Raw genomic sequence first — 57,671 nt, 5'->3', positions numbered from 1 at the left:
CCAGACCTGCCCACAGCAGCGCGCTTTGGCCAGAGGCTTCTACTTGCCACAGGATGGCGTCCTTACTGTAGAAACCGGAAGTGACCAGCGGCAACGCTGCCAGCGCCGAGCCACCCACCAGGAAGCAGGCATAGACCAGCGGCAGACTCTTGCGCAGGCCACCCATCTTGAAGATGTTCTGCTCATGGTGGCAGGCAACGATAACGGCACCGGCGGAGAGGAACAGCAGCGCCTTGAAAAAGGCGTGGGTCATCAGGTGGAAGATGGCCCCTTCCCATGCGCCGACACCCAGTGCCAGAAACATGTAGCCAATCTGGCTCATGGTGGAGTAGGCGAGGATCCGCTTGATATCGGTCTGAACCAGCGCGGCAAAGCCTGCCAGCACCAGGGTGATGGCGCCAACCAGCCCGACCAGATGGAGGATCTCTGGCGCAAGCAGGAACAGGCCGTGGGTACGGGCAATCAGGTAGACACCGGCGGTCACCATGGTGGCGGCGTGGATCAGCGCGGAGACAGGGGTCGGGCCTGCCATCGCATCCGCCAGCCAGGTTTGCAGCGGCAGCTGTGCCGATTTGCCGACCGCGCCGCCCAGGAGCATCAGGCAGGCCAGCGACAGGGCAGGGGAGCCCTCGGCAAACAGGGTCGGGGCACGAACCAGCAGCTCGTGGATATTGAGGGTGCCCAGTTCCCGATAGAGGATAAACAGGCCGATGGCGAGGAAGACATCACCCACCCGGGTCACGACAAATGCCTTGAGGGCCGCCGCTCCGTTCTTGCGATTCTTGTAGTAGAAGCCGATCAGCAGATAGCTGCACAGCCCTACCCCTTCCCAGCCGAGGTAGACAAACAGCAGGTCATCGGCCAGCACCAGAAACAGCATGCTGGCGATAAAGAGGTTGGTGTAGGTAAAGAAGCGGGAGTAACCCTCTTCTCCACGCATATACCAGGAGGCGAACAGGTGGATAAAGAAACCGACTCCGGTCACCACCCCCAGCATGGTCAGCGACAGGCCATCCAGTGCCAGCGAGAAGCTCGGGGTAAAGTTGCCCACCGCCATCCATTGCCACAGGCGCTGGACATAGACGCCCCCCTCGGGCGGGTTGCCCAGAAAGTCGATGCCCACCCACAGGGTAGTGAGGGCGGACAGGCCAATGGAGCCCACCCCGATCAGCGCCGAGGTACGCTCGCCAAACCGGCCGAGGGAGAAGGCCAGCACCAGCCATCCCAGCAGCGGAAATAGAAAAGTCAGATATAAGAGGCTCATCCGCGCATCTCGCTCACAGTGTCCACGTTCAGGGTGTGGTAACGACGATAGAGCAGCAGTAACAGGGCAAGGCCGATACTGGCCTCCGCTGCCGCCAGAGAAATCACCAGGATATACATGATCTGGCCATCGGCCTGGGCCCAGCGGCTACCCGCCACCACAAACGCCAGTGCCGAGGCATTCATCATGATCTCGATACTCATCAGGATGTAGAGCAGGTTGCGGCGGATCAGCAGACCGCACAAGCCGATGCAGAAGAGCATCGCGGCCAGCAGGAGGCCGTGCTCCATAGGGATTCCATTCATTGCTGACCTCCTTCTTGTGCAGAGCGGGATGCTGTGCGGGGGACGGAGAGCACTTCACCGCTCTTCTCTTCCCGACCCAGGTGATAGGCGGTTACCAGACCCGCCAGCAGCAGGATGGAGGCAAGCTCCACCGCCAGCACATAGGGGCCAAAGAGCTCGACACCCACCTGCTTGGCGGTCACCTCGGTCACGCCGATCAGGCCCCCGGTCACCCCGAGAATGCCGTGGGCCAGAAAGCCCAGCAGGATCAGCGAGAGCAGGGCTGGGCCCCCCCAGGTCATGGGGGTGAGCCACTTTTTCTCCTGTGCCTGGGCACTCCCCAGGTTCAGCATCATCACCACGAACACGAACAGCACCATGATGGCGCCGGCGTAGACGATCACCTGCAGGGCGCCCGCAAAGGCGGCACCCAGGCAGAAGAAGATCATGGCCACGGCGATGAGGGAGATGATGAGATTGAGCAGCGCATGCATGGGATTGCTGGTGCTGATCACCCGCAGCGTGCTGTAAATGGCCACCAGGGCCGAGGCATAAAATGCCAGTTCCATGATTGACTCCTCAGGGCAGCAGGCTCTTGACATCGATGGGCTTGGCTTCGTTTTCGGCATCCCCTTTCGGCTTGCCGTCGATGGCCATCCCGCTCATGCGATAGAAGTTGTAGTCCGGGTATTTGCCGGGCCCGCTGATCAGCAGATCTTCCTTCTCGTACACCAGATCCTGGCGGCGATACTCACCCATCTCGAAATCCGGTGTCAGCTGGATGGCGGTGGTGGGGCAAGCCTCTTCACACAGGCCGCAGAAGATGCAGCGAGAGAAGTTGATGCGAAAGAACTCCGGATACCAGCGGCCATCATCCCGCTCGGATTTTTGCAGCGAGATGCAGCCGACCGGGCAGGCAACTGCGCAGAGGTTGCAGGCTACGCAACGCTCGTCCCCGTCGGGGTCACGGGTCAGCACGATGCGACCGCGGTAGCGGGGGGCGGCATAGACTGCCTGCTCCGGATAGTTGAGGGTTTCACGGGGCCGCCAGGCATGGGAGAAGACCATGGCCAGACTGCGTAACTGGGTGCCGACACCCTGAATAATGCTTACAATTTTCATATTGAGAGCCTCACTGCGTACTTATCAGTACAACTGCCGCGGTGACCAGCATATTGATCAGAGTCAGCGGCAAGCAGACTTTCCAGCCAAACGACATCACCTGGTCAAAGCGCGGGCGAGGCAGGGAGGCCCGCAGCAGGATGAAGAACACCATGAAACAGGCGGTCTTCAGGGCAAACCAGATGAAGGGGGGCAGCCAGGGGCCGTGCCAGCCACCGAAGAAGAGGGTCACGATGAGCGAGGAGATCAGCACGATGCCGATATATTCGCCCACGAAGAAGAGACCCCACTTCATCCCCGCATACTCGATGTGATAGCCGTCGGCGAGCTCCTGCTCGGCTTCCGGCTGATCGAACGGGTGACGGTGGGTGACGGCGACACCGGCAAACAGGAAGGTGACAAAGCCCAAAATCTGGGGCACCACGTTCCACAAGTCTGCCTGTGCCTCGACGATATCCCGCAGGTTGAAACTGCCGGTCTGGATCACAATCCCCATCAGGGATAGTCCGAGAAACACCTCGTAGGAGAGGGTCTGGGCCGAGGCGCGCAAGCTGCCGAGCAATGAGTATTTGTTGTTGCTCGACCAGCCGGCGAACAGTACCGCATAGACCGCCAGCCCCGCGATGGCCAGGATGTAGAGCAGCCCCACATTGAGATCAGCCACGCCCCAGGTGGGGGTGATGGGCACCACCGCAAACGCCAGAATAAAGGCGGTGAAGGCGATGATGGGGGCCAGGATAAAGATCCGCCGATCGGCGAAGGGCGGGATCCAGTCCTCTTTGAAGAACATCTTGATCATGTCGGCAGCCAGCTGGAGCAGACCAAACGGCCCGACCCGGTTGGGGCCGTAGCGATCCTGCCACAGGGCCAGCAGACGGCGCTCGATAAAGCTCATAAAGGCGCCAGCCCCCACGATCCCCACCAGCACGATCAGTGCCTTGCCCACCTCCAGCAACAGATCGATCAGCGACTCGCTCATGCGATCACCTCCTGCAGGTTAGTGATTGAGGCTTGTTGCAGGGCTGTCGGCAGGCCGTTCACCCCAAGGGGGAGCCCCACCAGACCGGCGCTCAGCTGCTCGCTAAGCCGCAGACGCAGTTGCCAGTGGCTACCGCCCCAGGAGAAGGAGACCTGACTGCCCCCGTGGAGGGCCAGACGCTGCGCATCAAGGGGATTGAGCACCAGCTCGGGTTCGTTCATCCGGGCCTGAATGACCGGGCTGCGGGCCGACAGCTCCTCACCGCCAAACAGCTGGGCATAATTGACCACTTGCAGCGCCTCTGCGGCCTTGAAGGGGGCGGGGATGGTGGTGAACCAGCCGAGCAGCTCCTTGCCTTCTGCCTGCGGGTCTGTTGCTTCCAGCAGACGGCGACCCGGATCGCCAGCACGAAGTTTGCCACCCACTTCATCCTGGAACTTGTTCCAGGCGGAGGGAGAGTTCCAGCCCGGCGCCCAAGCGAACGGTACTTGCGGTAGCGGCTGACGGGCTCCGGCATACCCTTCCATGGAGAAGTTGAAGGGGGAGTCGGGATCTTGCGCTACCCGCGGCTCGCTGACGTTCTGATCCGCCAGCATGGAGGTGCGACCGCTGTAACGATGCGGCTCACGGGCCAGTCGCATGCCACGGATCCGCAAGCCTGCATTGGGCGCCGCTTCCAGCATGGTAGCGAGCAGCGGATTGCTGGTGGCACAGTCATGGTTGACCTGGTCGAAGTTCTGCCAGCGCAGTGGCTTGCGTTCGATCGCCCCTTGCAGCGCCGCCAGCCAGCGCCACCCTTCACGCACCTGAATATCGGCGTTGTAAAAGGCGGGTGCATAGACCTGGAAGAAGCGCTGGGCGCGCCCTTCCATGTTCACCAGGGTGCCATCGGCTTCGGCAAAACTGGCCGCTGGCAGCACCAGATCAGCCTTGTTGGCGGTCGGGGTCGCCTGATGGTCGATGACCAGCAGGTGCTGCAGCCGTGCCAGCGCAGCATCCACCCGGTTGCGCGGCGCGCGGCGGTAGAGATCGTTCTCCAGGGTGACCAGCGCCAACCCCTCTTCGGCCTCGATACGCGCAAGGGCGGCTTCGAGCGGCTTGTCTGACAAGGTTTGAGCGCCCAGCATGGCCAGCCCCAGCGAGTTGGCCTCCTGGCCAACCAGCGCGATGTTGGCTTCCAGTCCTCGGCCTTTCAGGGCGCGGGCAATGTTGCTGGCCGCCTCAAGCAGCGCCACATCGCGGGCACTGGAGCCTGCAATGATGAGCGGCTTCTTGGCGTTGCCGAGCAGCTCGGCCCAGCGAGTCGCTTGTGCCTGCAGCTCGGGGCAGAGGTCGGCCACGGCCGGTGCACTCGGGTCGAGCAGGTTGGCGATGGCAAAGCCAATGCGCGCCTGATCGGCATAGGGGGCGTGCAGCTTGTCGGCCGCCACATCGTCCAGACGGGTGGTGTCGAGGCTGGTGATGAGCAGCGGGTAGCGCTCGTTCTGACCCAGGGTCTGAACGGCGGCGACTTGCCACAGATCCACCTTCATCTTGCGGGCCAGCTCGCGAGCCTTGCCCTTGACGGCTTGGCGCAGCGCCAACGCGATACGGGCGGCGCTCATGGTGACATCTTCACCGAGCAGCAGAATGGCGTCGGCCTCTTCCATGTCCCGCAGGCTCGGGGTTGGCACGCCGCCCTGTTGCAGGATCTGCAGCATCTTCAGCTGACAGGCCCACTCGGCCTGCTCGACGCCAGCGTAGAAGTTGTCTGCCCCCACCAGCTCGCGCAGGGCAAAGTTGCTCTCCAGCGAGGCGCGGGGCGAGCCGATGCCGATGAGGCCACGGGCCGTGCGCAGGGCATCGGCGGCGCGGTTGAGGGCGCCATCGACCGTGATGGTCAGCTGGTCGTTGCCATTTTTGAGCAGCGGTTGGCGCGGGCGGTCCGCCAGATTGACGTAGCCATAGCCAAAGCGGCCACGGTCACAGAGGAAGTAGTGGTTGACGCTGCCGTGGAAGCGGTTTTCGATGCGGCGCAGCTCGCCATAACGCTCGCCCGGACTGATGTTGCAGCCCACGGAGCATTGCTGGCAGATGCTGGGGGCAAATTGCATGTCCCACTTGCGGTTGTAACGTTCGGAGTGGGTCTTGTCGGTGAAGACGCCAGTGGGGCAGACCTCCACCAGGTTGCCGGAAAATTCACTCTCCAGGGTGCCATCCTCGACCCGCCCGAAATAGACGTTGTCGTGGGCACCATAGACCCCGAGATCCTCGCCACCGGCATAATCCTTGTAGTAACGGACGCAGCGGTAGCAGGCGATGCAGCGGTTCATCTCGTGACCGATGAAGGGGCCCAGCTCCTGATTCTGGTGGGTGCGTTTGGTGAAGCGGTAGCGACGGCTGTTGTGGCCGGTCATCACCGTCATGTCCTGCAGGTGGCAGGCGCCGCCCTCTTCACACACCGGGCAGTCGTGAGGGTGGTTGGTCATCAACCACTCCACCACGCTCTTGCGAAATTCTTTAGCCTCTTCATCCTCGATGGCGATGTAGCTGCCATCGGTGGCCGGGGTCATGCAAGACATGACCAGACGACCGCGCTTGTCATCGGCATTCTGATACTGTTTCACCGCACACTGGCGGCAGGCTCCCACGCTACCCAGCGCCGGGTGCCAGCAAAAATAGGGGACGTCCAGACCCAGCGACAGACAGGCTTGCAGCAGGTTATCTGCTCCGTCTACCTCGTACTCTTTGCCGTCTACATAAATGGTTGCCATACAACTTCCCTGAAACCTGTTTTGTGAAATCTGTGGTGTCGTTACCAGCGCTCGCCCAGCAGATTGGGCTGGATCCCTTTGACCGGCTTGCGGTTGTCGCCGCTGCCTTTGATCCCGGCCTCGAATTCGGAGCGGAAATATTTGATGGCGCTGGCCAGCGGCTCGACGGCGCCCGGTGCGTGGGCGCAGAAGGTCTTGCCCGGGCCAAGGAAACCGCAGAGTTGTTCCAGAGTCGCCAGATCGCCGGATTGCCCTTCGCCACGTTCCAGTGCCCGCAGCAGCTTGACGCTCCAGGGCAGGCCATCGCGACAGGGCGTGCACCAGCCACACGACTCGCGGGCGAAGAACTCCTCCATGTTGCGCAGCAGACTCACCATGCTGATGGAGTCATCCACCGCCATGGCGAGGCCAGTCCCCATCCGGGTACCTACCTTGCCGATACCGGCGGTATACATCTGGGCATCGAGGTGCTCCGGCAGCAGGAAGCCGGTGCCCGCGCCGCCCGGTTGCCACGCTTTCAGGCGATAGCCGCTCCTCATGCCGCCGGCGTAATGTTCAAACAGCTCGCGGGCGGTGATGCCAAACGGCAGCTCCCAGACCCCGGGGTTGTTCACCTTGCCGGAGAAGCCCATCAGCTTGGTGCCGTGATCTTCCGAGCCCGGCAGCGCCAGAGCGTGATACCAGGCGACTCCGTTGCCGATAATGGCGGGGACGTTGCAGAGGGTTTCGACGTTGTTGACACAGGTGGGTTTGCCCCAGACGCCGGAAACGGCGGGGAAGGGGGGTTTGGCACGCGGGTTGGCGCGGCGCCCTTCCAGCGAATTGATCAACGCCGTCTCTTCACCACAGATGTAGCGGCCGGCGCCGGTGTGGACGAACAGCTCGAAGTCAAAACCGGAGCCCAGAATGTTCTTGCCCAGCAGACCGGCGGCCTTGGCCTCTTCCACCGCGCGGCGCAGGTGGATGGCGGCATCAACGTATTCGCCGCGCAGGAAGATATAGCCGCGATAGGCCTTGAGCGCCCGAGCACTGATGATCATCCCCTCGATCAGCAGATGGGGCAGTTGCTCCATCAGCAGGCGATCTTTCCAGGTGTTGGGCTCCATCTCGTCGGCGTTGCAGAGCAGGTAACGGATGTTCATGCTCTCGTCTTTGGGCATCAGCCCCCACTTCACGCCAGTGGGGAAGCCCGCGCCGCCACGCCCCTTGAGACCGGCATCCTTGACGGTACTGACAATCTCGTCCGGGCTCATCTGGCCGAGCGCCTTGCGGGCGGCTTCATAGCCCTGTTTGGCCTGATACTCCTCCAGCCATACCGGCTGGCCGTCATCCCGCAGCCGCCAGGTGAGCGGATGGGTCTCGGCGGTGCGGGCCGTGCGGTTGGCTGTGCCAAGAGAGGCGAGGATCTTGTTCTGCGGCAGGCTCATGGGTAAGCCTCCAGGGTTTTCAGCAAGGTCACCGGATCGAGGCCGCCATAGGTGTCGTCATCGATCATGATGGCTGGCCCCTTGTCGCAGTTGCCAAGGCAGCAGACCGGCAGCAGGGTGAAGCGGCCATCCGGGGTGGTTTGACCGGGGCCGAGGTTCATCACCTCCTTGAGACCGGCCATCAGATCTTCATGGCCATTGATGTAGCAGACCATGCTGTCGCAGACGCGGATAATGTGACGCCCTACCGGCTGGCGGAAGATCTGGCTATAGAAGGTGGCGACCCCCTCCACGTCGCTGGCGGGAATGCCGAGCTCGGCCGCGATGGCGTGAATGGCGCCGTCGGGGACCCAGCCTCTGGCCTGCTGCACGATCTTGAGCGCTTCGATGCTGGCGGCGCGGGGATCTTCGTAGTGGTGTTTCTCGTGTTCGATGGCATCGCGTTCAGCCTGGCTCAGAACGAAGTCGTCCTGTTTGCTGCTGCATGCCCCTTGCCCCTGTGGGGTCTGATTATTGTGACACTGACATTGCTGGCTCATGACTTGACCTTTGGTGGCTTGTCCTTTTACTGCTCGTCCGGCGATCCCGATTCCCGGCCATGGCCGGGAGGGCGGATCACTTAACGGTCCACATCCGACATAACAAAATCGATACTGCCCAGATAGACGATGAGGTCCGACACCATGCTGCCCTTGATCACCGAGGGGATCTGCTGCAGGTGAGCAAAGCTCGGGGTGCGGATCCGGGTCCGGTAACTCATGGTGGAGCCATCGCTGGTCAGGTAGTAACTGTTGATCCCCTTGGTCGCCTCAATCATCTGGAACGACTCGGCAGCGGGCATCACCGGGCCCCAAGACACTTGCAGGAAGTGGTTGATCAGGGTCTCGATGTGCTGCAGGGTGCGCTCTTTGGGAGGCGGAGTGGTTAGGGGGTGATCCGCCTTGAACGGCCCCTCAGGCATGTTCTTCATGCATTGCTCGATGATCGACATGCTCTGGCGGATCTCCTCGATCCGCACGGTGGCTCTGTCGTAGGCATCACCATTGCTGCCGACTGGCACTTCAAAGTCGAACTGATCGTAACCGGAGTAGGGGCGCCACTTGCGCACGTCGAAGTTGAGGCCGGTGGCGCGCAATCCGGCCCCCGTGGTGCCCCAGGACAACGCCTGCTCGGTGGTGTAGGCAGAGACGCCTATGGTTCGACCGCGCAGAATGCTGTTGCGCATCGCCGCTTTTTCGTAATCCATCAAGCGTTTGGGCAGCCAGCTCAGCAGGTTGTCCTGCACCAGTCGTTGCCATCCCTTCGGCAAGTCGTGGGCGACACCGCCGATGCGGAACCAGGCCGGATGCATGCGGGCACCGGTGATCGCTTCGATGATGGTGTAGATCTTCTGCCGGTCGGTGAAGGTGAAGAAGACCGGGGTCATGGCCCCCACGTCCTGGATATAGGTCCCGAGGAACAACAGGTGGCTCTGGATGCGGAACAGCTCCGCCATCATCACCCGGATCATGTCGACCCGCTGCGGCACCTTGATGCCAGCCAGCTTCTCGACCGCCAGCACATAGGGGAGGTTGTTCATCACCCCGCCCAGATACTCGACCCGGTCGGTATAGGGGATGTAGCTGTGCCAGGACTGGCGCTCGCCCATCTTCTCGGCACCACGATGGTGGTAGCCGATGTCGGGCACGCAGTTGCGGATCTCCTCGCCATCGAGCTGCAACACAAGGCGGAAGGCGCCGTGAGCAGAGGGGTGGTTGGGGCCGAGGTTGAGGAACATGTAGTCCTCGTTCTCGTTACTGCGGGCTAGCCCCCACTCTTCCGGTTTGAACAGCAGGTTCTCCTGCTCCATGTCCTGTTTGGCGGCATCGAGCATGAAGGGATCGAATTCGGTAGCGCGCGCCGGGTAATCCTTGCGCAGCGGGTGACCCTGCCAGCTCTTGGGCATCATGATCCGGGTCAGATGGGGGTGGCCATCGAAGGTGATGCCCATCAGATCCCACACTTCCCGCTCGTACCAGTTGGCATTGGGGAAGTGGTTGGTGATGGTGGGCAGATGCAGGTCACTCTCGGCCAGCGCCACTTTCAACATCACATCGGCGTTACGGTCGATGGATATGAGGTGATAGAAGACGGTGAAATCGCTCTGGGGCAGACCGTCGCGATGGCTGCGCAGCCGCTCATCGGTGGCGCTGAGATCAAACAGCATCACAAATGGGGAGGGCACCTTGCGCAAAAAGCCCATCACATCCTGAAGCAGTTCGCGGGGAAGCCAGACCACCGGCACGCCGGTGCGCGTGGTCTGCACGGTGAAGTGCTCGGCCCCGAAGTGGGCAAACAGTTCGCCAATGACTTTGGCATCCTGGTGGTCGCTGGGCTGCCACTGGGCCATGGCGTAATTGCTGGGAAAATCACGAGTCAGTTTCATGGTCAGATCTCATCCGGCGTGCGCAGGTTGGTCACATTGATCCGTTCGCCGCGCTTGCGCTCTTTTTCGGCCTGCATTTGGGGACGGTAGATCCCCTGATCGCCCACCACCCAGGAGAGGGGGCGGCGCTCTTTGCCGATGGAGTCCTGCAGCAGCATCAGGGCTTGCAAAAAGGCTTCGGGACGGGGCGGGCAACCCGGAATGTAGACGTCGACCGGCAGGAACTTGTCCACCCCCTGCACCACGGAATAGATGTCATACATGCCGCCTGAGTTGGCACAGGCCCCCATGGAGATCACCCACTTGGGTTCGAGCAGCTGTTCATACAGGCGCTGGATGACTGGCGCCATCTTGATGAAGGGGGTCCCTGCAATCACCATGAAGTCGGCCTGACGGGGCGAGGCTCGGATAACTTCGGCGCCGAAGCGGGCCACATCGTGGGGGGAGGTGAAGGCGGTACACATCTCCACATAGCAGCAGGAGATGCCGAAGTTGTAAGGCCAGAGGGAGTTTTTGCGGCCCCAGTTGACTGTGTCTTGCAGCACCTCCTCGAGGCGGCCCATCATGATGCCGCGCGTCGCTTCTTGCGCCAGTGGGTCATCGACGGTCTGGCGCTGCTCCTGGGGGTAGCGCTCAACGGGTGCATCCGGGTCAATCCGGGTCAGGGTGTACTTCATGGTGCAACCTCAAGGAAAGGGTCTGTGGTTCAATCACTGTTTTTGTTGTTCAGCTGCGGTTTGCGCGGTGACCAGTCCAGTGCGCCGATGCGCCAGAGGTAGATCAGGCCGATAAGCAGCAGTCCGATGAAAATGGTGGCTTCAATAAAGCCGACCCAGCCGCTCTCCCGCACGGAGACAGACCAGGCAAACAGGTAGAGCGCCTCGACGTCGAAGATGACGAAGAACATGGCGACCAGATAGAACTTGGCGGAAAAACGCAGGCGGGCACTGCCGACCGAGTCGACACCAGATTCAAATGGCTTGTTCTTGGTGCGGCCGTAGGCGCGACCTCCCAGCAGGGCAGCGAGGCCTATCATCACCAGACAGATGGTGATGGCACCGATGACATAAATGGCAAAAGCCCAATGTTGAGCAGAAATATCAGCAAACATAGAGGTTTTTCCTAACCAAATTAATCAAGCGACTTAACAATAATGTTACGCATTATGACACTTTCGCACTGATTTACATGTCATTTTTACGGGTTAATTATTAATCGGTTAACCGGTAATTAAATTTTGTTAAGAAGCGCACTTTTTTGTTGGTTATGGCGGGCGAGAAAGGCCTGGAAAGCGCAGAGAGCTGCTCCTCGTTATCACCTGAAAGGGGTAAATGCCGCGGGCGAAGCCGGATCAGGTCGGTATCGCGGGCAGGGGGCACAGGTGGGTGAAGAGCGTGATGGCGGGTGAGGTAGGGGGGGCGGCAAGAGCAATAAAAAGAGAGGCTTTCAAGCCTCTCCTGTCATCGCGTTCCGGTTTCGAGCGTGGGGCGGTCAGGGTTTATTGGCGACCAGCAAGACCTGATCCGGGTAGGCGCCAATGGAGCGAAGACCGATATCTCCCGAGGTAATATCCAGATACGCCCGCTGACCATTGGCGGAGGTTACCGTGCTGCTCATCAGATAGACATAACCCTCATTGACCTCTTTACCGCCCCCCGCCATGGCGCGCGGGAAAATGGCTTCATTGAGAGAGGGCTTGTAGCAGGCATGCTCGACCAGGGTCGCCAGCTCCTTGATGTCGGGCAGGCGCCACTGGCTGATACCGCCGAAGTGATAGAGAGCATGGCTGCTGTCACTGCGGATCCGCTCCGCCACTTGCAGCCCCTGCTGCCAGTAGTAAACGGTCGGTTCCCCCAGGCAACTGCTGCCACTCCATGTCTGTCCCAGTTTGCAGCGCATCCAGGTGAGGCCGGTTTGTTGATCCGTGACGGTGCCGTTGCCATGGTCAAGAAAACGGGCAGAGGGGGCGGTGCGATCCATGGTGTCATCACAGATGGCAGCACCGTGGGCCAGGGGGGCCATCAGTGCCAGCATGGCGAACGAAAAGCGATAAAGGCTCATGATATTCCTCGGGTTATTGGGGAGTGGCGACCAGTCGTACCTGCATCAGCTCGATATAGGTATCTTGCTGCACCAGCGCGGGATAGGTGGTGCCCGCATCTTCTCCCAGGAGCAGGACTGTGCGTTTGCTGATGGGGCCACCGGAGAAGCGCTGAGCTGTGTTGCTGGTGGCGCTCCAGTAGTAGCCATGGTAGGTGTCATCTTCCGAGGGGGCGATATCCGGGAAGTAACGGGTATCTACGATGATGCGCTGACCCAGCGGGTCCTTGGCCAGGCTACCGTAGTGCATCAGTGACATCAGTTCACCCATGCTGGGCAGCCGCCACTGGCTGATGCCGCAGCGCTGCTCGCCATTGAGCCACTGCTGATACGCGCGGGTGGTCAGCATGGTGGTCAGCGCCTGTGCCCGGGCGAGGGCCGCCAGATCTCCTTCGGCGGTGAGCTGTTCGATCCTCTTATGAATATGCTGGTAGGCCTCTTGCTGCTCGCCTGCGGTCGCCTTGAACTGCTCATCCTCATAGGCAAAGGGCCTGCTTTTCCAGGCCGGGCTCAAGGGATCGTCCGATTTGACCTCCCACACCAGACCGGTATTGAGATCCTTGACGCACTGCCAGCTCGGCGCGTTGTCGGGGAGAACCTGACCGCGATCATCGAGTTTACGATAGGCAAGTTGGGGACGAGTGCGATTCCAGCTGGCATCTTGTCCCGGATAGTCGGCGGGTTCCTGTTCCAGCAGCGGGTCGTTGCCATCGCTGAAGGTGGTGACGCCGGTGACGGTCAGCAGGTTGCGTGGCTGCTGCTGCACCAGCAGGGTCAGCAGCTCGCTTTGGGTCTCTTCAGCAAACTGGCCGTTGCGCTGCCACTCCTGAGCCAATTGCGTCAGCATCAGGCTGATGGCGCGATAGCTGGTGGTGAGCAACTGGGTCTCCTTGGCGGTGGCAAGGCGTGTGCGGGCCTGTTGCTGCAAGCTGATCGCCACCTGCTGTAGCGCCTGATCAAACTGGCCGAGACCCGCGAGGGCGGCGCGATCGCTGCCCGGTTGTAGCGGCGCGAGATCGGCCAGCAGCTGCGCCAGTGCGCGATCGGCGGCCACCCCTTCGGCAATGCGGCTCTGCCACAGGGTACTGAGCAGGGTCGGTTGCAGCCGTTGTGGATCCCCTTTGGCGGCCGGATGTGCCCGTAGCAGGCCTCCGCTCCTCGGTACGAAAAGCAGGGGCGAGTTGACGATGTTGGCCGAACGGCTGACCAGGGCCACAGCTCCTTCGCCGCTGACGGCAGGATCGGCGGGATCACATTGCCAGTTCTGATCCAGATCGGCGCACAGGGTACCGGCAGTCGGCAGAGCGACATCGACCCGGTAGTCCGGGATCGCCAGTGGTGCGTTATCTTCCCCGCCGCCACAGGCGCTGAGCAGGGCTGAGAGGGTTGCAATAACCAGTACGGATGGTTTCACTTCACATTCCTTGATTCGGTCACAGGTTCACGGGGGCGGTAACCCCCGTGGTGCAGGATTCAACGGCGCGGGGTGCTCCGGCGCCAGAGGCGGGGCCAGAGGGCCAGCAACAGCAGCAGGGGGGAAGCCGTGCCGCCACCCCCTTCATCCTGCTCAAGGGGAATGATGCCGGTGTTGGGCAGGGCTTCATCCTTGTCGCAGCGGGCGCCGACTTGCTGGGCGACCCGCCAGCTGCGCAACTGACCGGTGTCACCGGCGCTGGTGTCGTTGATCTCCAGCAGCCAGCGGCCAGCGAGAGGTTCGCCGTGCAGCTTATCGAGTGATTCGAACGGTACCAGTTCACGGGGGAACTCCCCCTTGAGCCGGGTATGGCTGGCGTAACCCTTGTTCCACAGGCTGATCCGGGTGCCGTAAGGGGAGGTGAGCCAGATCTCCAGCTGCTCCAGCTTACTGTGCTCCAGATCGAGGGCAACCACGAATCCGCTGTCGATGCGGGCCTTGCTCTCGGGCAGGGTGAGAGTGAAGCGGGACAGGCCGTGCCGTTCATTGCTCACCGCATCTTTTATCTGGCCACCCTGGCCGATGGCCCGCTGCCAGAGCGGTTCACCGATCGGCAGTTGCAGGTCAAGGCGGGTCTGGCGCTCGGTGGGGCTGGGCAGGGTGAGCTGGAACTGCAGCGGCAAGGTGACTGCCTCGCCACAGATCAGGTTGCTCGCCGCTTCCAGCGGCAGGGTCCAGCGGGTGGTGCCATCGGCGTTGAGCTCTCCCTGCCAGTGACCGTCACCCATGAGCCCCTTGGTCGGGAGAAGGCTGGCGTCAGCCACGGTCAGGGGGCGGCCGCTCTGGTTGGTCAATTCGATGGCGAGGCTCTTTTTCTCCCCGGGCAGCAGGTAGCTGTCATCGGCAAGGCGGGCCGCAATGGGTGTGGGCAGCAGGGCGTGGTGGCGGAAGGCCTGCTCCAGCAGCTTGCCATAGCTGCGGCCCGGATAGAGGCGGTTGGCGGTATCCACGGTGACCCGCGCCAGCTGGGGCATCCGCACCTGCGGGCCGAGGCCGAAGTGAGATTCAATCAGCAGGGTATCGAACTCGTCACGGGCTACCTCGCCATACTGTTCAACGGCCTGGCGCAGCGCGGTGAAGAGCGGGGTGCCCCACAGCTGGTCGCCGTTGCTGCCGTTGATGGTGAGGTGAGCCGGATAGAGGAAGCCCGGATGATAGCGCGCCCGCAGGTCATCGAGCTGACGGGGCGTCCGGCCGCTTATCCTGGCATCCCAGTTGAAGACCATGAAAGGCTCGAACTGGCGAGCCTCTGGACTACGCTGGCGCCAGCTGGCGGCCAGATAGTCGCTAAAGCCCTCGCCGATGGCGCCCCAGTCACCCTCTTCTCCCATGTCGGGCAGGATATGGTGCTGCACCGCATGGCCAAACTCGTGCCAGATCACCATGGGATCTTCCGCGTCGGGCACCCCTATCCGGCCAATTTCCAACCGGCGCAGGAAGGGGTCATAGAGGGAGTTGTCCTGCTCCCCGGCATCGGTATCGATGGCCAGGGGGCCGCCCATCAGCGTTGGGTAGCCAAGGGATTCCACATGGCGCTGGGCCAGATCCAGATGGTAGTAGCCATTGATATCGAGGAAGGTGGGCTGCTGGTGATCCAGCTGGAAGCCATCGGCATCAGGGCTGCTAAAGGTGGCAGTTTCCGGCGCCGTGCCATCCACGACCCGGGCGCGTGGGCCATTTAGCTGGTAGGTGTCATCCACCTTTTGTACCGTGAGCGGCACGGTGCGATAGGCCCGGTTGTCCAGCACCAGATCGTGGCGCCACAGCAGGTTGCCATCTTGCAGTTGGGTGCGTGGGTCGAGGGCAAAGATGCGGGCCTGCACCGTAGCCGCTTCCCCTGCCAGCGGGATCGCTTCGGCACGGGTGTTGGCCTCTTGCAGCGTGCGCCCCAGCAGGGCGCTGCCATCGCAGGTGACAAACAGTTGCCAGTGGCTGCTCTTGCTGTTGCCCGGCTGGCTTTCCACCGCCAGCAGACGCCAGGCTGCAGTCAGTGTGTCGCCATCCTGCCAGTACCAGGGCTGGGCTTCGTCACTGCCAGCGAATTGCCACACCGTACCATCCAGCGTGGCGGTATAGGCATCCACCCCGGCGCGGCTTGCTTCATCACATGGCGCCGCCTGTGCCTGCATCAGTCGGGTATTGTGATAGAGACGCCACGGGCGACCCTGCTCATCGAGACTGACGGCGGCCATGAGACCGGCGATCGGTGCGCCATTGAGCTGCTGGCGATAATGCAGATAGTGGCCCAGCTTGCCTTGGCGCTGATAGGCCGGGGCATCACTCAGGGTGACGCCGAGCTGCTGTTCGAGCCAGAGGCGGGTATCGGCCGGGGCGTCCTGTTCGACAAAACGCAGTTCGGCGGCCTGAGTGGAAAAGCCAGCCAGCCCCAGCAAGAGGGCGGGCAACAGGGGTTTCATAGTGGTACTCCCAATCAGCGGCAGGGTCATTGATTGATCCCCGCCAGATGCAACAAGAAGGCAAATTCACGAGCCCGATCGCCACCACCGGCGCGGTGGCCTCCCTCCAGTTCGGTCAGCAGCAGGTAGGGGCCGGAGCCCGTGCTGTGCTCCCGCAGGCGGGCCAGCCACTTGACCGGCTCCCAATAGGGCACCTGGCTGTCGTGCAGGGCGGTAGTGACCAGCAGGGGCGGGTAGGGGGCGCGGTGCAGGTTGTCGTAGGGGCTGATGCGGCGCATCGCCTGATACTCTGCGGGCTTGGCCGGGTTGCCCCACTCCTGATACTCCTGACGGGTCAAGGGGAGGGCGGGATCACTCATGGTGCCGAGCATATCGACGAAGGGAACCTGCAACACGGCGCCGCTAAAGAGTGTCGGTTGCTGGTTGAGGGCCGCAGCAACCAGCGTGCCCCCCGCGCTGCCCCCCATGGCAAACAGGGGCAGGGGAGCAGAGTCGGGCGACCAGTGGCGCAGGGCTTGACCGGCTGCGATAAAGTCGCTGATGCCGTTCAGCTTGTTGATGCCCCGTCCGTCGCGGGTCCACTGCTCCCCCAGCATGCCGCCGCCGCGCACATGGGCGATGGCGTAGACAAAGCCCCGATCCAGCAGGCTTAACAGCTCTTTCTGGTAGTAGGGGCGCATCGGCGTGCCATAGGCGCCATAGCCGTAGAGCAGTACGGCGCGAGGGGCCAGATCCTTGCGCCACACTAGCGAGACAGGCACCCGGGTGCCATCGGCAGAGGTGATCCAGCGCCGCTCGCTCTGATAGGGCAATGCTTTATTGCCTGCGGTGTGCTGGTCGTTGATCCACTGGCCGCTGGTCAAATCCAGCCAGCGCTGGCCGGGGGGCTGGCTCAAGCCCTGACTGCGCACCAGAATACGGTCGCTGGCCGGGTCATGTTCTCCTTGCAGCCAGCCGGTACCGGCGCCACTGGCCAGCGGCAGGCGCTGGCGTTCATGGCCGTTGCGATCGAGCAGGGCGAGCCAATCCTCCCCCTGCTGGCGAAACTGCACCACCAGATGGCGATCAAACAGTCGCCACTTCTCGGGATCGCCGAGATCTTCCCCGGCGCTGGGCCAGAGGCGCTGCCACTCACCGAGCGGCGTGCTGGCTGAGTAGAGGGCAAACGTCCCCTCCCGGTTGCTCTTGATCACCCAGCCAGACTGGCTGTCCAGATAGTATTCCACCCCGCGCTGGCGGGGTTTGACCTGCTGCGGCTTGCCCGAGTCGAGCAGGTATTGCTCCGAGCTGTCGTGGTTGTTGCCCTGCAACACCAGATGCTGGCCATCCGTGGTGCGATAGAGGCTGAGCAGCCAGGCGGGATCCTGCTCCTCATAGAGAGTCTGCTCCTGGCCATCCTGCCAGCCGCGTAGCTGCCAGGGGCGCAGGGTGTAGCGCTCGTTGGCGATGGTGTAGAGGGTGCGACCATCTTGTGACCAGGCGAGATCGGCGCTGCGCTGTGCCAAACTGGCCAGCGCCTTGCCGCTTTGGAGATCGAGCAGGGTGACCTGATAGTCGAGATCGCCGCGCCTGTCTTCGGCGATGGCCAGCGTGCGGTTATCCGGGCTCAGGGCCCAGCCGCCCGCTTCGTAATAGCCCTCACCCGCTCTGGCGGGAAGCCGCTGCTGCACCTTGCCCCCGTGGCGTTGCCAGAGTGAGCCATCCGGGCGCAGCTGCCATGCCTGATCGCCGCGGACAAGCCAGTTGTCTGGCACGGGTTCCCCCGCCGGATGGCGGGCAAACTCGGCGCGCAAGGTTGCTTCCAGCGGCTGCTGCGCGGCGAGCTGCTGCTCGCTCCAGCGATTTTGCTGCTTGAGCAGGGCGAGAATGGCCGGGTTGCTGCGGCTCTCGTCCCGCAACCAGAAATAGGGATCCTGGCGTACGGGATTGCCTGAAATCAGGTGTGGCTGGGACGGGATCGGCGGTGGCAGGGCCTCTTGCGTCCAGGCCAACGGGGCGGCCAAGAGGGCCGCCATGATTGCATGATGCTTCATCACATCCCCACGAAACGGTAGCTGAGGCTGGCTGACAGGTAGCGGCCGCTCTGGCTGTAGAGGGAGGTGTCGCTGCCAGCCGGGAGTCCGGCCACATCCTGATAGCGGACGTAGCGGGTATCGAGCAGGTTGCCGATGGTGGCATTGACCTTGAGCGCCTCGGTGATCTGCCAGTCGCCGGTGAGGTCCAGGCTGAACCAGCCTGCGCTGCTCTGGCAGGCACCGTTATAGCCAGTCTGCGCATTGGCGCACTGGGGCACCTTGGTCATGGCGGCGGCATAGTTGCCACTGAGCTCAACCCCCCAGTCGAGCTGTTGCCAGCGCAGGGTGGTGTTGCCTTCCAGCGGTGTCTGGGTGCGCAGCGGCTCACCGCGGTGATCTTTGCCATCCATCCAGGCCAGATTGGTCGAAAGCTCCCACTCGTCGCTCAGCCAGAGGCTGGCGGCCAGCTCGGCGCCCCAGGTTTCTGCTTTGGCAACGTTGCGATATTGGCGCAGGAAGACACCGTCATCGAGGCGAAAACCGGTCTGGCGCCAGTCGATGAAGTTGTAGTAGCGGTTGTAGAAAACGGCCGGTTTGACGCTCCAGTTGTCGCTTTGGCCATTCACTCCCCACTCCAGACTGTGGCTGGTCTCCTCCTTGAGGTTGGGGTTGGCAATGATCTCGAACGGCGGCATGGCAAAGTAGTGAGGAATGTTGCCGTAAACCTGATCGTAAGCGGGGGCGCGGAAGCCGTTGGCATAGCTGAGCCAACTGCGCCATGTCTCGTTGAAGCGGTAACTGGCCGCCACACTGGGGGAGATGTGGTCGCTGTGGTTCTCGGCCAGATTACTGTCCGGTGCGCGCAGGCGCTGGCGGTCAAAGCGCAGGGTCGGGGTAAACTGCCAGTTGCCCAGATCGATCACATCGCTCAGCCAGATGCCATCGCGGCGGGTTTCGGCTTTGCTGAAGGGGGCTTTCTGTCCCTGGGTGGTGATGCCATCTTCCAGGGTCAGATTGCTGACCGGCCGCTCGTGGTTGGCCTGCTCCACTTCCACACCGTAGCTGAAGGTGTGATCCAGCGAGCCGGTGCTCAGCGTGCTCTGCAGCTCCAGCTCACTGCCAAGGCGCAGCTCCTCGAACGTGGAGAGGGTGCGCTGGCTGCGATATCTGGGATAGCCGCTCAGGGCATCGTTGCGCAGCAGCTGGCGCTGGTTGGCTTCGTTGCGTGACTGGTTGCCAAACAGGCTCCAGTTGAGGGTATCGACCATGCCCAGATCGCTGGCTTCCCAGCTGAACTTGCCGCCCTGAGTGCGCTGATCGCCATCTTCCTGAAAACCGACCACGTCCCAGCTGCCATCGGGTTGGGGCACCGCTTTGGGCCCCATCTGGCGTTTGGCGTGATCCTCGTAGTAGTCCAGCTCCAGCCGCAGAGCGTGATGGGCATTGAGGGGGAGGCGGCTGCTGGTGGAGGCACTCATGCCATCCAAATCAGCCGGAATGCGGTTCTCCTCAAAGTTGGCGGTTTCGTTGCCGCGCCAGCCGGAGAGGCGCAACAGATGTTCGCTCTCCAGTGCCCGCACCGCGCCGGTCATGCTGAGCTTCTTCTTGTTGCTATCGCCACCGTAGAGGGTTTTGGCCGCCAGATAGCTATCTTGTTGTTGCAGATAATCTTCCGGCTGCTTGGTATTCATCACCACGGTGCCGCCGATGGCATCGGAGCCATGCAGGGAGGAACCGGCCCCCTTGGCCACCTCAATCTGCTTGATGTCGTCGAGATCGAAGTTGAAGCGACCCACCTTGTCATTGATGTTGTCGGCGCCAAAGCCGTCGCTGACGCGTACCCCATCCTTGATCAGCAGGATGCGGTTGCCACCGATGCCGCGCACGCTGATGTTTTGCGGTCGCCCAGCAGAGCCGGTGACCGAGACACCGGGGATCTTGCGAAACACATGGGTCAGCTCGCTGGCGACCTGACGGTCCAGCTCTTCCTGGGTGATGACGGTGATGGAGCCGGAAACATCGGAGAGTTTCTGTGGTACCCGTTGCCCGGTGACAATGATGGTGTCGTCGCTGCGAGCCTTCTCCACAGGGGGAAGATCGGCCGCGCCTGCGGAGGCACAAAGGAGTGCCGGCCATGCCTGAAGCAGTTTGTTCATAATGATAATTGTTTTTATTTAAGCCTGAAGGGCGGCATTATTGCAGAGGCCTGACCACTTGACAATAAATAGAAATCATTATCATTAAGATCTTATGGTGTTGATATTATTGAGTTATTTGTTTTTAAAAAGAGGCTCCCGCGCGAGGCGGGAGCAGGGGGATCAGGGCTTGAGCAGTTGCAGCGACTCTTCTGCTGCCTTGCCTTGAGAGAGGGTTATATCGACCCGGCGATTCGCCTGGCGATGTTCGGGGGTGTCATTGGCAAAGCGGGGTTGGGTGTCGGCAACACCCTGAGCGATGACTCGTCTGGCATCCAGCTGGGGGTTAGCCAGCATGGTTTGCACGATGGAAGAGGCCCGCAGCACCGAGAGCTCCCAGTTGTTGCGATAGAGCTCCACCGGCGCTTGGGAGTTGTCGGTATGACCGGTGACCACTACTTGCCCCGGGATGTTGGCCAAAATGCCGGCGATCTTGTTGACCAGCGGGATGAACTGGGGCTGCAGGAACGCCGAATCGGCGGGAAACAGCGCCTTCTCGCCGATGCGGATCACCAGTTGACTGCCGAGTTGCTCGACCTCGAGATCCTTCGATTCAATCTGGGCCTTGAGTTGCTGCTCAAGCTTCTGCTTGGTCACCTGCACCCACTCCTGCTCCTTGGTCTTGTGGGGCCAGGCTTCGGTGGCGCTCGGTTTTTCCGAGGCACCTATGGTCTCGTTGAAGGGGTCCGATGCCGCCATGGGGGCATCTTTTTCCAGTACAGTCTCTTCTTTCGGGCTGCTCGGCGTGGTTTTTGATTCCGGCTCGAGAATCCCTGTTCCCCCCTGCATCAAGGGTGAGCCGGCAGGCGGGGAGATGAGGCCGATTTTACCCAGCGACTCGATAAAGCCCTGGATAAGCACCCGGGTTTCGGACTGCTTGGCCATGGCAAAGGAGTAGAGCACCACAAACAGGGCGAACAGCAGGGTCATGAAGTCGGCATAGGAGACCAGCCAGCGTTCATGGTTCTCCGGTGCTTCAGCCTTTTTCTTTTTGGCCACCGTGACCTCCCAGATAAGGTTCGAGGGTAACTTGCAGGCGCGCTTGGGATTCGCCATCCACGATGCAGAGAATGCCGGTCAGGGTCATCTCCTTGTAGTGGCGGATCTGGTGGGCAAACCCTTTGTAACGGTTGCCGAACGGCAAGAAGATCAGGTTGGCGGCGGATACCCCGTAGATGGTGGCGATAAAGGCCACGGCGATGGCGCCGCCCAGCTTGTCGGGGGCATCCAGCAGACCCATGGCGTGGATCAGGCCAAACACCGCGCCGACGATCCCCATGGTCGGGCAGTAGCCGCCCATGGCTTCGTAGAATTTGACTGTCTGTTCGAGATCTTCCTGCTCGAACTCGATCTCGTTCTCCAGCACCTCGTGTATCTTGGTTTTTTCGTAACCATCAACCATCATCTGCACCCCTTTCTTCAGGAAAGGATCCTTGATCTCGTCGATCATCCCTTCCAGCGCCAGCATGCCGCTGCGGCGGGCGTTGCCTGCCAGGGTCTCCAGCAACTGGGCCTGTTCATGCATATCGAGCTTGAGGGGGGAGAGCAGCCATTTGAAACGCTTCATGGTGCTGCCGACGACGGAGAAAGGGAACTGGGTCAGCGCAGCACCTATGGTGCCACCGATCACAATGAGGAATGCGGGCAGATCGAGCAGTGCACTGGGGTGCCCCCCCTCGATCATGTTGCCGCCAAGGATGGCGATCAACGCCAGCACCAAGCCAATCAAGCTCATTTTTTACACGTCCCTGTATGGTGATAATCGCTAGTGTAGCTAGTTAAGTATCAGTTTTTCAAAATGATATCCAATCGCTGAGCAATTAATCGGCGTGGTATGTGGCAACGGGTGTGGCGCACAACGCTGGGGGGGCTGAGTGCTGTTATGGCATCTGTGGCTAGAGACTGATCCCATAAGAGCAAGGAGCGAAACAAGCAGTGCGCAATCATCCAGATCCGGGAATCCATGTCGCCCATTAAAGAGCTTCTCCTCTCGGGACCATGTCCTGGTGATTAGGTGAACGTGCTTATAAAGAAGGCGACCATAAGGTCGCCTTCTTGTTTCGTATTTTGCAGAGCATGGTTCGATGCCAGAGTGGCTATCAGAGCACCATGGCGGCAATCCAGCCGAAGATCACCAGCGGGATGTTGTAGTGAATAAAGGTGGGCACCACGCTGTCCCAGATATGGTCATGCTGGCCATCGGCGTTGAGGCCGGATGTGGGGCCCAGAGTTGAATCAGATGCAGGTGAACCCGCATCCCCCAGCGCGCCTGCGGTACCGACCAGTGCGATGATCGCCATTGGTGAGAAGCCAAGCTGCAGACAGAGCGGCACATAGATGGTGGCGATGATGGGCACGGTGGAGAAGGAAGAACCGATCCCCATGGTGATGAGCAGACCCACCAGCAGCATCAGGAAGGCGGCGATGCCTTTGTGCTGACCGATGCCGGAGGCGACCACCTGGACCAGAGAGTCGACCCCGTGAGTCGCCTTCATCACGGCGGCAAAACCGGCGGCGGAGATCATGATGAAGCCGATCAGCGACATCATCCGTACCCCCTGAGTGAAGGCATCCTGGCTTTCGCGAAACTTGATGACGCCGCCGCAGGTGAAGATGACAAAACCGGCCAGCGCACCCAGTACGATGCTGTTGGTCATCAGTTGTAGCCCCAGCGCCACGCCAATGGCCAGCAGGGCCACCCAGATGTGGGTGAGGTTGAGCTCGATCGCTTCGGGCTCGGCATCCAGGATCTTGGCCAGATCGTACTGGCGCGGTTTGCGATAGCTGATGAATACCGCAATCAGCAGGCCCAGTACCATACCGGCGACCGGAATGGCCATCGCCAGCGGGATCTGGCTGGTGGTGATGGGCACGCCGTTATCAATCAGGTTCTTGGCCAGAATGTTGTTCAGGAAGATGCCACCAAAGCCGACCGGCAGCACCATGTAGGTGGCGGTCAGGCCAAAGGTGATGACACAGGCCACCTGACGACGGTCGATCTGCATCTGCGCCATCACGTGCAGCAGCGGCGGGATCAGGATGGGAATAAAGGCGATGTGAACCGGGATCAGGTTCTGGGAGGAGATCGCCACGGCCAGCACGGAAGAGAGCAGCAGGGTTTTGACCCACATGATGCGGGTCGAGCTGGCATCCTTGCCCAGCTGGTTGATCACCTTGCGGGCCAGCAGGTCGGTGATCCCGGAGCGGGAGATGGCAACCGCAAAGGCGCCCAGCATGGCGTAGGAGAGGGCAATCTCGGCGCCACCGCCCAGGCCACCGCTGAAGGTGGTGAGGGTATCGGTCAACGACAGCCCACCGACCAGGCCGCCAGCAATGGCCCCCAGCGCCAGCGAGACCACCACATTGATCCGCAGCAGACTGAGCACCAGCATCAGCCCGACTGCGATAACAACTGGATTCATTTGATTTCCTTATAGTTTGTTATTGCTGTCTGTCATGTGAAGGGGAGTTAGTTTGCGAAAAATGTGACAAATGTCGAGAAAAAAATCAGTCAAACCCTGCATATCGCAGCAGCATGTGGCACAAGGTTGCTCAACATGAGGGTTTGTGAACTGTTTGTCTCCGTGCATCCCGTGCGCAGCGGTGGATAGTGACGTTGATGGCGATTTCCGGTGCGCCGCGCAATCAATCATTTCCCCAAAAAGCGAAGGCTGCCAGTGGCAGCCTTCATCCGTTTATTCTTGCCCCTCATCATCGGCAGGAGCATCGGTTGTGTCATCATCCGGATGCGCTGGCGGCCAACCCCCCATGCTCTTCCAGCGGTTAACGATATGACAGAACAGCTCTGTGGTGCGTTCGGTGTCATAGAGGGCAGAGTGCGCCTCTTTATTGTCAAACGGGATGCGGGCGCTCTGGCACGCTTTGGCCAGCACGGTCTGACCCAGCGCCAATCCGGAGAGAGCAGCGGTGTCGAAGGTGGCAAACGGGTGGAACGGATTACGCTTGAGGCCAGCGCGCTCGGCGGCCGCCATCACGAAGCCGTGATCGAAGGTGGCGTTGTGGGCCACTATGATGGCGCGGCCGCAATCCTGCTCCTTCATCCCCTTGCGGATCCCCTTGAAGATCTCGGTCAGTGCCTCTTTTTCCGAGACAGCGCCACGCAACGGGTTGTAGGGATCGATGCCGGTGAACTCCAGCGCGGCCTTTTCCAGGTTGGCCCCTTCGAAGGGCTCGACATGAAAGTGGAATATGTGATCGGGAACGAGCCAACCCTGCTCATCCATTTTCAGGGTGTAAGCCGCTATCTCGAGCAGGGCATCGGTCTTGGCGTTGAACCCGGCTGTTTCAACATCGATGACGACGGGGTAAAAACCACGGAAACGGCCCTTGAGGGTATGAACTGCGTCGGTCATGGGATCTCGGTCGGGATAAAATGAGGCGGCATTATGGCAAAAAAGCACAGGCTTGTCCCCCCATCCCGTTGCAGTAAGCCGCTTACAATGCAGTGCCTGGTTTCAGTATCGGTGCAGCCACCAGCGGGCGGCTATCAACGCCGTGAACGACCCCAGCAGGGCGCTGGCCAGCACATCCACCGGCCAGTGCATCCCCATCACCATGCGCGACAGACCAATTCCCAGTGCCCACAACGGCAGCAGCCAGACGCCCGTGGGAGCGCGGGCCAGCCAGATAAGGCCGAAAAATTGGGCCAGGCTGATGGCGGCGATGCTGTGGCCGGAGGGGAAGGCGTAGTTCACCTCGGCCTGCCAGTGGTGGCCGAGCCACTCAGGCAGGGCCAGCAACTGGCTGGCGGCATGAACCTGTTCGCTACGCACATCGACCCTACTGGCGTAGAAGCTCTTGATAGCCGGGATCAGCGCCTGACTCTCCAGCCAGATCAGATAGGGTCTGGGCTCTTCGGTCAGGTGCTTGATCAGGCTCTTGAGCACCCAGTCGCTGGCTAGCAGGGCCGCCAGTGCACACCCCAGCGCAATGAAGGAGGCCCACTCCAGTCTCAGTTTGTAGCGGGTCAGCAGCAGCAAGAGAGCGCCACTGAGCCCGATCCCGGGAATATCGACCATGCGGGTGAGGGCGTATGACCACCATAACCAGCCTGAATGCAGGGAGTCGATCAGAAAAGGCTGCCAGGGCAGCGTGGCGAGCAGCAGCAGGGGCAGGATCAGCAGGGCAGTGAATCCAAGCACCTGACTGCGGGTGAGTGAGGAGACAGAGAGCGACGAGAAATGTGGCGGCATGGTGAATATGGGCGATCGCGAAAAAGAGGGGCATTGTGCCACCGTGACATGCCCGGACAAAGCCGAGCAGCACGTTTGTTACCTCTGCTTACACATTTGTGGCGACATCCTCGGTTTGAACGGCAGGAGAGAGTGGCCACCGAACAATGTGGTCCCCTTTCGCGCCTGATTGCATCACAGGCTGAAATCTCGGGCGGCTTTGCGCTAGAATGGCTCCCCCGTGGCGGTTGTGACCAAAGAGAGCCCGATGAAGATAGTCGTTGATGAGAATATGCCCCATGCCGTGGAGCTGTTTGCCGAATTTGGCGAGGTGGTCGCCTTGCCCGGACGGCAGATGCAGGCCCGCGATCTGCTGGATGCCGATGTGCTGCTGGTGCGTTCGGTCACCCGCGTCAACGGCGATTTGCTGGCGACCAGCCCCAAACTCGGGTTTGTCGGCACCGCCACCATAGGCACCGACCATGTGGACAAGGCGCTGCTGGCAAGCCGCAATATTCCCTTCTTCAGCGCCCCCGGTTGCAACAAGTATTCGGTGGGGGATTATGTGCTCTCAGCCCTGCTGGTGCTGGCGGAGCGCTACGAACTCGACCTCTCGGCCATGACGCTGGCGGTGATTGGTGCGGGCAATACCGGCGAGTGCGTGGCTGGCAAGGCCCAAGCGCTCGGCATGCGGGTACTGCGCTGCGATCCGCCCAGGGCGCGTAATACTCCCGATGCGGGCTTTGTCGATTACCAGACCGCCCTTGGCGCCGATATCGTCAGTTTCCACGTGCCCATCACCCGTGAAGGGCCGGATGCGACCCACCATCTGCTCGATGCCGAACAGATTGCCGCGCGCCCTGCCGGGCAGATCCTGATCAACGCATCCCGTGGCGAGGTGTGGGATAACCGGGCCCTGCTGGCGCGTCAGTTGGGCGATGCGCCTTTGCGACTGGTGATGGATGTGTGGGAGAACGAGCCCGAGCCACTGGCTGCGCTGGTGCCCCATACCGAGATTGCCACCCCCCATATCGCCGGTTACAGCCTGGAGGGGAAGGCCCGCGGTACCTGGATGCTCTATCAGGCGCTCTGCCAGCAGTTGGGACGCCAGCCTCGTCAGGATTTGAGTCAGCTGTTGCCTGCCCCCGATGTGCAGGCGGTGGTGCCGGGCCGCGCACCGGATCAGGCGCTGATCAAGCAGCTGGTGCATCTGGTCTATGATGTGCGCCGCGATGATGCCCGTTTCCGGGCCCGACTCGGCTTGCCCGGCAGCTTTGACGAGCAGCGCAAACACTATCCAGAGCGCCGTGAACTATCCTCCCTGCAGGTTGAGGGGGCGTTTGCCGACCAGGCGCTGGGCGAGCTGGGATTTGCGCTGTCACGCCCCTGAGTTGGGGACTAGGAGTTGGAAGATAACCGGAAGGGGTGAGCCGTACTGGCTACCTCGAACCCATTTTTTACTGAGCTGGCGCAGATGCTACTGCGCCAGCTCAGCCATATCAGGCAGCGTCATCTCGCCGTGCGGGAGCCTGCCGACCATGGTGCCACCCGGCGCCATTGCAGCATTATCAGAGGAGAACAGAATGAGCCAGCAGTTTAACGTAGCGGTATTGGGTGCCAGCGGCGCCGTGGGTCAGGCGATGATCGAGATCCTGGAAGAGCGCGAATTTCCGGTAGCGACCCTCTATCCGCTGGCTTCCAGCCGCAGCGCCGGTGATACAGTGCGCTTTGGCGGCAAGAACCTCGAGATCCTCGATGTGGAGGAGTTTGACTGGAGCCAGGTGCAGATCGCACTCTTCTCCGCCGGTGCCGAGGTATCTGCCAAGTGGGCGCCGATTGCTGCCGAGCACGGTTGTATCGTCATCGACAACACCTCCTGCTTCCGTTACGACGAAGATATCCCGCTGGTGATCCCGGAAGTGAACCCGGATGCGCTGGCCGATTTTCGCAATCGCAACATCATCGCCAATCCCAACTGCTCCACCATCCAGATGCTGGTGGCCCTGAAGCCGCTGCACGACGAAGTGGGCATTGCCCGCATTAATGTGGCCACCTATCAATCCGTGTCAGGCTCCGGCAAAGAGGGGGTCAGCGAGCTGGCGGGTCAGACCGCTCATCTGCTCAACGGTCGTCCGGTGGAACCGACCCTCTATCCGCAACAGATCGCCTTTAACCTGATCCCGCAGATCGACAGCTTCACCGACAACGGCTACACCCGTGAAGAGATGAAGATGGTATGGGAAACCCAGAAGATCCTCGGCGATGCCAGCATTGCCGTGAACCCCACCTGCGTGCGGGTGCCGGTCTTCTACGGCCACGCCGAGGCGGTACACGTCGAGCTGCACCAGCCGCTCGATGCCGAACAGGTCAAGGACCTGCTGCGCAGTGCGCCGGGTGTGACCCTGTTTGATGACGAAGGGGACTATCCGACCCCGGTGCGTGACGCAACCGGCAAGGATGAGGTGCTGGTGGGTCGGGTGCGCCAGGATATTTCTCACCCGAGTGGTATCAATATGTGGATCGTGGCCGATAACGTTCGTAAGGGCGCGGCAACCAACAGTGTACAGATTGCCGAGCTGCTGGTTCGCGACTATCTGTAAGGCTGGTCAGATGCCACAGATGGGCAGCAGGGAGTGCTGCGCATCTGGCCTGTGATAAATCGGGGGTGTGACCCATGCCGCACTCCGTCACTTCAAGATTCTGTTGCGATATCAACTGATTAAGTTTTTTCCTACACTCAGAGTCAAGTCGGGTGCTAATTGTGTCGGACTACTGGCTTGCGACGCGAGCCTGATTTATATTGAGCCGACTGTTTTGGGGTAACTATCCAGATTTTTCAATGTGATAGGGCCGTCATACGAAGGAACGAATATGGGACATTCCCGCATAACATTGGCAACGCTACTCGCATTGGGTCTGCTGGGCTCCGTCCAGGCTGAAGACGCTGCGCGGGAGCCTTTTTTTGTCGAGCTAAAAGGCCCTGACGAGCCCGCACCTCCAGCCGTCAATTCCCAGCCGCTGGCGCAACCGGTCGCCAGACCCGTGGCGCAACCGGTACGTGCAACCGCCCAGCCGGTGGTACGTCAGGTCACGGCCAATGCCGGTAGTTATGGCCCTGTTCGTCCAACCGATACTCTCTGGAGTCTGGCGAGCAAATACCGTCCCTCCAGTAGTGTCAGCGTCTACCAGACCATGGTGGCGATCTACGAGAAAAACCCCCGCAGTTTTGCCGATGGCAATATCAACCACATTCTGGTGGGGTCACGCATCCTGTTGCCGACCGTGGCCGAGGCGAGCGTCATCACCGATGCCCAGGCGCGTGCTAAGTTCCGCAGCGACAACGCCAGCTGGAAGGGGTTAAGCCCCAAGTATCTCGCCGAGAAGCAGGCCCATGGCGCCAAATCGGCGGCCAAGCCCGTGAAGGTTGAGACTGCCAAAGCCGAACCGGTGAAAACCGCGCCAGCTCCCTTGCCTGCGGCAAAAGCGGCACCCATTCCTGCTCCTGTCGTAGCACCGCAACCGTCTGCTGAAACCAAAGATGTTGTCAAGGCGAGCGAGCCTGCGCCAAAAGAGGCGGTGGCCCCAGTCCCGGCGACGAGCGCCGCAGCAAGCACCACACCGGCGCCTCTGCCTTCCGATCTGGAAAAACCGGTGGGCAAACCGGCCACCGAGATGGCGCTGGCGCTGGAAGATGCCAATGCCCAGCTCGGTCAGGTGACCGAGATGAACCACAGGCTCAAACTGCGCTTGCAATCTCTCACCGAAGAGGTCGAGACCCTCAAGGCCCAGTTGCAGGATCAGACCGCGCTGCAAAAAGAGCTCGCCGAGCTGAAGGCCAGACCTGTCCCCCCCGTGGTGGCAGAGCCTGAACCCAAGCAGCACTGGCTGATGGAGCTGCTCTCCTCACCGCTCAACCTTGCCATGATCATCCTGCTGCCGGTGCTGCTGGTATTGGCGCTGGTGACCCTGTGGCTGCGGGCCCGTGCCCGTCGCGAGCTGGAGGAGCAGGAGAAGAGCCTCTCCGAGTCCACCGCCATGATGATGGATCAGGAGCAGAGCGAGTTTGACGATCTGCTGAGTGTCGATGTGACCGACAACGAGCCGGTACGCCCGGTGCCGGATCTCAATACCCCTGATGGCTTTATGCCGGTCGAGCCAGATGAACCGGCTAAAAAGCCGGATGTTGATCTGGTTTTCAGCGACGATGGCGAGATCGATCTGCAAGGTTTCGAGCCGGAGCGAATGGCTGCCCAGTCAGCCAGTCGTGACCCGGATCTGGTGCCGGATCTCGATCTCTCGCTGGATGAGCCTGTCGCGTTGGCCAATGAACCCGACATGGATCTGGCCAGCGAGTTCAATCCCAAGTCCAGGGATGCTGATGAGCTCATGAGCGAAGAGGAGCTGCAGGCAGCCCTGTTTGCCGAGCTGGATGCGGATCTTTCGGCTGATCTGGAACCGGAGTTGAGTGCAAGCAGCAAGAGTACGGCTGCTGATGATCTGGCCAGTTTTGATCTGGGTGATTTTGAAAATGAGCTGGATAAACCGGCTGCGGGCGAGGGCAATAATGCCATCGACTTGAGCGTGGATGGTTCGGCTGATGATATGTTGGCCGAGTTGGGGCTTGAGCCAACCAAAGGCAAGGAGACCGAGCTCGATCTTGAGTGGGATCCCAACGAACTGGCGCTCTCCGATTTCGAGGATGCCTTTACCGAAGTGGAGTCTCATCCGGCAGAATTGCAGCCAAGGGAACAGGCCCAGGCAAGCGGTTACGTCGAGATCGACAAGCTGCTGGCCGATGCGGATGCCACCGCGCCGGAGCAGGAGCCCTATCAGGGTCTCTCGCTGGACGTGGGGCTCGATGGTTTCCCCGAGGTGTTGCCTGAATCCACCGGCTTTGATGTGGATGCCGATGACGGCGGTGTGGGGGCCAAGCTGGATCTGGCCCGCGCTTACCTCGAGATCGACGACAAGGATAGCGCCCGCGAGCTGCTGCAAGAAGCGGCAGAGCAGGGCACCGAGCATCAGCGTGCCGAGGCGGAAAAACTGCTCAAGCGGTTGGGGTAAAATTGTCCCTGTCGCGGGATCAGCAAGAAGGGGGCAGCCATTGGCTGCCCCCTTCTTCATGACAATTTGCACAGGGTGAATTCTCCGCCCATGCAAGCCAATCAGGCGGTTTGTGGGACTTTTCGAGTTGAGCGCGTATAATCCGCCCCGTTTCTTTCACTGCGTTTCACAACAAGACAAGTTTATCCATGCGAATTGCCCTAGGTATTGAATATGACGGCAGCCGGTATTTCGGTTGGCAGCGTCAGCGTGAAGTGATCAGCGTGCAGGAGGAGTTGGAGAAGGCCATCAGCCGGATCGCCAACCACCCTGTCTCCATCCAGTGTGCCGGACGCACCGATGCCGGTGTCCATGCGACCGGTCAGGTGATCCACTTCGATACCGAGGCGAACCGTGCCGAAGGGGCCTGGACCCTGGGGCTCAATTCCAACCTGCCGCCGGATATCGCCGTGCGCTGGGTCAAACAGGTGGACGAGAGCTTCCACGCCCGCTTCAGCGCCACCGCCCGTCGCTACCGCTATGTCATCTACAACCACAACTACCGGCCGGCGATCCTCGGCAGTGGCGTCAGCCACTACCACGAGACCATCGATGCCGAGTTGATGCACCAGGCGGGCCAGAGCCTGCTGGGGGAGCACGACTTCAGCACCTTCCGTGCCGTCGCCTGCCAATCCAACACCCCGTGGCGCAATGTGACCCATCTGTGTGTCAGCCGCTCCGGTCCCTACATCGTGCTCGACATCAAGGCCAACGCCTTCCTGCACCATATGGTGCGCAACATCACCGGCTCCCTGCTGCTGGTGGGGCAGGGGCTCAAACCGGTGGAGTGGATTGCCGAGGTGCTGGCTGCCAAGGATCGCAATCTGGCCGGGCCGACCGCCAAGGCCGGTGGCCTCTATCTGGTCGATGTGGATTACCCGGCCGAGTTTGCTCTGCCGCAGTTGCCGCTCGGCCCGCTGTGGCTGCCGGACTCGGCACCGGGTACGACCAGTTTTTAGTAACTGCGCCCGAAAAATTGTGGTTTAATGACCCGTCATTTGTTGCCATCGAGCTATTAAGTCATTGAACAATCTAGGCTCGATGCGTTTTGTCAGGCACAAAAGCATTAAGGAATTCCATGAGCTGGCTTGAGAAGATTCTTCCCAAGAGCAAGATCACTGCGCCCCGTCGTCACAACATTCCGGAAGGGGTGTGGACCAAGTGCAGTGCTTGTGAACAGGTGCTCTACCGGGCAGAGTTGGAGCGCAACCTCGAAGTGTGCCCCAAGTGTGATCATCATATGCGCATCAGCGCCCGCGCCCGTCTCGAGAGCTTCCTCGACGAGCAGGGTCGTACCGAGATCGGTGCCGAGCTGGAGCCGCAGGATGTACTGAAATTCAAGGATTCCAAGCGCTACAAGGATCGTTTGTCTGCCGCTCAGAAAGAGACGGCGGAGAAAGATGCGCTGGTGGTGATGAAAGGGACCCTCAAAGGGGTACCGGTTGTCGCCTGTTCATTCGAATTCTCCTTCATGGGTGGCTCTATGGCCTCCGTGGTCGGTGCCCGCTTCGTGCGCGCCGTCGAGGAGTGCATCAAGGAAGGCCGCGGTCTGGTCTGTTTCTCCGCCTCTGGTGGTGCTCGCATGCAGGAAGCGCTGTTCTCCCTGATGCAGATGGCCAAGACCAGTGCGGCGCTGGACCGTCTGTCCAAAGCCGGCCTGCCCTATATCTCCGTGCTGACCGACCCCACCATGGGTGGCGTCTCTGCCAGTCTGGCGATGCTGGGTGACATCAACGTGGGCGAGCCCAAGGCGCTGATCGGCTTTGCCGGCCCGCGTGTTATCGAGCAGACCGTGCGCGAGAAACTGCCGGAAGGCTTCCAGCGCTCCGAGTTCCTGCTGGAAAAGGGTGCCATCGATATCATCATCGATCGCCGCGAAATGCGTAACCGTCTGGCCAGCCTGCTTGCCAAAATGCTGAATACTCACGTCATCGAAGAGTGAAGATGAGTTCAAACATGCAACAATCCCAAAGCCGGTCGCTTGTCGACTGGCTTTCTTATTTGGAGCAGATCCATCCGGTCAATATTGACATGGGGCTGGATCGGGTCGGTGCCGTTGCCCGGCGCATGGGTCTCAGCCAGCTGCCGTTCAAGGTGATCACGGTGGCGGGTACCAACGGCAAGGGCTCCAGCTGTGCCATGGCGGCCAGCATTCTGATGGCCGCAGGCTACAAGGTCGGCGTCTACTCCTCGCCCCATCTGCTGCGCTTTACCGAGCGGGTGCGGGTCAACGGGCAAGAGCTGGCCGACAGCGATCACTGCGCCGCCTTTGCCGAGGTGGAAGCTGCTCGCGGCGAGATTGCCCTTACCTTCTTCGAGTTCGCCACCCTGGCCGGTTTGTGGCTCTTCTGCCGCGCCGCCCCAGATGTGCTGCTGCTGGAAGTGGGGCTGGGCGGTCGACTCGACGCCACCAATGTGGTGGAGTCCGATGTGGCGATGATCACCTCCATTGCCCTCGATCACTGCGACTGGCTGGGTGATACCCGCGAAGCAGTGGCGGTGGAGAAGGCGGGGGTCTATCGCGCCGGTAAACCCGCCATCAGCGGTGAGCCCAATCCGCCTGCGACTATCGCGAGCGAAGCGGCGCGTCTTGGCGCCAACCTGCGTCAAGTCGGTATCGATTTTCGTGGCGATGAGCACGAGAGCGGTTGGGATTATCACGGCCTGAACCAGTGGCGGGATCTGCCAAAACCGGCGTTGCCACTGATGAACGCGGTGACCGTGCTGGCGGCGCTGGAATCCCTTGGCTTGCCGCTGCCGGAGTCCGCCATTCGTGACGGGCTTGCCAATGCCCGGCTGGCTGGCCGGATGCAGCAGTTGCAAAGTGCGCCGCTGGTGATCGTCGATGTAGCCCACAACCCCCATTCGGCGGCCTATCTGGCCGCGCAATTGCGCAAGATGCCCTGCTCGGGTGTACGCCGCGCCGTGGTCGGCATGCTCAAAGACAAGGACATGGCGGGCTCCCTTGCCGAACTCGATGGCTTGATTGGCGAGTGGTATCTGGCCAGCCTCACCGGCCCGCGCGCCGCCACCTCTGCGCAACTGGCTGCGGCGTTGGGAGAGGGCAAGGGGCCTGCCAGGGAGTTTGATGATGTCAGCGCCGCTTATCAGGCAGCGTTGGCCGCATCGAGTCCGGACGATATGGTCATTGTGTTTGGTTCGTTTTACACTGTCGCCGACATTCTGGCGGGTGTCGCCGTCTAGGCCACACCCCGGCTCCCCGGCCCTCGGGCGGGGAGCCAAATCGCATATTGAGTTACGTAAAGGTAGGATTCAACTTGGCCTCTAAGTTTCAAAACCGTCTGGTGGGCACCGTCATCCTGGTGGCCCTGGTTGTTATTTTCCTGCCGGACTTGCTGGATGGTCACAAGCTGGCACAAAAGGAGGAGGCCTTTGCCAAGATCCCGCTGCGCCCCGAGCTGGAGCCTGCCAAGCCTGCGCTGCAGGTCTCGGCGGCCAGCAGCCTGCCAGCCGATCATCTGGCCAGCCAGCAACAGGCCTCTGCGGCCCAGCAGTGGCAAGTGGAAGAGGTGGCTGACCCCATGACCCTCGCCGGTCAGGGCAACGGCGGGCAGCCGGCGACAACCCCTGCCGCACCGGCGCCGGTCCAGCCGCAACAGAATGCTCAACCCAAGCCACAGCCCAAGCCGGAAGTGGTGGCCAAAAAACCGGTCGAACCGCCAAAGCCAGCACCCAAGCCGACGCCAGCCAAACCGGTTGAAGTTGCCAAGGCACCCACACCGACCAAGCCGCAGGCGGGTCAGATCAAGTCCCTCGACGATCTGATTGAAAGCAAAATGACCCAGCCGACCACCCCCGCGCCTGCTGCGGCACCGGCACAGGGTAGCTGGATCCTCCAGCTTGGCGCCTTCAAGAACGTCGACAGCGTCAACGCGCTGGTGAGCAAGCTACGGGCGGCGGGCTACTCTGCCCACACTTCGCCGCGCACACCGGTGCAGGGTCAGCTCAACCGGGTCTTTATCGGGCCGGATGTCTCCAAGGCCAAACTGCAGGGGATGCAGGGGCGGATCTCCCAGATGACCGGCCTCAGTGGCTCGGTGGTCTCTTACAATCCGTGACGGCTTGCCGTTGGCAATGGCCCTCTGAAACAAACACCGCGCCCCGTGCGCGGTGTTTTTTTATCTGGCTGTCGTGATTTTTAAGGGCGGCGTCGTACAGGTCACCCTCCGGTTGGGATTTTCGGGCAGTTGGGGTAGTCTGAGCCCTTCTGCTACTCACAGGAGTTCAAGATGATCCTCTCGACGACCCCCACGCTGGAAGGCAAAACCATTCGTGAATACCGCGGCATCGTGGTAGGCGAAGCCATTCTCGGCGCCAACATTTTCAAGGATCTCTTTGCCGGGATCCGCGACATCATCGGCGGCCGCTCCGGTGCCTATGAAAAAGAGCTGGCCCGTGCCCGCGAGATCGCTTTCGATGAGCTGAAAGAGCGTGCCGCCGCCCTTGGCGCCAATGCGGTGGTCGGCATCGATATCGACTACGAAGTGGTGGGGCAAAACGGCAGCATGCTGATGGTCAGCATCAGTGGCACCGCCGTGGTGGTCTGATCGGGCTCCAGCGTCTTCATGGGCAATGAGCCGATAACCGGGTTATCGGCTTTTTTATTGCTTGGCAGATACGTGTTGTTGGTAAGGGTTTTTATCAACTCATTGATTTTAAATATTTATATTTATTAATAATTCCACTGACCGGTTTTATTTTTTTTAACTGGGTAGCCCGAGAGGGTCAAGCTAGAGTGCCGCCATCAGGAACGACACCGCTCACGGACGAGGTTCTCTTCTCTTGAAGGCGTATCACTATGAATCAAAAACCTGCTCTGCTGACCCTTGTCATGTTGGCCATGACCGCCCATGCCGGCAGTGCCCTCGCGGCGCTGCCCAATTTCAGCGCCACTTGTCCCACCGATATCCGGGTCAAGTCACAAGGGGGCAACGTCTTTATCAATGGCAAGAAGGCGACCCTGAAAACGCTGGCGCCCGCCGCCTATTCGGCCACAAACGGCAAGGTGGTCATCGGGATCACCTTCGATCTGCCCGCCAGCGAACCCACCCTGGATTACGTCATCAAACATGATCGCCGGGCTCATGGCTTTTGCACCGTGCACGCTTGGTCGGCGGGCAAGGCCGCCGCATTGCCGATGGCCAAGGGGGACTCGCCCTATCAGGGCAAGTGGGTAGCCAAGAACCGCGAGACAGGTGCCACGGTGGCCAATATTCAGGTGGATGGCAAGGAGCAGGTGTGGGTTAACGGGGTCAAGGTGAAGGCGAAACGGGCCGATGGTGCGCTGCAGTTTCGTCAGGGCACCATCCTCTACACCTTGCAGGGGGATCCGCGTATTCGCGATGAGAGCGACTGGAATGACAGCGATGTTCAGAATACCGGCCCCATCAGGCTCGAGTAACAGACGTGCCGTGCCACGGCTTGGTCATTGATGCAAAAAGCAGAGAGCGGCATGGCCGCTCTCTGCTTTCTTGTCGCTATTAGATGATAGCCGTGCGGAGTTAGATGCCGTGGATGGCGTTGGCTTCCCCATACCAGTCCAGCTTGTCGGCCAGAGTGACCACCGAGCCGATGATGATGAGGCTCGGGCTCTTCACCTGACGGGCCAGTTCGGCCAACTGCTGCAGCTCGCCGCGCACCACCCGCTGACTTAGCTGGGTGCCTTGCTCCACCAGCGCCACCGGGGTATGACCGGGCATGCCGTGGGTTTGCAGCTCATCCTGAATGCGGGCAGCGTGGGCCAGCCCCATGTAGAAGACCAGAGTCTGGCGGCGGGCCGCCAGCGCCGACCACTCCTGGGCGATATTGCCCTCCTTGTCGTGGCCGGTGATGAACTGCACCCGCTGGGCGTGATCGCGGTGGGTGAGGGGAATGCCGCTGTAGGCGGCGCAACCCGATGCAGCTGTAATGCCCGGTACCACCGAGAAGGGGATGCCCGCCTCGGCCAGGGTTTCCAGCTCCTCGCCACCCCGGCCAAAGATAAAGGGATCGCCCCCCTTGAGCCGCACCACCTGTTTGCCCAGCTGCGCTTGTTCCAGCAACAGTTGGTTGATCGCCTGTTGGGGCACACAGTGGCGGCCCGCCTCCTTGCCAACAAAGATCCGCTCGGCATCCCGGCGAACAAGTGCCAGCACCTCCTGCGAGACCAGTCGGTCATAGACCACCACATCTGCCTGTTGCAGCTGTTGCAGACCGCTCAGGGTAAGCAGCCCCGCATCGCCGGGGCCGGCGCCCACCAGGGTCACGCTTCCCTTGCTCTGTGGTTGCTCATCGAGCAGCTCGGCGACGCTCTGCTCGGCAGCTTGCTGCTGGCCGCGGGCCAGCTGGCATGCCAGTCGCTCATGGCTAAAGAGTCGCTCCCAGAAGCGGCGGCGGGCCAGCTTGTCCGGAATGAGTTTGACCCGCTCGCGCAGCTTGCCCGCCAGCGCCGCGAGCTGGCCGAGGTGTTGCGGCAGCATGGCTTCAAGTTTTTCCCGCAGCTGGCGGCTTAGAACCGGGGCCGCGCCTGCGCTGGAGATGGCCACCATCAGCGGCGAGCGGTCGATGATGGCAGGCATGATGGCGCTGCAGTGGGCCGGAGAGTCCACCACATTGCAGAAGATCTGGCGCAGGCTCGCCTCATGAAAGACCTGATGGTTGACCTCTGGATTATTGGTGGCAGCGATCACCAGCCACTTGCCATCGAGCAGTTCGGGATGAAAATTGGCGGCGCAGATGGTCAGGCGGCCCTGCTCGGCCCAGCTCATCAGCTGGGGTTCCAGATGCGGGGCATTGATGGTGATCTTCGCCTTGGTATCGAGTAGCAGGCGCGCCTTGCGTACCGCCACCTCACCGCCGCCGACGATCAGGACCGGTTTGTTTTGCAGCTGACAAAAGAGAGGGAGAAAGTCCATAACAGGCTCCGGATGCTGGCCCGCTCGCAATGCCGCGCCGGGCGAGATAGCAGGGCGCGCCGTGACGCACCCCGGATGGTCGGGGGAAAGATCCCCCGACGGGAATAAAAAAGGGGAAGGGTGATCTACGCCCGGGCCAACGACAGATCCCCACCGGTGTCGGCCACTTGATCACGCTTCCCCAAACGAGGTTTTTCCTATGGCACTGCTTTGACGTGCATGTTGGCGACGTACTGATCTTCGGCCCAGAAGATGCGGTCAGCGACCATGGCTTCCGGATTGAGGGTGACGCCGCGCAGCACCCGCTCCTTGAACTTGTGATAACCGGCCCGGTCGATAAGGTGACCCATGTGCAGATAGATGGGTTTGCCATCCAGCATCTCGGTCTCGAACTCGAACAGGTTCTTGATCACCGCATGCAGCACCTCTTCGGTGACCCAGTTGAGAAACAGCTTGCCGGTACGGGGAGTCTTTTTGCTGGTGCGTCCCCCCAGCTTGACCATGTAGAGCTGCTTGGGATCCCGCTGCCAGGCCAGGGTCGGGCAGGCCAGTACGCACTCGCCACAGCCGATGCACTTGCTCTCCTCCTTGACCGCCTTGCCATGCTTGATGGCGAGGCAATCCACCGCGTGGTGGCTGCATGCCTTGACGCAGGCGCCGCAGCCGATGCAGCGCTCGGCATTGAAGTGGATTTTGGCGATGCCGAGGATGCCGAAGTCGGCCATGTTGGCCTTGGCGCAGTCGTTGGGACAGCCGGCGATCACCATCTTGAGGTGATAGGGGTTGGGGTAGAGGTGTTTCTCCATCCGCTGAGCCAGCCCGGTGCAGTCGATATTGCCCTTCTGGCAGATGGTGTTGCCCTGACAGGCGACGATGTTGCGCCCGCCGATGGTCTGGTAACCGGCGCGGGTGTCCTCAACCTCGATGCCGCAGGTCTCCACCTCGATCTCCTTGATAAAGGGTTCGAGGGCGGCGTTGACCTTGTCCATGTCCTGATACTTGATGCCGGGCATCGCCAGCTTCTGGCGGGTAGTGAGGTGGATCAGGCCGTTGCCGTACTGTTCGGCGATCTGCTGGGCCACCGCCAGCAGGTGGGCGGGCATGATCCCGCCGGGAATGCGCACGCTGATCATCGCCTCACCGCGCACCTTGGAGAGACGGTATTCGTTCTTGGCGCGGGCCTTGATGATGTCGATATCGAGACTCATGGTGTTCTCCCTTAGTCGATCAGATGCTGGGCCTGGTCAAAACGAAAGACTGGTCCATCCACGCAGATATAGGTGTCGCCCATCCGGCAGTGGCCACACTTGCCCACGGCGCAGGCCATGCGGCGTTCGTAGTCGACCCAGATGCGATCCTTGGGAATGCCGCGCTCAAGCAGGGCGAGCACCACGAAACGGATCATGATGGGAGGGCCGACCACGATGGCTTGGATATCCTCGCTATCCGAGATATCCAGCTGGTCGATGTAGTCGGTGACCCGGCCGATGCGAAACTGCTCGCTCTCCTCACCCTCATCCAGGGTGACGATGAGATTCTGGCGCTCGGCCCAGAGCGGCATCTCGTGGCGATAGAGCACCGCCTGCTCGTTCTTGAAGCCGAGGATCATGTCGAGGGATTTCACCTCTTCCGGGTGTTTGCTGAAGCGACGCAGCAGCCCCTTGACCGGGGCGACGCCGGTGCCGCCCGCCACCACGATGAGGTGCTGGTTGCGATAGGCCTCCAGCGGGTAGCCGTTGCCATGGACGCCGCGCATCCACACCTTGTCGCCCACATCGAGGGCAAACAGCGCATCGGTGACCTTGCCGACTTTGCGGATCAGCAGATCCACGTAGCCATCGCCATAGTCGGAGACCGAGATGGGCGCTTCGCCCACGGTGGGCAGGGAGATTTCGACAAACTGGCCGTAGTGGACATCAAAGTCGCGGGAGACCCGAAAGTTCCACTCCAGCTCAGTGTGGCGCTCGATGGCCAGAATGGTGTAGGCCTTGGGCAGCAGGCGGTTTTCGACCACGTCCTGCTGCGGTTCTGCTGTTGCGGTTTGCTGGCACTGGCACATATCAGTTCGCCCCCTGCGCGTTGTCGGCTGCGATGGTCTGTTCGACCACATCGGTCATCTTGTTGATGATGTTGCTAAAGGAGATGTAGTGAGGGCAGCGATCGTCGCAGCGGCCGCAGCCGACGCACATGTGCTCCTCCCCCTGACGGGCCTTGTAGTCGTTGACCTTGTGCAGGGCGCGATAACGCAGGCGCTCGCCATGTTTGGCGCGAAAACCGTGGCCACCGGCCATGTCGCTGAAACCATCCACCATGCAGCTTGCCCACTGGCGACGGCGTTCACCCTGCTTGGGGTTCTCCGCATAGGTGAGGTCGTGCACGCTGTAGCAGCTGCAGGTCGGGCAGGAGGTGGTGCAGCGGCCGCAGCCGATGCAGCGGCTGTCGTACTCGGCCCAGACCGGATGGGCGGTGAGGATCTGGCGGATCCGCTGCGGGTCGTCACAAACGCTGTCCGGGGTGCGTACCTTGACCGGGTTGCTCTGGACATATTCCGGGGTGAAGTCATCGGATTCACCCAGTTCGGCAAAGTAGCCGAGCAGCTCGGGATCCTTCACCTCGATGCGGGCACCCTCATCGCTCAGACGAATGGCGGCGGCGTAGTCCCGGGTCTCGTTGCTGCCCATGGAGACGCAGAAGCAGTTCTCGAAGCTCTCGCGGCACTCCAGCAGCACCAGCTTGAGCTTGCTCCGAAGCCGGGCGTAGTAGACGTCGCTGTTCTGGCCATTTTTCAGGTAGACCTGATCCAGCCTGCGCAGAGCGTGGATATCGCAGCTGCGCAAGAACAACAGGGTGGGCTTGGCCTCCACCTTTGATTCGCGCAGCTCCAGATTGTCGAAGTGGAACAGGGTCTGGGTGATGGGGAGCACCACCTCTTTCGGGGAGAAGTGGGACTTCTCCTGCCACACCAGCTCGGCCGGATGGCGGATGCTGTGGTAGGTGACGTTGTCGGTGTCGGAGAAGCGGCCGCCCCGATATTCGGCCGCGGGCGCCATGATCCGGTAATCGGGCAGCAGCCGCTCGAACAGCTGCGCCAGCGCGGGCTGGGTGAGAAGAAACGACATAAATAAACACCTTGTATGAGGGTGAGATGCCCTGGCATAGGGATGAGGAGCGGGCCGGTCAGGATGTCTGGCATCTGTTCTGGCCGCGCTTGCCTCGCCACGGTCTGTTTTTATGACTCATGTTGCTCAACTGACCCGATTGTTATTGTGTTGGCGGCGCGAGCGTCGCGGCAGGTCGGGTCATGCCTGTAAAACCCTTGTCAATTGAGCAGGGCGGCCTGATAGCCTGCGCACTTGCCCATCACGTATCCCATCTCCAGCTTGTTGATATCGCGGGTGAAACGGGAGACGGGGAAGTAGTCGGCCGGGGCGATCACCTCGATCTGGCAGTCCTCCGGCGGATTGGCGATAAAATCGAGCGCCTCGTTGTAGCTGCGATCCCGCTGCTCCAGCGCCTGTGCCAGTGCGGGGCGGGTCTTGAGCAGGGTACGGATCATCCAGGGGAAGGGCATCGGCTTGAGCCGGTAGCCAAGGGGCTCGGAGAGGATCACCGTCAGGTGACGGGCACCGCGGCGGTAGGCCTCGATCACCGGGATGGAGTCGGCCACCCCGCCATCTGTCATCGGTACCCCGTGTACCTCCGGGTATTCGTGGGAGGCGAGGGGAATGGCGCAGCTGGCAGGCAGCACCTCGTTCATGTTCTCCGGCTTGACCCGGATGTACTCCGCCTTGCCGGTCAGGGTATTGGTCACCACCGCATAGAAGGGGATGCCGGTCTCCCGGTAGGCGTGAATGTCGAGGGGATACTTGCTGCAGCTGGTGTTCCACAGCCAGTGGATATCCACCAGATTGCCCCCCTTGGCAAAGCGCAGGGGATCCATAAATTGTTGGCTGCACGCCAGTTTGGTCAGGATCTCGTGGCTGCGGCCATGCTGGCTGGCGAGATAAGCCAGCAAGTTGGTGGCCCCCGCCGAGACGCCGATGGCGAAGTCAAAGGGGCGATAGTCATGCTCGATAAACGCATCCAGCACGCCGCTGGCAAATATGCCGCGCATGGCGCCGCCTTCTACAACCAATGCGCTGGGGGATGCGTTTTTGTTCATGACAGGCACCTCATTGATAAGTCTGAGAGAAAAAGTGGGAAAGAGAACGTTCGGGCTGTCAGGCCGACCATTCTGATAACCAACCGGGGTTGGCCATCGCAATGAGGTCATTCTAGGAAGGGGATGGTGTTTAGAATATCTGTTAATAATGAATCAAGTGTTTTGTATTTCTAAACGATGGTGATAAACCCGTTGTGATCAAAGGGGTTGTGTAGGAGTCTCAACAATTCTGTGATGGCTGGATATTGGCAAGGATGAGTGTGTCATGACGTTATTGGTTCCCCCGCGGCTCCAACGTGGCGATACCATCGCTTTTTTCTCCCCCTCCAGCGCGGCGACCGCCTGGGCACCCAACCGTTTTGCCCGCGCAAAAGCCTTTCTTGAGGGGCAGGGCTTTAGGCTCAAGGCGGGCAGCCTCTCCGGCCAGCAGGATCACTGGCGCTCCGGCTCCATCGCCGCGCGGGCCGAGGAGCTCAATGCCCTTATTCGCGACCCAGAAGTACGCTGCATCATGTCGGTGATTGGCGGCAGCAACTCCAACTCCCTGCTCCCTTATCTCGATTTTGAGGCGCTGAGGCGCGATACCAAGATCATCGTCGGCTACTCCGATGTGACGGCGTTGCTGCTCGGCATCCATGCCCAAACTGGCCTGGTTACCTTTTATGGCCCGGCGCTGGTGGCCTCCTTTGGCGAGTTGCCGCCGTTGGTGGATAAGACGCTGGGCAGTTTTTTACAGATTGCGTTGGCCGACGAAGCTGGCGTCCCCTGCACGCTGCCCACCCCGGCAAAGTGGAGCGATGAACGGCTGGACTGGGAGAACCAGACCCGGGCCAAGCAGTGCCAGCCCAATCGGCTGATCTCGGTGGGCTCAGGCCGAGTTGAGGGACGGCTGATTGGCGGCAACCTCAACACCATGGCGGGGATCTGGGGCTCCCCCTATATGCCGCCCATCGAGCGCGGTGACATTTTGCTGCTGGAGGACAGCCTGAAATCTGCCGAGACGCTGGAGCGCTCCTTTGCCCATCTCAAGCTGTGCGGGGTGTTTGATCGGATCGGCGCGCTTATCCTCGGCAAGCACGAGTTGTTCAACGATCAGGGTAGCGGCAAGCGCCCCCTCGATATCCTGCTGGAGGTGGTGGGGGAGCCGAACTTCCCCATTCTGGCGGAGTTTGACTGCGCCCATACCCACCCCATGCTGACGTTGCCGCTGGGCATCGAGGTGGCACTCGATCTCGACCGCCAGCAGCTCACCTTGCTGGATCCCTGGTGGGATGACTGTTGAGGCTATGTTGCCGAGGGAGATGAAGCACACATGCTATGTGCTGAAGAGGATTGATGAATGCTCGACACCGCCCATCAAGGGTAGTTTGTGGCAACAAGCGCGACTCGGGAGCGCGCTTGTTGCCATTGGCTGGATTACCAGCGGTAGGTTTTCAGCAAGGCCTCCAGTTTTTGACACTGCTCGACCAGCTGGATACTGGCGAGGTTGGCGGCATGGGCCTGACCCAGAGTGTCATTGGACGTATTGCGAATGTCGCTGACCGCGTGATCCACTTCGCTGCAGACCCTGTCCTGCTCTTCTGCTGATTGTGCCATCTGGGCGTTGAGGTCATTGATGCTGGCGATGCGTCCAATGATGTTTTGCATGGCCGCCAGGGTTGCCTCTGTCTTGCTGATGCTCTCACCGGCTTTGCTTTTTGCATCCCCGATCACCACAACGGCGCTTTGGGCCTCGTTTTGCAGGGCGGCGATCATCTGGGAGATCTCCTCGCTGGCGGCGCGGCTACGGTTAGAGAGGGCCCGCACTTCATCGGCTACCACCGCAAAGCCACGGCCCTGCTCGCCGGCCCTGGCCGCTTCAATGGCGGCGTTGAGGGCCAGCAGGTTGGTCTGATCGGCAATCCCCTTGATCACCTCAAGCACACCGTCAACGGCGAGGCAGCGGCTATCGAGTTGCTGGATCACCTGATCCACCCGATCAATTTCTGCCGACATCTCGCCCATATCTATGATGGAGTGCTGGGCGAGGCGGCTGGTATTGGCGGCATCCTGATTGGTGAGGGCGGAGAGCTCGGCGCTCTTGCGGGCATGTTCGCGCACTTCGTGGGAGCTTGCCGCAAGCTCGCTTACAGCGGCGGCAACCTGAGTGGTCATCGACTCTTGCTGACGGGCCGAGTTTTCTGTCTGGGTCGCCACCTGACGGATCTGGCTCGACTCCTGATAGAGCTGATGGGTCGCCCCTTCTACTTCCTGCAGGCTGTGCCTGAAGCCCTGCACCATCTCATTGACGGCACGGGTCATCTGGCCCAGCTCATCCTGACTCTGGTTGAGCAGGGGGAGGGCGAGATCGCGCTCTTTGGCCATCCGGATCATGGTGAGCTGCAGCTGGCGCAGGGGGTGTTTCACGTAGCGTTGCAATACCCACCAGAGCAAGCCGAAGCCGAGACTGAAGACGGCGGCCAGGCTGCCGCTCAGGATCAGGTTGTTGTGGCGGATCTCGCCAAAGGTGTGGCTGAGGTCATAACTGATCCGCACTGCCCCCATCACGGTCCCCTCATTGACCTGGTGACAGGTGAGGCACTGGGTGCCGCGATACTCCTTGTAGGCTTTGAACGGTTTGATCAGGGTGAGCCGGTTGCCCTGCTGCTCCAGAATGGCTTCGCCCTGATTGATGGCTCGCTCATCGAGGGGATCCTGCGCTTTCTGATCCGGGTGACCCGGGCCAAACAGGTTGCTGACGGCGGGGGCGCGTACCAGACGGGCTTCAACGATGCCCGCTTCACTCTTGAGTTTGGTCTGCACTATCTGCCGGTTGGCCATGCCACCTGTCATCATCAGCACGTTCACCTGATCCATATAGGTGTTTGCCATGCTCTCAACTTTCTCCTCTGCCAGCCGGATGGCGAGATCCCGTTGCAGCCAGGCAGAGAGCTCGAAGCTGAGGCCAAAGGTGGTGCTGATGACCAGCGCAAGAGGGAGAAAGATTTTCCAGTTCAGGGAGAGGTTATGCATAGTCGGGGCGTTCCATGCGTTGTTGTGTTTTATCTGTTCCAGCTTCATCTGAGCGTAGGCGAGGAGAGCAAGAATGATGGTTCTCTATCGGCACACCATAACCGCTCTTTAGTAAATAATCTGTTAAGCAGATCGGTAATGCTGGTTGCCAAAATGACTTCGACGAGCTGCACGGCTCTGCGGGTTGATCCAGAACAAAATGCCAGTAACGATAATCGTTATCATTGTCATTATTTACTAAATAGTGACCATCATGAATCTGACCCCTTCCATGACCGGTATTGCCACGCCGGATCCCCTCAAGTTTGCTTTTAGCGCCAAGACTTCGGCTCACGCCAGTCGGGGAGGGATGCGCCCCTTCCCGCTGGATGAGGCTGGCTGGCAGAGCTGGTGGCAGCGAGAGAGTGAAGCTGAGGAGCGCGCCCTCTACATCCATATTCCGTTTTGCCGCAAGCGCTGCAGCTTCTGCAATTTCTTTGAAAATGGCGCCAACCCGGCGCGGATCAACCGCTATGTCAACGCTCTGTGCGCCTCCCTTGCGCAGGCGGCTGACACCCCGCTGGCGCAGAGCCTGCCATTTTCAGCCGTCTATGTGGGGGGCGGTACGCCGACCGACATGAGCGCCGACGAGCTGGCCATGCTGGCCGCCGTGATCCGCCGTTTTCCGTTGTCGGCCGATGCCGAGGTGACGCTGGAGGGGCGGCTCAACGGCTTTGATGATGAGAAATGGCAGGTGGCGCTGGCCGGGGGCTTCAACCGCTTCTCATTCGGGGTGCAGAGCTTTGATACCCGGGTGCGTCAGCAGGCGGCCCGTTTCGATGACAGGGAGACGCTGCTGACCCGTCTGGGTGAGCTGACCCGGGATGATGCGGCTGTGATCGTGGCGGATCTCATCTTTGGTCTGCCCGGTCAGGATGATGCCGTGTGGCAGCAGGATATCCGCGATGTGATGGCGAGCGGTGTACACGGGGTCGATCTCTATCAGCTCATCGCCATGCAGGGCACCAATCTGGAGCGGGCGCAGGAGAAGGGCACCCTGGATTGGCTCGCCGATGGCCAGCAGCGGGCGGCCATGTATGCCTATGGCGGGGCGCAACTGGAAGCCCACGGCTGGGAGCGTCTCTCTTGCAGTCACTGGCGGCGCAGTCCGGCCGAGCAGAGTCGTTATAACCAGATGGCCAAGCGCGGTGCGGAGATCCTCCCCTTTGGCGCCGGTGCGGGGGGCAGCATTCTTGGCCACGGCTTGATGTATGGACGGGATCTGGCCCCCTGGCACGACGCGCTGGCCAGTGGCAAGCGGGCGCCCGGGATGGTGATGGGGCGCAATCCCAATGCAAGGATGGACGGTCTGCTGCGCGGTGCCCTCGACAGTGGCGTGCTGGCGCTGGATCGTCTGCCGGTCTCCTTGCGTGCTCATCTGATGCCGCTCTTCTCGGCCTGGCAGCAGCATGGCTTGGCCGAGATAAGCCATGAGCGACTGCAACTCACCCTTGCCGGACGCTTCTGGAACGTCAATATGCAGGCTGGCTTGTTCGAGTTCCTGCAGCTCAATCCGCTCGATGGTTCAGCGCCGCCCAGCCATGGTACCGCCGCGGTGCGCCATTCGCTGGTCTGAGCCCGAGTGGAGCATTTGCACGGCTCCGTGTGATCCACAACGAAAGAGGGAGCCTTGCAGGCTCCCTCTTTTGGCTTGGCAGTTAGCGTCGCGCGAGCTTACTCGTCGCTGCTCTCCTGATAGCTGTCGCGCATTGCTTTGGGCAAGCGGCGCATTGGCGCAAAGCCGATATCCTCGCCCACCACTTCCCGCTTGCGGGACTTGTTTTGAGGAGACTGGGCGGGCTTCTTGGAGGCATCATCCTTGGCTTTGCCCTTGCCTGCGGCAGGTTTGCCTTTGGCATTGCTCTTGGCGTTGGCATGGCCGCGAGCCCGGGGCGGGTTCTGCACCGGCTTGCTGCCCGGCAGAGTCTGGCGACTCGGCTTGCCGCTTGGCTCATACCCTTCCAGGATCTCCACGGTCAGGGATTGGCCGATCAAGGCTTCGATAGCCTTGAGCTGACCCAGCTCGTCCTGGCTGACCAGCGAGATTGCCTCGCCGCCACGACCGGCGCGGCCGGTACGGCCGATACGGTGGATGTAATCCTCCGCCATCTGGGGCAGTTCGAAGTTGATCACGTAGGGCAGTTGATCGATATCCAGACCGCGGGCGGCGATATCGGTTGCCACCAATACCCGAACGTCGCCACTGCGAAAATCGGCCAGCGCCCGGTTGCGTGCTCCCTGGCTCTTGTCACCGTGGATCGCCACGGTATTGAGGCCATCTTTTTGCATCTGCTGGGCGAGGCGGTCGGCGATCTGCTTGGTGCGAACAAAGACCAGCACCCGCTGCCAGTTGCCACGGCCAATCATGTGGGAGAGCAGCTCGCGGCGGCGTTCCCGATCCACCTGAATGATGCGTTGGGTCACCTGCTCCGCGGCAGTATTGCTGGGGTCCACCTCGATCAGGGTGGGGTCGTTCAGCAGGTCATCGGCCAGCGCCTTGATGTCGTTTGAGAAGGTGGCAGAGAAGAGCAGGGTTTGCCGCTCTGCAGGCAGCGCCTTCATGATGCGGCGGATGTCGACGATAAAGCCCATGTCGAGCATGCGATCCGCTTCATCCAGTACCAACACTTCCAGTTGGCTCAGGGTCAGGGCGCCCTGGGTCAGCAGATCCAGCAGACGGCCCGGGGTGGCGACCAAAATGTCCACCCCCAGCTTGATGGCGTCCAGATTGGGCTTGATGCTGACACCGCCATAGGCGATCAGAGTCTTGAACGGCAGGTGGTGGGCATACTTTATGATGCTCTCGCCCACCTGTGCCGCCAGTTCGCGGGTCGGGGTGAGCACCAGGGCGCGCACCTGACGTCGGCCGCGGCCATGGTTGGCCAGCAGACGCTGCAACATCGGCAGGGTGAAACCGGCCGTTTTGCCTGTGCCTGTCTGGGCACCGCCGAGCACATCCTGACCAGCCAGAATAGCCGGAATGGCTTGCTGCTGGATGGGGGTTGGCTGTTCGTAACCCAGCTCCTTGACGGCCCGCAGGATGTGCGGGGACAGACCCAGTTCGTTGAATGACATGTTCGAGAGAAACTCCTGAGATGAGCCTTTGGCTCAACGGGTGGCCAGCGCGTTGGAGCCAGCCACGATATGGAAATGATAACGGGGGCGTAATATAGCAAAAGAGCGGCCGCTGCGCAGTAGCTGTTGTACCGGCCGCTCTTTTGTATCGCGAAAAGCAATCAGAGCAGGTCGCGGATGGGGGTGACCAGACTCTCCGGCTTGGTGGTGGGAGCAAAGCGGTCAACCACCTTGCCATCACGGTCGATCAGGAACTTGGTGAAGTTCCACTTGACGTTTTCGAGCCCCAGCAGCCCCGGTTTCTCTTTCTTGAGCCATTGATAGAGGGGGTGGGCCTGTTCACCGTTGACATCGCACTTGGCCATGATGGGGAAGCTGACCGGATAATCGAGAGAGCAGAAGCGAGCGATCTCGTCCGCATCCCCCGGCTCCTGATTGCCAAACTGGTTGCAGGGGAAGCCCAGGATCACCAACCCCTCTGGCCCCAGCTCGCGATAGAGGGCTTCCAGCCCCTCGTATTGAGGAGTAAAGCCACATCGGCTAGCCACATTGACCACCAGTACCACCTTGCCCGCCAGTTGAGTCAGCGGGTAGGGGCTTCCATCCAGTTGTTGCAAAATAAGGTCGGGCAGAGGCATAAGCAGATCCTTCTCGTGGTTATCCGTGGGGTGTCAGGTCGGTTGTGGCGATGAGCGCCGGCCTAACGACATGATGGTGATGTGGCTACGGTATCGGTTGGCTCTTTTAACGGCAAGGTGAGAGCAAGGATCCGTCCCCTTGATTGCAAGGGCCATCACAGTTTCGACAGCCAATACGCTCCTTGGCAGAGCGGGATCACAACTGTCGACAAAAACGCGGGGCGGCGGGCAGCAACTCGCGTATTGATGTTGGGACTTCTCAAGAGAAGCAAACCGGTTTGTGACTTTGCCGGTAAGTCGCTACAAAGCGCCCTCTTTCTACTCATTGTGAGCCAATCTTGGACTATCAAGCTGCCATGGATGCCATTTACACCCGGGGATGGGTGATAGTGGATGATTTTTTGACCGCCACCGAGGTGGATGCCCTCAAAGCCTGTTTGCCAAGCGAATGGCAACCGGCCGGGATCGGCCGTGACGCCCTGCACCAGGGCAATCCCGACATTCGCCGTGACCAGATCCACTGGCTGGAGCCCTCCCTCGGTGCGCCGGTGGCTGACTACCTCGCCCGGATGGAGTCCCTGCGTCTTGCCGCCAACCGGATGCTGATGCTGGGATTGTTCGACTACGAGGCCCACTTCGCCCGCTATCGCAGCGGGGATTTTTACGCCACCCATCGGGATGCCTTTGCCGGTCGCTCCAACCGCCGTCTTACCACCGTGTTTTACCTCAACAACGACTGGCTGCCCGAAGCGGGTGGAGTGCTGCGCATGTATGACGACAAGGAGCAGTTTCTGATGGATGTCAGCCCCAAGGGGGGGCGGCTGGTCATGTTTCTCTCCGAGGAGTTTCCCCACGAGGTACTGCCTGCCAATCGCGAGCGCTACAGTATTGCCGGCTGGTTTCGGGTCAATGGCAACGGCATGGGAAGGGTCGATCCCCCGCGCTGAGGGGCAATGTGTCCCGATTTTGACACAGGGGAGACTTTTCACTGCAAGAAGTGGGGTCATGGGTCTCCCATCAGCTGACAAGGGTTGATCTCCCTTGCTACACTGGCGCGCACTTATGTTCGTATCTGGCTTCGTCCGGTTTTTATGGTGGTTGGCTTATCAAATGGTCATGACGAGGCCGCTTTTCCCAAGGGATCACATCTAATGAAGAACATGCATGTCTTGCTGCTGTGCGGCGGCGGTGGCTCAGAGCACGAGGTTTCTCTGCGCAGCGCCAATTTCCTCGAGCAACAACTGGGCCTTCTGCCCGGTGTCGAAGTGACCCGCGTCGAGATGTTCGCCGATCGCTGGCTCAGTGCCGATGGCCGCGAGTGCAAGCTGGGGCTCGACAAGCTGCTTTCGTTTGACAGCGTGGCCCGTCCGGTGGATTACGTGGTGCCCTGCATCCACGGCTACCCGGGTGAGACCGGCGATCTGCAATCCTTCCTCGAGCTGGCCGGATTGCCTTATCTCGGTTGCGATGCCGAGGCGAGCAAGATCTGCTTCAACAAGATCAGCACCAAGCTGTGGCTCTCCGCTATCGGTATTCCCAACACCCCGTACCTGTTCCTGACCGAGCAAAATGAGGCGGCGCTCGCCGAGGCCAAAGCCGCGCTGGCCAAGTGGGGCAAGGTCTTTATCAAGGCCGCTTCCCAGGGCTCTTCCGTTGGCTGCTACTCCGCTAGCAACGAAGCGGATCTGGTAAAAGGTATTGCCGATGCCTTCGGTTACTCCGAACAGGTACTGATCGAGAAAGCGGTCAAGCCGCGCGAGCTGGAAGTAGCGGTTTACCAGTACGGTGACGAGCTGGTGGCGACTTATCCGGGCGAGATCTGCGTGCCGCAGGACAAGTTCTACACCTATGAAGAGAAGTACAGCAGCGCCAGCCATACCGAGACGGCACTGCGTGCCGAGGGGCTGACCGAGGCGCAGGCCGATGCGATCCACGAGTATGCCCTCAAGGCGTTCCGTCAGCTGAAACTGACCCATCTCTCGCGCATCGACTTCTTCCTGACCGAGGAGGGGGAGATCCTGCTGAATGAAATCAACACCTTCCCAGGCATGACCTCCATCTCCATGTTCCCGAAACTGCTGGAGCATCACGGTCACCGCTTCGCCGACTACCTTGAGCAGATCCTGCGCAAGGCCAGCTAAGTGCGCGCTCCCGCTCGCGGGATGAAGCAGGGCCCAATAAAAATCCCCGCCAATTGGCGGGGATTTTTTTATGCCGTTATCAAGCGTGGCAGGCCAGCTTGAAGGGATAAGCAGGCGGGGAGGGGATGACTCTTCCCCGCCTGTTGCTACCTGTGGGTGTTACCGGCGGTTAGTCGCGAGCCACCCGAAAGCGCACGCTGCGGGAGTGGCAGGGCGCCAGCTCGCCAAACTCGCCAGCAGCCAGCTCAAGGGGCAGGGGCTGCTCGTCCATCCGCACCGCTTGCCAGTCGCTCAAGGTGTGCTGGCTGGTCACTTTGCCACCCTCCTGCACCGCCTGTTCGCTCGGGTTGTAGACCCGGATCACCAGCGCCTCTTCATCCTCGGCTTTCTTCAGGGCACTCAGCACCGGACCGGAGGGATCCATGGAGAGCAGACTGAAGTGGAGCGGGGTGGTGAAGCTCGCCTTGTTGAGCTTCATGGCATCGAACGGGATCTTGTTGTAGCAGCGCACCGGGGTGAGGTAGCTGCGCGCCGCCTGCATCACGTTGGCGCTGATGTGATCGCCGGCAAACGCCAGCAGGCTGAAACGGCAGCTGAGTTTGCCACGCACCTGGGAGTCCGGGGTGGGCAGCTTGATGCCGGAGGGGCGACCCGGGCGCAGCAGCAGCTCCTCTTTACCGAGTACGCCGACCCCGCGCAGCAGGGTGAGTGCCAGGGTGTCGCACTGCTCACCGATCACTTCAAACTCGCGCAGACCGTCGCTCAGCACCGCCAGTCCCTGCTTGCCATCTTGCAGGGCGACGAAGTTCATCAGCTGCCAGACCGGAATGGGCGCCTCTTTCCACCCTTCCGTTTCCCAGTTCGCCATGGCGCTGTCGCGGGTGGGGCGGGTGATGCAGCCAAACTGGTTGTCAGAGACCACGGTGTCGCTCGGGAAGGGGGTGGGGATCAGCACTCGCACCCGATGATCATCGGCCTGATTGTCGAGCTCCAGCTCGATATCGATACGCGGGCTCTGGTGCGCCAGCGTGATGCGGCAGATGACATCGAGGTGGCCGCTGCACTGGCGGTTGGCACGCTCGGCGAGGTTGGCAGGCAAGGCCATACGCAGTTTGAGCGTAGCGATGCTCTGCCACGCCTGATGGGTGACCTCGCGAGTCACCGCAAACTCGGTGGAGTAGCGCAGCCACTCGTCCCGCGATGGCGAGTAGTCATACTCGTCACCATCATCGGAGCCCTCTTCCAGCGTGAGCACCTGATCAAAGGTGGTGCCGCGCAGCTTGTCCAGGATCTGCAAAGTGCCGTTGTCATTGAGGGTGATGCGATAAAAATCGTTCTCCAGCAGCTCGCCGCTGGCCGTCACCGGTTGCTCCAGTCCTGGCTGGTTGCCCTCGATATGGAGAGTGCAATAGCCCATGGCGGGCAGGGGATGGTAGAGCTGGATGTCGTACTCCATAAAGGGGTCGTAGTTGCCGTAGTGAACGATCTGCCTGTCCACCAGACCCGGGTCTATCTCGCGTCTGGCACGGATGAAGTAGGGGACCGGCTGGCCCGCTTCATCGCGCAGGGCAAAGGATTGGGCGCGAATGCGGATGCTGGTGTTAATCACCTCCTGACGGGGGAAGGGCATCAGGTTGAACAGGCAGAGCTTGTCGGCCACCTGCACGCCGTCTTCGCACAGCGCCACCGGCATGTTGTCGACAATCTTGCGCATGTAGAAGCGGATCAGGTTCTCGGCCATGTCGTCGGCCAGAATGAAGCGGGTCATCACCTCCTGATGCACCTTGTCGCTGCAGCAGCAGCCGATGCTGTCGTGGGCGTGGTTCTTCATGATCTCCTTCCACATCTTCTCCAGCAGCCCATGGTGGTACTCGAAGCCGAGTGCCCAGGCGATGCTCGCCAGCGGTTCGAGGATGTTGACGATCTTGTTCTCGATGGCGGCGTGGGCCAGCTTGATGTCCATCCGGGTGGAGGAGATGGTGCGGTGTACCCGCATGTATTTGCCGTCGTTGAACTCCCCCTTGAGGGTGGCCAGCTGGTCGCGGTACGCCTCGATGCGCTCGAAGACCTGCTCGAAGCGGCTCATGTGGAATTCACGCTGGGGGTAGATCTCCCGCAGCTTGTCGATGATGGCGAAGATGTTCTGTTGCAGCGGCATCTGATCGTGGCCGTTGGGCAGCAGGATATCCTTGGTCACCGAGGCCTTCTCCAGCACCTCGAAGTAGGATTCGAGCCGCTTGCGCAGCCCAGCTTCATCTTCCGGCAGGTACTTGCCGATGGCGTAGCCGAGCGGCAGTACCTGGGCGGTCACCTCGCTGCCGTCGTTGCTTTGCCAGAGGAACTCGGTCTTGTCGGTACCGTGACGCTCGGAGCAGCCGCGCCAGAACATGGCCCGATCGATCCCGAAGCCGTTGAAGATGTGGGGCAGCTGGGAGGACATGCCGAACGAATCGGGCAGGTAACCGATCTTCATCGGCTCGCCAAGGCTAAGGCAGTCGCGCATCCCGTAGAGCAGGTTGCGCAGGATGGACTCGCCGCTCACCTGCATGGTGTCGGTCTGGGTGTACCAGGGGCCGATGATGAGCTTGCCCGCTTCCACCAGCGCCTTAACCCGGGCCTTGTTCTCGGGCTGGATGGCGAAATAATCCTCCAGCACCGCGGTCTGGCCGTCCAGCACATAGAACTTGTAGTCGGGGTCGGATTCAAGCCGCGCCAGGATCTCCGCCATGTTGTTGACCAGCAGGATGCGGGACTCCTCGGTGGTGAAGTACCACTCCCGATCCCAGTGCATGTGCGGCGTGATGTGAACTCGTGAAACTGTCATGACAATGATCCTTTGCTGACGCACGGCGGCCCTTGCCTGCCGTGCGGAAAAATAGTCTGTTGAAAAATCGGTTGTGAAGATGCGCCTTACTCTGCGGCAACCACCTGATAGGTGCCGCGCTGCATGGCGTGACGGCGCCAGCCGATCAGCACCACAGTGGAGATAAGGGTGCCCACCAGCGCCGCACCGAGCCAGACGGCGGCAGCCATCAGGGCACCGTGGCCGCCATCGTGGAGCAGGAACAGGGAGAAGATGCCGGCCCCCGGGGTGGAGAGACCAATCCCCATGGCTCCCACCATGGCGCCGGTGACCACCGAGCCTGCGAGGAAGGAGCCGATCACCCGGATCGGATCTTCGATGGCCATCGGAATGGCGCCCTCGGTGATCCCCGCCAGCCCCAGTAGCCAGGTGGACTTGCCGGTCTCGATCTCGAAGGTCTGGAACAGGCGTGGCGCCAGCAGGGTGGAGAAGGTGACGGTAAAGGCCGAGACCATCTTGACTGCGCCGAAGATGGCGTAAGGGCCGTAGACCCCGTTGGCCATGGCGCCGAGGCAGAAGGCGTAGGCCGCCTTGTTGACCGGGCCACCCAGGTCAAACGAGCACATAAAGCCGAGCAGGGCGCCCAGTACCAGCGCATTGGTGCCGGAGAGGCCGTTGAGCCACTCGGTGAGGCTGTTGTTGAGCCAGGCCACCGGCTGACCGATGACAAACAGCATCAGGCTGCCCGCCACCAGAGTGCCGATCACCGGATAGAGGTAAAAGGTGAGAAAGCCGTTGAAGTTGGGACTAAGGCGCACATGCTGCTTGACCCAGCGCATCAGGTAACCGGCGATAAGGCCACCGACCACGCCACCGAGAAAACCGGAGCCAATCATGTTGGCGGCCAGTCCCGCCGCAAAGCCCGGGCCCAGAGCCGGTTTGTCTGCCAGCGAGTAGGCGGTATAGGCCGCCAGCACCGGCACCATCAGGGTGCCCAGCATGCCACCGCCCAGCTTGCGGTACATCCAGAGCCAGGAGTTCTCGGTGTCAAACAGATGTTGCAGGCCGAAGATCTGGGCCAGCAGCACAGAGACGGCGAGCACGGTACCGCCTGCCACGATGAGCGGCACGGCAAAGGAGATGCCGCTCAGCAGCGCCTGCTTGAGCTCGGTCTTGAGGCTCACCTTCTTGCCGGTCGGCGCGTCGCTCTGGCTGGGGTTTGGCATCGGGGCGGAGCGACCGGCCTTGGCCGCCTCCAGCGCCTCATTGAGGATCCGCTCGGCATGGCGAATGGGCTCGGCCACCGGCGTCTCGATCCGGGGGATACCGGCGAAACGCTCCTGCTCCTTGATGGCCACCTCTGCGGCGAAGATGCAGGCTACCGCAGCATCGAGCGCTTCTTGCGGCAGACGATCCTCGATACCGTTGGCACCCTGCTTTTCAACCAGTACCCGAATGCCCAGCTTGCGCCCCGCCTTTTCCAGATACTCGGCAGCCATATAGGTGTGGGCGATCCCCGCCGGACAGGCGGTGATACAGACCACTGTGGGTTGATTTGTATCTAAATTGTCTTCTTTTGCTGGTTGCTTGCCGCCATCCCCTTCACCATCAAGCAGCGCCATCAGCTGCTCGGCACTCTGGGCCGCCAGCACCGCCTCGCGGGTATCGTCATCCACCAGGGCGGTGGTGAGGGTGGTGAGCAGCTGCATATGGGTGGAGCCCGCCTGATCGGTCGGGATCGCCAGCATGAAGATCAGGTTGACCGGCTCGGGGCCGTCGATCCCCTCCCAGCCCAGCTCTTCGCTCAGGGTAGCGACGGCAAAGGCCGCTTCACGCACCGCATCGCACTTGCCGTGAGGTACCGCAAGCCCTTCGCCAAGGGCGGTGGGGCCCTGCGCCTCGCGGGCCATGACCGCAGCCAGAAAGGCAGCCTTGTCGTGCAGCTTGCCGGCCTGATCGAGCCGATCAGCCAGGGCATGAATGGCCGCATCCCGATCGGCAAACCGGGTTTGCAGCGTGATGAGATGGGGGCCGGTAAGACTGGTCAGATTCATGATGATCCTCTGTCAGGTTGGCTTGCCAGCAAGCCGTCATGGTGAAAGTGACAGCGATGCTAACAAACCGGCCGACTGATTTTTGTGAGTGGTATCATACAATTCATTATTTGTATTGTTTTTGTATTGTCAGTTCAAGGTGATTTGTTAGGTCAAATGAGGCCGAGCCGTTTTGTCTGCCGGGCAACTGGGGTAGAATGGCGCCTCTTCCATTTATCATGGCGCAGAGCCGACGAGGTGGCCTTTCGTGTCGAAAAAACCCATGTATCGCCAGATAGCCGACACCATCCAGCAGTGGATTGCGCAAGGGGAGCTGGCCCCCGGCGATGCCCTGCCCACCGAAGCCGAGTTGCGCGAGCAGTTCGGGGTGAGCCGGGTGACGGTGCGTCAGGCCCTCAAGCAGCTGACCGAACTCAACGTCATCGAGAGCATTCAGGGCAGCGGCAGCTATGTTCGGCAGGAGAAGGTGAACTACGACATCTATCAGCTCACCAGCCTCTATGAGAAGGTGACCGATCCGGCGGCCGAGACCCACAGCGACATTCTCGCCTTCGAGGTGATCAAGGCAAGCAGCGAGCTGGCCGAGCGGCTCAATCTGCTGGAGGGGGCGCTGGTCTACTACGTCAAGCGGGTGCGCTTTATTCGCCAGATTGCAGTGACGCTGGAGGAGACCTGGATGCCGCTCGCCCTCTTCCCCGATCTCAGCTATGCGGTGATGCAGGGCTCCAAGTACCACTACATCGAAGAGGTGAAGCAGTTGGTGATTGACCGCAGCGAGCAGGAGATCATTCCGGTGCTCCCCTCGGCGCAGGTGGTGGAGGCGCTTGGTATTGACCCTGCCAAGCCCATTATCGAGAAGGTCTCCCGCGGTTTTTTGCAAGATGGCACCGTGTTCGAGTTCAGTCGCAACTTCTTCAAGAGCGATGACTACAAGTTCACCCTGGTCGCTCGCCGCGCCAAGGGGTGAGCAGGCGCAAGCACCCGAGATTAAAAAGGCCACCACCGTGTTTGCGGTGGTGGCCTTTGTTTTTGGCAGATTGCCGGGCTGAATGGCAGATTGGCTGGTGGTTTGATGTAGCCGTTCTACTGCGCAGAGTCTTTGATAACTCCCTCGACCCGTACCTGCAGGCTCCCTTGTGCCAGGGTGGTGATGAGCTGATCGCCACTGTTGACCTGATCGGCGCGGCTGATGACTTCACCACGCGCAGTACGGGTGATGGAGTAACCGCGCCCCAGCGTCGCGAGTGGGCTCACCCCGTCGAGGCGGGCGGTGAGCATGGCGAGGCGGTGGCTCGCCAGATCCTGGCGTTTGGCAATCAGCGCATAGAGCCGCTCCTCGGCCAGCTGGTGGCGGCGCTTGCCCACGGCCAGCAAACGTTCCGGGCTCTTGCTCTGCAGGCGCAGCTCAAGGTTGGTAAGGCGCCGCTCCCCCTGATGCAACCGCTGGCGCAGCAGTTGCTGCAAACGGGTGGAGAGCTCGTCGAGGCGCTGGGATTGCTGCTCCAGCCGCCGCTTCGGATCCTGATGGTCGAGCCGCTTTTGCAGCAGGATGAAATCGTGGCGGGCGGCGGTCTGCTGGCGGCTCATCGCCTGCAGCAGCCGCTGCTTGAGGTGAACCAGACGCTGGGCACGGGCGCTCTGATCCGGCGCAACCAGCTCGGCGGCAGCCGACGGGGTAGGGGCACGCAAGTCGGCGGCAAAGTCGCTGATGGTGACATCCACCTCGTGGCCCACCGCGCTCACCACAGGTATGGCGGAGTGGGCAATGGCACGCGCCACCGCCTCTTCGTTAAAGCACCAGAGATCTTCAAGCGACCCGCCACCACGGCCAACGATCAGTACATCCACCTCGGCGCGCCGGTTCGCTTTGGCGATCGCCGCGACGATCTGGCTGATGGCAGCGCTGCCTTGTACCTGAGTCGGGTAGATAAAGACCGGCAGATCCGGCGCACGCCGCTTGAGCACGGTGAGCATATCGTGCAAAGCCGCGCCGGTGGCGGAGGTGATAAGGCCCACCGCCCGCGGTTCGCGGGGCAGCGGCCGCTTGCGACTCTCGTCAAACAACCCCTCGGCGCCGAGGCGG

At 61.1% G+C, this 57,671-nt stretch carries 46 protein-coding genes (2 of these 46 only partly in view); 14 read left to right on the top strand and 32 right to left on the bottom strand.

Features of this window, described 5'->3' with window-relative positions:
- The 21 genes from nuoL to G5315_RS02355 form a co-directional block, all read right to left on the bottom strand.
- Nucleotides 1–1,264: the 5' portion of an NADH-quinone oxidoreductase subunit L gene (gene nuoL, locus G5315_RS02455; protein ID WP_421332314.1), read on the bottom strand. The gene continues 584 nt to the left of window position 1, outside the view; the window shows 1,264 of its 1,848 coding nt (coding positions 1–1,264); the start codon lies at nucleotides 1,262–1,264; its stop codon lies beyond the left edge, outside the window.
- Nucleotides 1,261–1,569: an NADH-quinone oxidoreductase subunit NuoK gene (gene nuoK, locus G5315_RS02450; protein ID WP_101530736.1), complete on the bottom strand. Its 309-nt coding sequence runs from the start codon at nucleotides 1,567–1,569 to the stop codon at nucleotides 1,261–1,263. The genes nuoL and nuoK overlap by 4 nt, the downstream gene beginning before the upstream one ends.
- Nucleotides 1,566–2,117 (bottom strand): NADH-quinone oxidoreductase subunit J, encoded by a 552-nt coding sequence (nuoJ, locus tag G5315_RS02445; RefSeq protein WP_005359828.1) that lies wholly within the window; start codon nucleotides 2,115–2,117, stop codon nucleotides 1,566–1,568. Before nuoJ ends, nuoK begins: the two co-directional genes overlap by 4 nt.
- Nucleotides 2,118–2,127: 10 nt before the next feature.
- Nucleotides 2,128–2,670 (bottom strand): NADH-quinone oxidoreductase subunit NuoI, encoded by a 543-nt coding sequence (nuoI, locus tag G5315_RS02440; protein ID WP_005351100.1) that lies wholly within the window; start codon nucleotides 2,668–2,670, stop codon nucleotides 2,128–2,130.
- Between the two features lie 10 nt (nucleotides 2,671–2,680).
- Nucleotides 2,681–3,649: an NADH-quinone oxidoreductase subunit NuoH gene (gene nuoH, locus G5315_RS02435; protein WP_005337244.1), complete on the bottom strand. Its 969-nt coding sequence runs from the start codon at nucleotides 3,647–3,649 to the stop codon at nucleotides 2,681–2,683.
- Nucleotides 3,646–6,402 carry an NADH-quinone oxidoreductase subunit NuoG gene (gene nuoG, locus G5315_RS02430; protein ID WP_421332312.1) on the bottom strand — a complete coding sequence of 919 codons (2,757 nt, stop codon included), beginning with the start codon at nucleotides 6,400–6,402 and terminating at the stop codon, nucleotides 3,646–3,648. Before nuoG ends, nuoH begins: the two co-directional genes overlap by 4 nt.
- A gap of 41 nt (nucleotides 6,403–6,443) precedes the next feature.
- The gene (gene nuoF / locus G5315_RS02425) at nucleotides 6,444–7,829 is read right to left on the bottom strand and encodes an NADH-quinone oxidoreductase subunit NuoF (RefSeq protein ID WP_120414061.1); all 1,386 of its coding nucleotides are present in this window, start codon (nucleotides 7,827–7,829) and stop codon (nucleotides 6,444–6,446) included.
- On the bottom strand, nucleotides 7,826–8,368 hold the full coding sequence (nuoE, locus tag G5315_RS02420; protein WP_042658436.1) for an NADH-quinone oxidoreductase subunit NuoE: 543 nt from the start codon (nucleotides 8,366–8,368) through the stop codon (nucleotides 7,826–7,828). The genes nuoF and nuoE overlap by 4 nt, the downstream gene beginning before the upstream one ends.
- Nucleotides 8,369–8,448: 80 nt before the next feature.
- A complete protein-coding gene (gene nuoC, locus G5315_RS02415) occupies nucleotides 8,449–10,254 on the bottom strand; it encodes an NADH-quinone oxidoreductase subunit C/D (RefSeq protein WP_421332310.1) in 1,806 nt (601 codons plus the stop codon).
- Nucleotides 10,255–10,256: 2 nt separating this feature from the next.
- Nucleotides 10,257–10,931 carry a NuoB/complex I 20 kDa subunit family protein gene (locus tag G5315_RS02410; RefSeq protein WP_005344917.1) on the bottom strand — a complete coding sequence of 225 codons (675 nt, stop codon included), beginning with the start codon at nucleotides 10,929–10,931 and terminating at the stop codon, nucleotides 10,257–10,259.
- Between the two features lie 29 nt (nucleotides 10,932–10,960).
- On the bottom strand, nucleotides 10,961–11,365 hold the full coding sequence (locus tag G5315_RS02405; RefSeq protein WP_005344919.1) for an NADH-quinone oxidoreductase subunit A: 405 nt from the start codon (nucleotides 11,363–11,365) through the stop codon (nucleotides 10,961–10,963).
- Between the two features lie 380 nt (nucleotides 11,366–11,745).
- Nucleotides 11,746–12,315, bottom strand: a complete 570-nt coding sequence (locus G5315_RS02400; protein WP_270817114.1) for a DUF1566 domain-containing protein — start codon at nucleotides 12,313–12,315, stop codon at nucleotides 11,746–11,748.
- A 13-nt stretch (nucleotides 12,316–12,328) separates the two neighbouring features.
- Nucleotides 12,329–13,768 carry a DUF1566 domain-containing protein gene (locus tag G5315_RS02395; RefSeq protein WP_421332309.1) on the bottom strand — a complete coding sequence of 480 codons (1,440 nt, stop codon included), beginning with the start codon at nucleotides 13,766–13,768 and terminating at the stop codon, nucleotides 12,329–12,331.
- A gap of 59 nt (nucleotides 13,769–13,827) precedes the next feature.
- Nucleotides 13,828–16,275, bottom strand: coding sequence for a proprotein convertase P-domain-containing protein (locus G5315_RS02390; RefSeq protein WP_421332308.1), 2,448 nt, complete (start codon nucleotides 16,273–16,275; stop codon nucleotides 13,828–13,830).
- Nucleotides 16,272–18,278: a prolyl oligopeptidase family serine peptidase gene (locus G5315_RS02385; protein WP_421332306.1), complete on the bottom strand. Its 2,007-nt coding sequence runs from the start codon at nucleotides 18,276–18,278 to the stop codon at nucleotides 16,272–16,274. The genes G5315_RS02390 and G5315_RS02385 overlap by 4 nt, the downstream gene beginning before the upstream one ends.
- Nucleotides 18,278–20,416 carry a TonB-dependent hemoglobin/transferrin/lactoferrin family receptor gene (locus G5315_RS02380; protein WP_421332304.1) on the bottom strand — a complete coding sequence of 713 codons (2,139 nt, stop codon included), beginning with the start codon at nucleotides 20,414–20,416 and terminating at the stop codon, nucleotides 18,278–18,280. Before G5315_RS02380 ends, G5315_RS02385 begins: the two co-directional genes overlap by 1 nt.
- Before the next feature lie 162 nt (nucleotides 20,417–20,578).
- The gene (locus G5315_RS02375) at nucleotides 20,579–21,454 is read right to left on the bottom strand and encodes a flagellar motor protein MotB (protein WP_150389280.1); all 876 of its coding nucleotides are present in this window, start codon (nucleotides 21,452–21,454) and stop codon (nucleotides 20,579–20,581) included.
- The gene (locus G5315_RS02370; protein ID WP_042056089.1) at nucleotides 21,432–22,190 is read right to left on the bottom strand and encodes a flagellar motor protein; all 759 of its coding nucleotides are present in this window, start codon (nucleotides 22,188–22,190) and stop codon (nucleotides 21,432–21,434) included. Before G5315_RS02370 ends, G5315_RS02375 begins: the two co-directional genes overlap by 23 nt.
- 364 nt (nucleotides 22,191–22,554) lie before the next feature.
- On the bottom strand, nucleotides 22,555–23,877 hold the full coding sequence (locus tag G5315_RS02365) for a Na+/H+ antiporter family protein (protein WP_128835913.1): 1,323 nt from the start codon (nucleotides 23,875–23,877) through the stop codon (nucleotides 22,555–22,557).
- A 273-nt stretch (nucleotides 23,878–24,150) separates the two neighbouring features.
- Nucleotides 24,151–24,828, bottom strand: a complete 678-nt coding sequence (gene rnt, locus G5315_RS02360; protein ID WP_421332302.1) for a ribonuclease T — start codon at nucleotides 24,826–24,828, stop codon at nucleotides 24,151–24,153.
- A gap of 102 nt (nucleotides 24,829–24,930) precedes the next feature.
- Nucleotides 24,931–25,668, bottom strand: coding sequence for a phosphatase PAP2 family protein (locus G5315_RS02355; RefSeq protein ID WP_421332301.1), 738 nt, complete (start codon nucleotides 25,666–25,668; stop codon nucleotides 24,931–24,933).
- Nucleotides 25,669–25,915: 247 nt separating this feature from the next.
- Between G5315_RS02355 and G5315_RS02350 the strand changes: the two genes are divergently transcribed.
- The 9 genes from G5315_RS02350 to G5315_RS02310 all read left to right on the top strand — a co-directional run bounded on the left by G5315_RS02350 (nucleotide 25,916) and on the right by G5315_RS02310 (nucleotide 36,172).
- Nucleotides 25,916–27,037 carry a 4-phosphoerythronate dehydrogenase gene (locus G5315_RS02350; RefSeq protein ID WP_421332300.1) on the top strand — a complete coding sequence of 374 codons (1,122 nt, stop codon included), beginning with the start codon at nucleotides 25,916–25,918 and terminating at the stop codon, nucleotides 27,035–27,037.
- A 193-nt stretch (nucleotides 27,038–27,230) separates the two neighbouring features.
- Nucleotides 27,231–28,247: an aspartate-semialdehyde dehydrogenase gene (locus tag G5315_RS02345; RefSeq protein WP_040066449.1), complete on the top strand. Its 1,017-nt coding sequence runs from the start codon at nucleotides 27,231–27,233 to the stop codon at nucleotides 28,245–28,247.
- A 271-nt stretch (nucleotides 28,248–28,518) separates the two neighbouring features.
- On the top strand, nucleotides 28,519–30,711 hold the full coding sequence (locus G5315_RS02340) for a FimV/HubP family polar landmark protein (RefSeq protein WP_421332298.1): 2,193 nt from the start codon (nucleotides 28,519–28,521) through the stop codon (nucleotides 30,709–30,711).
- A 188-nt stretch (nucleotides 30,712–30,899) separates the two neighbouring features.
- Nucleotides 30,900–31,709, top strand: a complete 810-nt coding sequence (gene truA, locus G5315_RS02335; RefSeq protein WP_139464005.1) for a tRNA pseudouridine(38-40) synthase TruA — start codon at nucleotides 30,900–30,902, stop codon at nucleotides 31,707–31,709.
- Between the two features lie 119 nt (nucleotides 31,710–31,828).
- Nucleotides 31,829–32,692, top strand: a complete 864-nt coding sequence (accD, locus tag G5315_RS02330; RefSeq protein WP_042053089.1) for an acetyl-CoA carboxylase, carboxyltransferase subunit beta — start codon at nucleotides 31,829–31,831, stop codon at nucleotides 32,690–32,692.
- Nucleotides 32,693–32,694: 2 nt separating this feature from the next.
- Nucleotides 32,695–33,954, top strand: coding sequence for a bifunctional tetrahydrofolate synthase/dihydrofolate synthase (gene folC / locus G5315_RS02325; protein WP_421332296.1), 1,260 nt, complete (start codon nucleotides 32,695–32,697; stop codon nucleotides 33,952–33,954).
- A 74-nt stretch (nucleotides 33,955–34,028) separates the two neighbouring features.
- Complete coding sequence (gene dedD / locus G5315_RS02320) at nucleotides 34,029–34,829, top strand: cell division protein DedD (RefSeq protein WP_279489274.1); 801 nt, start codon at nucleotides 34,029–34,031, stop codon at nucleotides 34,827–34,829.
- A gap of 171 nt (nucleotides 34,830–35,000) precedes the next feature.
- Nucleotides 35,001–35,318, top strand: a complete 318-nt coding sequence (locus tag G5315_RS02315) for a heavy metal-binding domain-containing protein (protein ID WP_005333757.1) — start codon at nucleotides 35,001–35,003, stop codon at nucleotides 35,316–35,318.
- A 251-nt stretch (nucleotides 35,319–35,569) separates the two neighbouring features.
- Nucleotides 35,570–36,172 carry a hypothetical protein gene (locus G5315_RS02310; RefSeq protein ID WP_151287200.1) on the top strand — a complete coding sequence of 201 codons (603 nt, stop codon included), beginning with the start codon at nucleotides 35,570–35,572 and terminating at the stop codon, nucleotides 36,170–36,172.
- A 100-nt stretch (nucleotides 36,173–36,272) separates the two neighbouring features.
- On the opposite strand, the gene cysG is transcribed toward G5315_RS02310, so the two are convergent.
- The 5 genes from cysG to G5315_RS02285 form a co-directional block, all read right to left on the bottom strand.
- Nucleotides 36,273–37,664: a siroheme synthase CysG gene (cysG, locus tag G5315_RS02305; protein WP_421332295.1), complete on the bottom strand. Its 1,392-nt coding sequence runs from the start codon at nucleotides 37,662–37,664 to the stop codon at nucleotides 36,273–36,275.
- 197 nt (nucleotides 37,665–37,861) lie between these two features.
- Nucleotides 37,862–38,872, bottom strand: coding sequence for a sulfite reductase subunit C (gene asrC / locus G5315_RS02300; protein ID WP_421249195.1), 1,011 nt, complete (start codon nucleotides 38,870–38,872; stop codon nucleotides 37,862–37,864).
- An 11-nt stretch (nucleotides 38,873–38,883) separates the two neighbouring features.
- Nucleotides 38,884–39,723 (bottom strand): anaerobic sulfite reductase subunit AsrB, encoded by an 840-nt coding sequence (gene asrB / locus G5315_RS02295; RefSeq protein WP_227340730.1) that lies wholly within the window; start codon nucleotides 39,721–39,723, stop codon nucleotides 38,884–38,886.
- Nucleotide 39,724: 1 nt separating this feature from the next.
- Nucleotides 39,725–40,783 carry an anaerobic sulfite reductase subunit AsrA gene (gene asrA / locus G5315_RS02290; protein ID WP_421332293.1) on the bottom strand — a complete coding sequence of 353 codons (1,059 nt, stop codon included), beginning with the start codon at nucleotides 40,781–40,783 and terminating at the stop codon, nucleotides 39,725–39,727.
- A gap of 200 nt (nucleotides 40,784–40,983) precedes the next feature.
- Nucleotides 40,984–41,826 carry a patatin-like phospholipase family protein gene (locus G5315_RS02285; RefSeq protein WP_042053080.1) on the bottom strand — a complete coding sequence of 281 codons (843 nt, stop codon included), beginning with the start codon at nucleotides 41,824–41,826 and terminating at the stop codon, nucleotides 40,984–40,986.
- Between the two features lie 265 nt (nucleotides 41,827–42,091).
- Here G5315_RS02285 and G5315_RS02280 point away from each other — a divergent pair, with 265 nt between their 5' ends.
- Nucleotides 42,092–43,108: a S66 family peptidase gene (locus G5315_RS02280; protein ID WP_421332291.1), complete on the top strand. Its 1,017-nt coding sequence runs from the start codon at nucleotides 42,092–42,094 to the stop codon at nucleotides 43,106–43,108.
- 134 nt (nucleotides 43,109–43,242) lie between these two features.
- Here the strand turns inward: G5315_RS02280 and G5315_RS02275 are convergent, their stop codons facing one another.
- Complete coding sequence (locus tag G5315_RS02275) at nucleotides 43,243–44,838, bottom strand: methyl-accepting chemotaxis protein (protein WP_421332289.1); 1,596 nt, start codon at nucleotides 44,836–44,838, stop codon at nucleotides 43,243–43,245.
- Between the two features lie 253 nt (nucleotides 44,839–45,091).
- Here G5315_RS02275 and hutW point away from each other — a divergent pair, with 253 nt between their 5' ends.
- Nucleotides 45,092–46,453: a heme anaerobic degradation radical SAM methyltransferase ChuW/HutW gene (gene hutW / locus G5315_RS02270; RefSeq protein ID WP_421332287.1), complete on the top strand. Its 1,362-nt coding sequence runs from the start codon at nucleotides 45,092–45,094 to the stop codon at nucleotides 46,451–46,453.
- Nucleotides 46,454–46,551: 98 nt separating this feature from the next.
- Here hutW and G5315_RS02265 read toward each other — a convergent pair whose 3' ends face one another.
- Nucleotides 46,552–47,952, bottom strand: a complete 1,401-nt coding sequence (locus tag G5315_RS02265; protein ID WP_266133891.1) for a DEAD/DEAH box helicase — start codon at nucleotides 47,950–47,952, stop codon at nucleotides 46,552–46,554.
- 161 nt (nucleotides 47,953–48,113) lie between these two features.
- Complete coding sequence (locus G5315_RS02260; RefSeq protein WP_040066373.1) at nucleotides 48,114–48,590, bottom strand: glutathione peroxidase; 477 nt, start codon at nucleotides 48,588–48,590, stop codon at nucleotides 48,114–48,116.
- A 338-nt stretch (nucleotides 48,591–48,928) separates the two neighbouring features.
- Between G5315_RS02260 and G5315_RS02255 the strand changes: the two genes are divergently transcribed.
- Nucleotides 48,929–49,537 (top strand): 2OG-Fe(II) oxygenase, encoded by a 609-nt coding sequence (locus G5315_RS02255; RefSeq protein ID WP_040066372.1) that lies wholly within the window; start codon nucleotides 48,929–48,931, stop codon nucleotides 49,535–49,537.
- Between the two features lie 204 nt (nucleotides 49,538–49,741).
- Nucleotides 49,742–50,731 carry a D-alanine--D-alanine ligase gene (locus tag G5315_RS02250; protein ID WP_040066371.1) on the top strand — a complete coding sequence of 330 codons (990 nt, stop codon included), beginning with the start codon at nucleotides 49,742–49,744 and terminating at the stop codon, nucleotides 50,729–50,731.
- Nucleotides 50,732–50,900: 169 nt separating this feature from the next.
- Here the strand turns inward: G5315_RS02250 and mngB are convergent, their stop codons facing one another.
- Nucleotides 50,901–53,555 carry a mannosylglycerate hydrolase gene (mngB, locus tag G5315_RS02245; protein WP_421332285.1) on the bottom strand — a complete coding sequence of 885 codons (2,655 nt, stop codon included), beginning with the start codon at nucleotides 53,553–53,555 and terminating at the stop codon, nucleotides 50,901–50,903.
- 86 nt (nucleotides 53,556–53,641) lie between these two features.
- Nucleotides 53,642–55,588 (bottom strand): PTS 2-O-a-mannosyl-D-glycerate transporter subunit IIABC, encoded by a 1,947-nt coding sequence (mngA, locus tag G5315_RS02240; RefSeq protein ID WP_421332283.1) that lies wholly within the window; start codon nucleotides 55,586–55,588, stop codon nucleotides 53,642–53,644.
- Between the two features lie 247 nt (nucleotides 55,589–55,835).
- Between mngA and G5315_RS02235 the strand changes: the two genes are divergently transcribed.
- Complete coding sequence (locus G5315_RS02235; RefSeq protein WP_005337027.1) at nucleotides 55,836–56,555, top strand: GntR family transcriptional regulator; 720 nt, start codon at nucleotides 55,836–55,838, stop codon at nucleotides 56,553–56,555.
- Nucleotides 56,556–56,671: 116 nt separating this feature from the next.
- On the opposite strand, the gene xseA is transcribed toward G5315_RS02235, so the two are convergent.
- On the bottom strand, nucleotides 56,672–57,671 hold the 3' portion of the coding sequence (gene xseA / locus G5315_RS02230) for an exodeoxyribonuclease VII large subunit (protein WP_421332281.1). It continues 380 nt past the right edge of the window; the window shows 1,000 of its 1,380 coding nt (coding positions 381–1,380); its start codon lies beyond the right edge, outside the window — the gene reads right to left on this strand; it ends in the stop codon at nucleotides 56,672–56,674.

The organism is Aeromonas sp. 603607 (genome assembly GCF_049171595.1).
Lineage (GTDB): Bacteria > Pseudomonadota > Gammaproteobacteria > Enterobacterales > Aeromonadaceae > Aeromonas > Aeromonas veronii.
This window is presented reverse-complemented; position numbering and strand designations above follow the sequence as displayed.

Coding starts and splice junctions, on each gene's coding strand:
- nuoK (WP_101530736.1), bottom strand. CDS start 1,569: ATGAATGGAATCCCTATGGAGCACGGCCTCCTGCTGGCCGCGATGCTC.
- nuoJ (WP_005359828.1), bottom strand. CDS start 2,117: ATGGAACTGGCATTTTATGCCTCGGCCCTGGTGGCCATTTACAGCACG.
- nuoI (WP_005351100.1), bottom strand. CDS start 2,670: ATGAAAATTGTAAGCATTATTCAGGGTGTCGGCACCCAGTTACGCAGT.
- nuoH (WP_005337244.1), bottom strand. CDS start 3,649: ATGAGCGAGTCGCTGATCGATCTGTTGCTGGAGGTGGGCAAGGCACTG.
- nuoG (WP_421332312.1), bottom strand. CDS start 6,402: ATGGCAACCATTTATGTAGACGGCAAAGAGTACGAGGTAGACGGAGCA.
- nuoF (WP_120414061.1), bottom strand. CDS start 7,829: ATGAGCCTGCCGCAGAACAAGATCCTCGCCTCTCTTGGCACAGCCAAC.
- nuoE (WP_042658436.1), bottom strand. CDS start 8,368: ATGAGCCAGCAATGTCAGTGTCACAATAATCAGACCCCACAGGGGCAA.
- nuoC (WP_421332310.1), bottom strand. CDS start 10,254: ATGAAACTGACTCGTGATTTTCCCAGCAATTACGCCATGGCCCAGTGG.
- G5315_RS02410 (WP_005344917.1), bottom strand. CDS start 10,931: ATGAAGTACACCCTGACCCGGATTGACCCGGATGCACCCGTTGAGCGC.
- G5315_RS02405 (WP_005344919.1), bottom strand. CDS start 11,365: ATGTTTGCTGATATTTCTGCTCAACATTGGGCTTTTGCCATTTATGTC.
- G5315_RS02400 (WP_270817114.1), bottom strand. CDS start 12,315: ATGAGCCTTTATCGCTTTTCGTTCGCCATGCTGGCACTGATGGCCCCC.
- G5315_RS02390 (WP_421332308.1), bottom strand. CDS start 16,275: ATGACCCTGCCGCTGATTGGGAGTACCACTATGAAACCCCTGTTGCCC.
- G5315_RS02385 (WP_421332306.1), bottom strand. CDS start 18,278: ATGAAGCATCATGCAATCATGGCGGCCCTCTTGGCCGCCCCGTTGGCC.
- G5315_RS02380 (WP_421332304.1), bottom strand. CDS start 20,416: ATGAACAAACTGCTTCAGGCATGGCCGGCACTCCTTTGTGCCTCCGCA.
- G5315_RS02370 (WP_042056089.1), bottom strand. CDS start 22,190: ATGAGCTTGATTGGCTTGGTGCTGGCGTTGATCGCCATCCTTGGCGGC.
- G5315_RS02365 (WP_128835913.1), bottom strand. CDS start 23,877: ATGAATCCAGTTGTTATCGCAGTCGGGCTGATGCTGGTGCTCAGTCTG.
- rnt (WP_421332302.1), bottom strand. CDS start 24,828: ATGACCGACGCAGTTCATACCCTCAAGGGCCGTTTCCGTGGTTTTTAC.
- G5315_RS02355 (WP_421332301.1), bottom strand. CDS start 25,668: ATGCCGCCACATTTCTCGTCGCTCTCTGTCTCCTCACTCACCCGCAGT.
- G5315_RS02350 (WP_421332300.1), top strand. CDS start 25,916: ATGAAGATAGTCGTTGATGAGAATATGCCCCATGCCGTGGAGCTGTTT.
- G5315_RS02345 (WP_040066449.1), top strand. CDS start 27,231: ATGAGCCAGCAGTTTAACGTAGCGGTATTGGGTGCCAGCGGCGCCGTG.
- G5315_RS02340 (WP_421332298.1), top strand. CDS start 28,519: ATGGGACATTCCCGCATAACATTGGCAACGCTACTCGCATTGGGTCTG.
- truA (WP_139464005.1), top strand. CDS start 30,900: ATGCGAATTGCCCTAGGTATTGAATATGACGGCAGCCGGTATTTCGGT.
- accD (WP_042053089.1), top strand. CDS start 31,829: ATGAGCTGGCTTGAGAAGATTCTTCCCAAGAGCAAGATCACTGCGCCC.
- folC (WP_421332296.1), top strand. CDS start 32,695: ATGAGTTCAAACATGCAACAATCCCAAAGCCGGTCGCTTGTCGACTGG.
- G5315_RS02315 (WP_005333757.1), top strand. CDS start 35,001: ATGATCCTCTCGACGACCCCCACGCTGGAAGGCAAAACCATTCGTGAA.
- G5315_RS02310 (WP_151287200.1), top strand. CDS start 35,570: ATGAATCAAAAACCTGCTCTGCTGACCCTTGTCATGTTGGCCATGACC.
- cysG (WP_421332295.1), bottom strand. CDS start 37,664: ATGGACTTTCTCCCTCTCTTTTGTCAGCTGCAAAACAAACCGGTCCTG.
- asrC (WP_421249195.1), bottom strand. CDS start 38,872: ATGAGTCTCGATATCGACATCATCAAGGCCCGCGCCAAGAACGAATAC.
- asrB (WP_227340730.1), bottom strand. CDS start 39,723: ATGTGCCAGTGCCAGCAAACCGCAACAGCAGAACCGCAGCAGGACGTG.
- asrA (WP_421332293.1), bottom strand. CDS start 40,783: ATGTCGTTTCTTCTCACCCAGCCCGCGCTGGCGCAGCTGTTCGAGCGG.
- G5315_RS02285 (WP_042053080.1), bottom strand. CDS start 41,826: ATGAACAAAAACGCATCCCCCAGCGCATTGGTTGTAGAAGGCGGCGCC.
- G5315_RS02280 (WP_421332291.1), top strand. CDS start 42,092: ATGACGTTATTGGTTCCCCCGCGGCTCCAACGTGGCGATACCATCGCT.
- G5315_RS02275 (WP_421332289.1), bottom strand. CDS start 44,838: ATGCATAACCTCTCCCTGAACTGGAAAATCTTTCTCCCTCTTGCGCTG.
- hutW (WP_421332287.1), top strand. CDS start 45,092: ATGAATCTGACCCCTTCCATGACCGGTATTGCCACGCCGGATCCCCTC.
- G5315_RS02265 (WP_266133891.1), bottom strand. CDS start 47,952: ATGTCATTCAACGAACTGGGTCTGTCCCCGCACATCCTGCGGGCCGTC.
- G5315_RS02260 (WP_040066373.1), bottom strand. CDS start 48,590: ATGCCTCTGCCCGACCTTATTTTGCAACAACTGGATGGAAGCCCCTAC.
- G5315_RS02250 (WP_040066371.1), top strand. CDS start 49,742: ATGAAGAACATGCATGTCTTGCTGCTGTGCGGCGGCGGTGGCTCAGAG.
- mngB (WP_421332285.1), bottom strand. CDS start 53,555: ATGACAGTTTCACGAGTTCACATCACGCCGCACATGCACTGGGATCGG.
- mngA (WP_421332283.1), bottom strand. CDS start 55,588: ATGAATCTGACCAGTCTTACCGGCCCCCATCTCATCACGCTGCAAACC.